A 57671-nucleotide genomic window follows, 5' to 3' on the forward strand; every position below is an offset into this window, starting at 1 on the left:
GCCTTGGTTCATCATTGCATTCAAACCTGTAGGTGCTGGGATTCTCTTTCCCATGACTTCAACATAATCAACCGCAATAGTCGCCTTCATAGCCGCGGGGTTCTTTATACCTGTCCTCACTATTTTGATTGTATGCACGCCGTCGGAAAGATCCGTTTTCCCAAAAACTACCTGATTATTTCTGCTTACACTACTGTAAAGATCGACGCTCCCTGCCTTCGTTCCGTCAATGTACACATCCATTATCCCGTGATTCGGATGCAGTACAGAACCTATTTTCACGGCAGTCCCTCGGAAGGTGAACGTCATGCTGGCATTTTCAGATTCGGTATAGCGCACATTTCCTCCCGAATGTCCTGCATTGCTGTGATTCAGCCATCGCCCCTCGTAAACGAATCCGGTATAGTTCTCCTCATACCGCCCAACTCCCGGAACCGCAGCAACAGTCACCGTCGCCTCATTCGACGCACTCGACTCCACACCCTTGCCGTCGACCGCCTTCACCACGTAGTAGTACGTCTTCCCGCTCGCCACCGTGGTATCCTCGTAAGTCGTTGCCGTCAGCGGCGCTGCGTTCAACTTGCTGTAGCCGCCGCCATACGTTTCGCTACGGTATACGTTGTAGGTGACACTCGGCGTAGCGCTGGCCGTCCACGACAGGGTTACCTTCGCGCTACTCGCCACGGCCGTGAGGTTCGTCGGCGCCTGCGGAGCCGTAGCTTCCATCTGCTTCACCACCACAACGAACGTCTTCGTCGCCGAGGCGGCGCCTTTCTGAATCGTAGCGGTCAAGGTCACTTGCTTGTCGCCGCTGCCGGCCGCAGGACGCGTGACTTGGCCGTTAGTCGCGACCGTAGTCGGCGCGCTCGATGCCCAGCTGATCGTCGAGCCTTTCGCTCCGGTCACCGCCAGCGTCAGGTTCTGCGTAACGCTCTCGGCCGTATCTCCAACAGCATATCCGATCTCCAGCGCCTGGCGATCAGCTTCCACGTCTCCGGCGTCATCGGCTAGGAACCCGTGGCTCGTAAGGTTCGTCATGCCCGGCTTTTGCAGGTACGTCTGCAGGTCGCCGCGAATCCAGACCTTCTTGCCCCGGTTCTCCGGGTAGTCGATCAAGTTCAGCGCCGCGCGAGACACGCCGGAAGACAGGTGTACGACCAGTATGTGGCTCTCGCGCGTTTCGAGCGGATCGTCCGCGAGCAAAATCGTCGTCGGCGACGAGAATGGCGCGGTGAAGTCGTACGGTGTCGCGGCGCTCGACGAAGCCGTCGTGCCGACGATGTAGCCCTCCACCAACTGCTTCGCTCCGCTGTTGTTCGCGATCGCCTCCGCGACCGTCCGTGCCGTCTGCACGGCAGGAGTGACCGCGATCGGCTGCGATTTCTCCGACTCTACGCCCTCCGTATTGACGGCCGTGACGGAGAAGGAATATTCCGTTCCGTTGACCAATCCTTCCGCGACGTATACGGACTCCGTCAGGAGGCCCGACTGGCGCACCCAATCGTTCCCAGACAATCGGTAAACGTGGTACCCCGCGATGTCCGACTCGCTGTTCGGCGTCCACGAGAGGTATGCCTTCTGGTCTCCCGGATCGCCGACCAAACCTGCCGGCTTCTCAGGCTGATCGACGACGACGATCGAAACAGTAGCCGAGTGTTGATTGCCTTTCGGATCGTAAACCGTCAGCTTGACGGTGAACGCGCCTGCCGTTTGGAACGCGTGGACCGGTTCCGCGACGATGCTGGTCGCGCCGTCCCCGAAATCCCACTCGTAACGTTCGATCCGAATATTGTCCGTAGATTTCAAGCCGCTGAACTGAATGGATCTGCCCAAATACGTAGGCCCTTCATATTCGATTTTCGCGACCGGCGGCTTGCTGTCTTCGTCCGTAGGCACGACGTTGACGACATTGCTTCGCGAAGCATTCCCATACGTATCCACCGCTTCGACGACATAGTAGTAACGAACGCCCGGTTCGACGTTGGTATCCGCGAACGAAGTGCCGCTTGTCGTACGCTTCAACGCGAAGTCCGAATCTGGCGTCAAGCTGCGGTAGACGCGATATTCTTTGAAATCCGGCTCGTTGTTAACGGTCCAGGTCAGCATTGCCTGCCAGCCGCCAGCTTGCGCGCTCAGTACCGGCGCCGCCGGCGCGTACATATTCAAGGTGTAGCGCGCTTCGACCCACGAGCCGGCTACTCCCGTCGCATCGGTCGCGCGAACGCGAACATCATAAACGCCTTCCGTGAGCGAAGAGGTATTCCAGGTAATCTCCGCTAAGGCCGTCCGTCCCGTAACGGTCTGCGTCTGCAGCGGAGTCCAGGCCGTACCGCCTTGCTTGCGATATTCGAACGCAATGTCGCGCAGACGGTAATTATCGCTCGCGCTTGCTTTCAGCTTCGGATTCGCTCCCAATACGGAGCCGTTCGCCGGAGTCAAACTTGTGATTGCCGGCGGATCGTTATCTTGAACGAGCTGCGCCTGCACCGGTGCGGTAGCGGCGCCTTCCAACCCGGCCCGATCGACGGCACTGATTTTGTAATAATACGTCTTGCCGGTGTCGACCGATTCGTCATCGTAACGTTGACCCGTCTGCGACGCTTTGATCAGAGTGTACGTCCCATCGGCCGATTCGGAACGATACACGTTCATCCCGGCGATGTCCGTGTCGCTCGGCGCATCCCATACGAGGACGACGCTGTAGGCCGTCGCCGACGCTTGAAGCCCGGTCGGGACGGATGGCGGCGTGTGGTCGATGCGCAGTTCCACCGTTTTCGCGGCAGCGGTGCGATCGCTCACGTTCCCCGCGCCATCCCAAGCGAAGACTCGAACGTAATACGTGCCTTCCTCCAGCGCGGAGGTATCCCAAGTATAAGAGGCCGAGTTGCTGACGCCTTCCAGCGTCGCAATATCGATCCATGCGCTGCGATCCCGCGAATATTGGAACGTAAACCCGGCCGTTCCGATATTGTCGCGAGCTTTCGCCTGCAGCGCGATCTGCTGGTCGAAGCTTCCTTGCGCCGGCAGCAGTTCCGTAATGACCGGAGCTTCTCCGTCGGATACGGTAGTCACGGTCACCGGGTCGGAAGGCGTTCCGCGATTGCCGCGCACGTCGTACCCGACGACACGGAAGTCGTACGTCTTCAATCGCTCCAGCCCCGACACCGTCCGCTTCGGAGCGGCATCCGCGCTTCCGCTGATCGGCGTAAACTCCGCCTCGTTGCTGCCCCGCTTCTCGACGACATAATAGTCCAGATCCGCATCGGACACAGGGCTCCACTCGAGATACACCGTGGTTTCTCCGGGCACATACACCAGACCCGTGACCGTCTCCGGCCCTTGCCGATCCAGCGTGTACGTGCGCACCGGACCGCCCGTGCTCTGGTTGCCGTAGGAGTCGGTCGCGACGGCGCGAATCATCAGCTCGCCATGGTGCATGACGGATTCCAGCGTAAAGCTGACGCCGGTGCTGGCTCCGCTGGCCGCCTTCGTGCCGACGGTCGCCCACGTTTCCCCGCCGTTCACGGAATACTCGAGTTTAATGCTGGACACCGTCAAATTGTCGGTCGCCGTTACGCTAACGTTCGTCTTCGGCGACAGCATCGTGCCGTTCGCCGGCGCGATGTTCTGCACGACAGGAGGTTCCGTATCCATAACCGCGTATGCGGCCGCCACGTTCGACTCAGGCCCTTCTTGGTCGAATTTGTCCGTCGCCCGAAGCTTGTAATAATACGTCAATCCGGGTTGGATCGTATTGTCCGTGTACGTTAGCGCCGTGGAATTGATTTCTTTAATCATCGTAAACGGACCTGCGGCGCTGGTAGCTCGGTACAGTTTGTAAATCTTTAAATCAAGGTCCGCCGGCTTCTCCCACGTCAAGTTGACGACGCCCGAGCCGTAGCGGCCGATCAGGTTTTGCGGCGCCGCCGGCGCGTCGTGATCCAAAGCGTAAACGACGGTCCGCGATGCGCTGTTCCCCGCCGCGTCGCGAATCGTAATTCGAACGTTGTACGTTCCCGAAGGCAGATCCTTGTGGACCCATCCGATAGAGAAGCTGGGATCGCCGTACCCGACGCTCGGTCCGGATACCGTGCCGCTCATCGGAACCCACGTTTCCCCGTCGACGGAATATTCGAAGGTCGCCGTAGCCCCTACATATCCGGTGTTGTCTTTGAAATACGCCCGAACCGTTTCATTGCCGGTGCCGCCAATGGTCACTCCGGTTTGCGGCGTGACGCTCTCAATGATCGGAGGCGCAGCGTCCGGCAGATAGGCAGCCGAGATCTCGGGAGTCCAAGCGACATTGCCTACAAGGTCGACCGTCTTCAGCTTGAAGTAATACGTCGTGGTCGGATGCAAATTTTGAATACGATACTGCGAAACGTTCTGGGCCAGCATCACTTCCGTGTACGGCCCACCCGGATTCGTCCCGTAATGGATGCGGTACGGATGGTTGGCTTGATCCGGGTCGGAAATCTTATCCCAGGTTAACAGAATGCCGTTCTCTTCCGGCGTCGCTTTGAAGTTCGGAGCTACGCTGACGGACTTATCCAACTTGTAAGACCTTTGTGCGGTTGCGATATTATTCGCAGCGTCCCAAGCAGAGATCCGAACCAGGTAGGTTCCTTCCTGCAAACCTTCCAAATTCCATGCATAGTAATAACCGCTGTGCGACCAGCTGCCATTGGCGGCAAAGTGCCATTCCGTCCCGCCATCCGTCGAATATTCGGCCTTCGTCCCGGACACGCCTCTGTTGTCGGATAGCGATGTGTGCAGCTGTACGCTGCTGCCCCCGATCGTCGCACCGTCCGCAGGGGAATTCCATTGAATCGTCGGCGGCTGTTGGTCGTCGGCGACGCGCACAGCGGAAATAGCGCTCTCGGAGGTATTCCCGAGTTTATCCGTGAAGCGCAGTTTGTAGTAATACAACTGACCAATGGTTAAGCCGCTCGAATCCGTGAAAGACGTCGTTGCGGCGCTCGTGACCGATCCACTCGAATGATAAGAGCCATCCCGGCGAGTAGAGCGCAGGACCTCGACTTTACCGTAGTCGGCCGCCTGAATCGGCGCCCACTCTACCTTGACCATGCTGTCCACGGAGGTCAGCGACGTCATGATCGGCGTTTCGACGTCGACATCCAAAGTGAAGTCGAGCGTCGTCACGGTTGAATTCCCGTTCTTGTCCTTCACCGTAAAACGAATCAAATAAGGGCCCGACACGAAGTTCGTCTTATCCCAATACACCATCCAATACGGATTCGGCGACGCGCTGTGGGGTCCCGTAACACTGCCTGGCAGCGCATTCCAGTGCTCTCCGTTGTTTGTCGAATACGCCGCCGTCACCGAAGCGACGCCTAAACGAGAATTTTCTTGGACGGATAACCTGAACGACGGATTCGATCCTCCGACCACATTTCCGGTACCCGTGTACACTTGCGTGATGATCGGTGCAATGGTATCCGGAAGCGCCTCGCCTTCCAACACAGGCGTAAATTCACCCAGGACACCGACCTTGGAGACCGCCTGAACCTTATAGTAATATTTGGTGCCATGGAACACGGTCTTATCCACGAAGGTATCGGTCGCGGAACTGCCTATTTTCGCAAATCCCTCCGCCGGGTTCGTCGACCGATAAACATCGTACTCCTTGGTATGCGTATCGACGTTTTTCACCCAACTCAACTTAATTTCTTCAATTCTATTCTCGATGCGGAAATCCGCCGGCGTACCGACCTCGGCCTCGTACGCCGAATTGTCTACGACCCATACCCGGATCGGCAGGCCGTCTGTAACGTTACCTGCGCCGTCATACACGAGCACGCGGAATTTGTAAGGTCCGTCCGGCAGTCTGCCGACGCCTTCGATTTCCTCGAAGGTGTTCCAAGAGTACCTCTTATCGACGCTCGAAGAGGTCGTCGAGGTAGACTGCGTAAATTGGGATTTATCAAGGAGGGCGAACGTTCTCCATGTATTCCCATCGGTCAACGAAACTTGAAACTCAATCTTCTCGATGCCCGAAATCCCGGGGTCTGTCGCGGCGACGCGCAAACTGCTGCTATAACCCGAAACGACGGTATTATCGGCGGGCTCGAAGGCCGTAAGATTCGGCCCCTGTTGGTCTAGAACGACCCGTTGAACCATCGTCGTCGTCCCGCCGGCGTCGGTCGACGTGACGGTCAACGTCTGCGCCCCCGGCTGCAAGGACACCGTATGCCGGAAGCTGCCGTCGGCGGCCACGATCGCCCCGACGTTATTCACCTTCACTTGGGCGCCGGGCTCCGTCGTCCCCCTAAGCTCGTAGGAGGATTGGTTCACCTTCGCTTCCATCCCGCGCTCCAGCGTCAACGCCGGTCCGTCGGTATTCACAATGGAGACGGTCGCCGGCGGCCCTTGGTTATTCAAATGGTCGACCGCGCTCACCGTATACGTAAGCGGCTTCTTCGGAGCATTGGCATCCAGCACGCCGACTTCCGGCGGATACACGTACCATCCGTGGCTCGGAACGCCGTTGAGCGAATCCCCCACCCGGACGATATAATAATGTTTGATATCGGGCAAAGCATCCCACTTCAGCCGAACGCCGCCCCCTTCCTGCGTCGCCGTGAGATTTTCAGGAGCTTGAGGGGCGACTCGGTCCACGGTTACGGTTCGTTCCATCGACGTCGTCCGCCCCAACTGGTCCGTCACCGTCGCGCGGAATCGCAGTTGAACCTCCCCATAGCTATCAAGCTTGTGGTTGCCGGTAACCGAATAATAGTGATTGGCGACCGTCGGAGCGGTGCTCGAGGCGTTGATCGGAACCCAATCCGCCCCGTTCGTCGACACTTCGACCAATATGGAGGTAACCGGCACGTTATCGCGGGCCTTAACGTTGTATTTGATGGAAGCATCCGCCGTCTTCGTATTGTCGGCCGGTTCCATGACGTCGATCACCGGTCCATCCATCGGCGATTGCACTTGCAGCGTCGGTACGGCAAGCGATTTGTTGCCGACGGCGTCCACTGCGGTGATGCTATATTCATATTTCAATCCGGCGATCGCCGGGACGGTAATCGTGTTGTTCTGGAGGTCCGTCGTCACGTTCGTCCACGTATTCGAATCCCCTGGAGTTCTGCGTTGAATGACGACGTGATGAAAGTCCGCCGTCGGATTGACCCAAGTCAAGACATGCGTATCCGCTTGGCTTACATCCGCAGCGGCGTTCGTTACGCCATTCGGGCGAGTGCTGTCCTTAAAGAACGTCGTCTGCTCCGTCAGCGTATCTCCGCTCGCATCCGTCGCGATCGCCCGAATATAATGCGTACCGTCCGGAATATCGTTCATATCCACGCGAACGCTGCGATACCATTGACCACTGGTCGTCCTGGCGACAGCCGTAGGGACCAGTTCCGCAAATGGCGCCCAATTCGTGCCGTCCGTTGAATACTCGTAAGCGATCGATACGATATCTTCCTCCGCCAAAAACTGAACAAGGAGCTCGTAGTAATGCTGATTGCCGGCATGAACTACTTCGTTATTCTCCAAATCCCACGACACCAGCGTAATCGGCCCCGCCCGAAGACGTCCTGAGGCGTATGCCGGTTCGCCGATCATTTGATTGGACTTGTTATACGCTTCAAGCTTGTAATAATACGTGGTATACAGCTTCATCGTATTAAAACTGTCCGTGTGCGTTGTCAAATTGCCTTCTTTCACGAAGGACCAACTGCCCGTATTCGTTCCGATTTGGCGATAAATTTTCACCTTCGAATAATTCGGGTCGTTCGGATTCGTCCACGAAAGCACGAGTCCGTTGTTGGCTTCGTTGGCCTCCACCGTAAAATTAGCGATGCCCGCCGATTCGGCTTTCACCTGCGCGGGCGGGGTGAAACATTGCAGGCCGGTCAATATAACGGCGAGCAGCCAACTTATTACGCGCTTATACGGCCTAAAGCGCGTTCGAGCTTTTCTCATGTCATTTCCTCCGTTTACATGTTTTGCCTTTGATACGAATCGTATCTTACACTACATGATGAGACATTTCTGTGAATAGGAACACAATTTTTTGCGAAGAAATTCAGAAGATTAACGCTTAGGTTCCGATACATTTTGTATCACAAAATACCGACTCCCCCTTCTTGGACAGTTCGTTTCAAACACCGCGGCGAGTCTGCCTTCTCTTTTGACATGGATGCATGGTAACAATTCAGCAATGAATTCGTTGCGGGGAAAATGAGGGGCTGAAAATATTCACGGTTCTCATCTTAGCGGCTTCAAGGTTTCCCATGTATCGGTAGGTTTACGTATTTTCCTCTTCGCTTCCGGCTCCATCGGCCGATGGGCGCTGCGTTATTGCACGCAAAAACCCCGCATCCCACGATGCGAGGTCTCCCTGCGTCCAGTCTATCCCTCTTCCTTCGGCACCAGCTTATAAATGTCCCCCGATTCGAACGTATCGATTAATCGATCCAGCCATTTATAGTAATTGACGGCCTCGAGCAGCTTCCGTTCGTCCTGCTCGAGCACGGCGATCCATTCCGCGTCGCCGGCCGCTTCCGCCTCCCGCTTCAACGCGCCGAGCTCGTTCAGCGATTTGCGGAGCGCGTTCAAGTTCATTTCCAACGATTTGCGCCACCGGACGGAGAAATAATCCACGAACGTCTGGTGCCAATCCGGCTCCACCACGTAGAGATCCTTGCGGCTCCCTTTCCCCCATACCTTGTTCACCATTTTCAAATCCATCAACGTCCGCATGCCGGTGCTCATGCTCGTCTTGCTCATCCCCATCGCTTCGCCCATTTCGTCCAAAGTGACAGGTTCATCGCAAAAATACATATGCCCGTACATATGGCCCACGGACATCGTCACGCCGTATAAATCCATATTATTGCCGATCGTCTCGATCACGCGCTGCCGTATTTTTTGTAATTTCTGCTTCGTCAATTCGGTATCCAATGCCGTCCCCTCCTTCATCGGGTCTGCAAGGGCAGGCCTTCCCGTACGCATGGCGGCGCAAGCGTTACGACCATTGTAGAAAACTGTCGACTCCGTGTAAAGCGGCGATCCGGCAGGAATCGGCAGGATATGGGAGTATACGGTACAATATGTACGTAAAGTTTATTCTGTACGTTCCATACGATCTTTATTTGGTTTTGACCCCCATTCGATAGGAACGGTAGACTAGATGGGACCACACCGAATCGGACGAAGGAAGGGGGAATGCAGACATGCCGATTATCGAAGCGAAAGAGCTTACGAAAGTATTCGGCAGCGATCCGAAGCGGGCGATTCCGCTTCTGCGCGAAGGCCGAACGAAGGAAGCCATCTTTAAAGAAACCGGGCTGACGGTAGGCGTCAACCGCGTCAGCTTCTCGATCGAGCCGGGCGAAATTTTCGTGATCATGGGCCTCTCGGGCAGCGGCAAATCGACGCTCGTTCGGCTGCTGAACCGCTTGATCGAACCGACGGACGGGCAGGTGCTGTTCCAAGGGAAGGATCTGGTCAAAGCCGACCCCGAGACGCTGCGGACGATCCGCCGGAAGCACATAAGCATGGTATTTCAAAAATTCGCCCTATTCCCGCACCGCACGATTCTAGAGAACGTCGAATACGGACTCGAGGTGCAGGGCGTGCCGAAAGCGAAGCGCCGGGAGGCGGCTATGGCCTCGCTCGAGCTCGTCGGACTCGGCGGCTTGGAGAGGCAAAAGCCGGATCAGCTGAGCGGCGGCATGCAGCAGCGGGTCGGCCTCGCCCGGGCTCTCGCGAACGACCCGGACGTGCTGCTAATGGATGAGGCGTTCAGCGCCCTCGACCCGCTCATCCGCAAGGATATGCAGGACGAACTGCTGCAGCTGCAAGCGAAGATGAAAAAAACGATCGTGTTCATTACCCACGACTTGGACGAAGCGCTGCGCATCGGCGACCGGATCGCGCTCATGAAGGACGGCGCCGTCGTGCAGATCGGCACGCCGGAGCAAATCATGACGAAGCCCGCGAACGATTATGTAGAGCGGTTCGTGGAGGATGTCGATTTGTCGAAGGTGCTGACCGCCGCTCACGTCATGCGCCGGCCGGAGACGATCGGCCTCGACCGGGGGCCGCGCGTCGCGCTGCAGCTAATGAAAGATCAGGGCGTCTCGAACTTGTACGTCGTCGACCGGGACCGGCAGCTGCTCGGCGTCATTACCGCCGAGGACGCGTCCGCCGCCGTCAGAGAAGGCAAGAGCCTCGGGGACATTACGATCCGCGACGTGCCCCGGGTGTCTCCGGACACGCTGCTGCACGATCTATTCCAGACCGTCAGCGAGACGCGCGTGCCTGTCGCCGTCATCGGCGACAACGGCAAGCTGCAAGGCATCATTATCCGGGGGGCCGTGCTTGCGGCGCTCGCCGGAAATCACAACGTAGAAGGGCGGTGACGAACGATGCCTATTCCTAGAATTCCGCTGCGGGATTGGGTCGACGCCTTCGAGGATTGGTTGAACGACCATGCGGGAGCGATCTTCGATTTCATGAAGTTCGCCATCGGCTCGATCGTGGACGGCTTCGAATGGGCGTTCGAGCTCGTTCCCGCTCCTGTCATGATTTTGCTCCTAACCGGTATCGCTTATGCGCTCGGGCGCTTCCGCCTCGCGCTGTTTACGCTCATCGGCTTCCTGCTTATTTGGAATTTGGAGCTGTGGGGGCCGACGATGCAGACGCTGTCGCTGGTGATGACTTCCGCTCTCATTTCGATCGTATTCGGCATTCCGATCGGCATCTGGTGCGCGCAGAACGACCGGGTGCAGTCCACCGTTACGCCGGTGCTGGACTTCATGCAGACGATGCCGGCGTTCGTGTATCTCATTCCGGCGGTATCGTTCTTCTCGCTGGGCGCCGTACCGGGCGTCATCGCGTCGGTTATCTTCGCGATTCCGCCGACGATCCGCCTGACGAACCTCGGCATTCGGCAGGTGCCGGCCGACCTCGTCGAAGCGGCGGACGCCTTCGGCTCCACGAAGTCGCAGAAGCTGTTCAAGCTTCAGCTGCCGCTCGCCGTGCCGACGATGATGGCGGGCGTCAACCAGACGATCATGCTGTCGCTGTCGATGGTCGTCATCGCCTCGATGATCGGCGCGCAGGGGGTCGGCTCGAAGGTGCTGCAGGCGATTACTCAGTTGAAGACCGGCGTCGGGTTCGAAGCCGGACTCGCGGTCGTCATTCTGGCGATCGTGCTGGACCGCTTCACCCAAGCCATGATTCGCAATAACCAAAGGAGAGGATAACACATGAACACGAAACGATGGAAACTCGCAACGATTACCGCAGGCGTGCTGGCCGCGGCGCTGACGGCCGCAGGCTGCTCCTCGCAAGGTTCGACGGGAGGATCCGCCGAGCCGAAGGAGCTGAAGCTCGCCTATGTCGCATGGGATTCCGAAATCGCCAGCACGCATGTCGTCGAATACGTATTGGAAGAGAAGCTCGGCTATGAAGTAGAGCTGCTGCAGGTCGACGCTGGACCGATGTGGACCGGCGTCGCCGGCGGCAGCGCGGACGCGATGGTCGCCGCTTGGCTGCCGTCCACTCACCAGACGTATTACGAAGAAAATAAAAGCAAGATCGAAGATCTCGGACCGAATCTCGACGGCACGAAAATCGGCCTCGTCGTTCCTTCCTACATGGAGATCTCCACGATCGAAGATCTGAAGGACGCGGCCGTCGCGGAATCGGTCGACGCAACGATCGTCGGCATCGAGCCGGGCGCGGGCCTCATGATGGCGACCGAGAAGGCGCTCGACGAGTACGGCTTGGAAGGGTGGACGCTGCTGGAGAGCAGCTCGGCCGCCATGGCCGCCGAGCTCCAAAGCGCGTACGAGGCGCAGAAGCCGATTATCGTCACCGGCTGGACGCCGCACTGGAAGTTCGGCAAAATGGACCTGAAATATTTGGAGGACTCGAAAGGCGTATACGGCGGCGACGAGCAAATTCATACGATCGTCCGCCAAGGCTTGGGTGACGATCATCCTGAGGCGTACAAATTCCTCGACCAATTCGTCTGGACGCCGGAAGACATGGCGGCCGTCATGGTCGATATCCAAGAAGGCGCGGAGCCGGCCGAGGCGGCGGCGGCATGGGTGAACGCCAACGCCGACAAAGTCGACGCTTGGCTCGCAGGCATCGAATAATAGCAAAGCGGTCAACCTCCCTACGGGGAAGGTTGACCGCTTTTTTTCAGCGAAGAAACTGTTCCTGAAACTGCGCCGGCGGAATCGGCGGGCTGAGCAGGTAGCCTTGGATGCCGTCGCATCCGAACGATTGGAGCCATCTCCGCTGCTCCTCCGTTTCCACGCCTTCGGCGACGACCCGCAGCCCAAGCTTGTGGCCGAGGTCGATGATCGCCTGCACGAGCGCCATATTTTTCGTATCCAGCGCCATCGCCTGCACGAACGACTTATCGATCTTCAGCGTGTCGAGCGGAAACAGCGACAAATAGTTCAGCGACGAGAAGCCGGTGCCGAAATCGTCGACCGACACGGACACGCCTAAATCTTTCAGCCGCTTCAGCGCCAAGGCGGAATCCTTCGGATGCTGCATGACGCTGCTTTCGGTCAGCTCCACCTCGAGCAGCTCCGGAGGCAGCTTGGCGGTCGATAAAATCGAAGCGATAATAGCGTTTAATTCTTGCTGCTGGAACTGCTTGCTCGACAAATTGACGCTGACGGCGATCGGCCGCCCTTCGAGCTGCCATGCCCTCGCCTGCGCGCAGGCGGACGCCATGACGTATTCCCCGATGCGCCCGATCAGCCCGAGCTCCTCGGCGACCGGAATGAATTCCGTCGGCAGCACCCACCCGAGGTCGGGCGAATGCCAGCGGATCAGCGCCTCGGCCCCGTACACGCCGCCGTCGGACAGCCGCTGCTTCGGCTGGTAGTACACTTCGAACTCTTCCCGCTCGATCGCGCGGCGCAAATAGTTCGGCAGCAGCAGCCGGCGCATCGACGAGGCGTTCATTTTCTCGTCGAAGTACAGCAGCGTGTTGCGTCCTTGCTCCTTCGCGTTGGCGAGCGCCAGCTCGGCGTTCCGCACGAGCTTCTCCGCCCGCTTCGTGTCGCGCGGACAGAAGCTGGCGCCGACGCTGAACGTCACCGACAGCTCGTTCTGCTCGATGAACATCGGCTCGGCGACCGCCTGCAGCAGCCGATCCACCATCGGCTCGAATGATTCGTTCGTATCTAGCTTCATCAGCACCGCGAACGAATCTCCGCCCGTCCGCGCGAGCAGCGTCGATTCGTCCAGCGCCCCCTGCATGCGCCGCACGATCGCGGCCAGCACCCGGTCGCCGAACGCGTGGCCCAGCGAATCGTTGATGATTTTAAACCGGTCGACGTCCAACGTCAGAAGCAGCAGCTTCCGCGAAGGAAGCCTCGCCGCCTTGTCGACCTCGATGGACAGCCTGTATCCAAAGTAAGACCGGTTGGGCAGCGAAGTCAGCGTATCGTAACAGCCCGAAACGAACAGCTGCTGCTCCAGCTCCTTCCGCCGGGTGACATCGCGAAACCAGCACAGCACTCGGGCCGATTCGCGCTCCTCGTCCAGCAGCCGCACCGTGCACTCCGCCCAAAACCAATCGCCCGAGCGCTTCCGCAGCTTCAGCTCGCCGACCCAGCGGCCTTCCCGCCGCAACGCGTGTTGAATTTCATCCATCAACGAAGACGTAATCCGCTGCTGCACCAGCCCCGTATACGGCATACCGACGAGCTCGGCCGCGCCGCTGTAGCCTAAAGACGCCGCCGCGGCGCGGAACGCGTCCGCGACGATCCCGTCCTCGAAAAGAATTGCGTTCCAGTCCGAATCCAGCGTTCGGAGCACGGTGATATCGGCGTACATCAAAGAAGCCCCAGCTTGCCCATGACGTCCCGGATCTTCTGCAAATCGAGCGGTTTCGTGCAGTACGCCTGGCAGCCGAACGCGAACGCCTCGTCGACCTTCGACTTATCGTACAGGGCGGTCGTCATCATGATTTTCGAGGGCAGGTAGTTGTGCTCTTTCTCCAGCTGCCGGACGATGCGGAGGACGTTGATCCCGTCTACCCGCGGCAGCATGATGTCGAGACAAATCAGGTCGTACGGCTCCCTGTCTTTGTGCGCCTGCAAGAAGGCGTCCACGCCCTCGACGCCGTCGACCGCGAGGCTGGCGTCCCAAGGGCCGACCTCCGCCAAAAATTTCTTCATTACGATTCTGCTCGCGTAGTCGTCTTCCACTATGAGCGCCCTCACGTTATCTCCGTCCTTCGCGTTGGAATAGTTGCTCGCCGACGGTGTCGATCAATTGCTGCAGCGAGATCGGCTTGCTGAGGAACGCGTCGATGCCGTGCTCCAAAAATTGGGCTTCGTGCTCCTTCGTCGCGTGCGCCGTCACGGCGATGATCGGCATATCCCGAATGCGGGGATCCTGGTGCTTACGGATGCGCCGCGTCGCCTCGAGCCCGTCCATGACGGGCATCTGTATGTCCATCAGCACGATGTCGATTTCCACGGAATCCAGGATACCCAGCGCCTCCTCGCCGTTGGCGGCGGTGACGATCCGAACGTCATGGCGCTGCAGCAGCGTGGCGACGATTTTCCGGCTCACCGCATCGTCTTCCGCGTAGAGCACGCTGACGCCGCGGAACCGGCGGTCGACCGAATAAGGCAAACGGGGCTCGACGCTGTCCGCGGTGCGCAAAGGGACCGCGAAGGCGAACGTGCTGCCGGCGCCCGGCTCGCTCTCTACCCAAAGCGCGCCGCCCATCCGCTCCGCCAGCTCCTTCGAAATGACGAGCCCCAATCCCGAACCGCCGTACTTGCGCGTATACGTCCCGTCCACTTGGCTGAACGCCTGGAACAACCGCCCCATATCCTCCTCCGCGATGCCGATGCCCGTATCCATAACCCGGAACAGCAGCCGCGTCTCCCGCTTGCGCGCATCGTACCCTTTCTCCACGGTCAGCTGCACCGTCCCGCTCTCCGTGAATTTAATGGCGTTCGCCAACAAATTGTTCAGGATTTGCTGGATTTTCGACGGGTCCCCGACGACGTGAGCCGGGACGTCCGGATAGATTTGCGTTTTCAGTTCTAACCCTTTCTCGTTTGCCTGCAGCAGATGGGAAGCCGCCGTTTTGTCCACCAGCTCTTTGAGAGGGAACGCCACTTCCTCGAGCTCGATGCGGCCGGCTTCGATCTTCGCCAAATCAAGCACGTCGTTGATCACCTTGCGCAGCGTATCGGCGCAAGATTTAATGATGCTAAGATTTTCCTTCTGTTCCCAATCGAGCTCGGTGAGCATCGTCAGCTCGGTCAAGCCGACGATGCCGTTCAGCGGGGTCCGCATCTCGTGGCTGATATTCGCGAGAAACTGCGATTTCGCTCGATTCGCCGCCTCGGCGAGCGACTTGGCCCGTTCGAATTCCTGCTCGTTCAGCTTCCGCTCCGTTATATCTTCGACGATGAACGCGAATTGCTGATAGCCCATGCTGAACGCGGACACCGTCAGCCATCGCTCTGTCCGGACGGAGTAGTAGTCCCCGAACATATGCGTTCCGCCGCGTTCCCCGATCGTTCCGCAGATGCTCAGCCACTCGCTCGGAAAATAAAAATGCCGATATACCTCGGAATACCGTCGGCCGACGATGCTGTCGGGATCGATGCCGAAGCAGTCCGCGAACGCGGGATTGACCTCGGCGAATCGAAAATCGGTCGTTCCGGCGCCGCCGTCGATGAGCTCGTGATGCGAGCAGCCGGTCGGCATGTTCATCAGCAGCGAATAATATTTCTTCTCGCTCGCGAACAGCTGCTCCTGCATCCGAACCTCTTCCGTAACGTCGTAGCCGATTACAAAATATTTCCGCAGCCGCTGCCGTTCGTCCAGCGACGGAAATACGGTCGCATTCAACCAGCAAACTTCCCCGCTCCGGTTTATGTATTGCAACCGTCCGCGCCACGGCCTGCCGCTGCGCACGCAGCGTTCAATTTCGCCGTGGATGGACTGACTGCGCATGTCCGGAAATAAGTCGCCTAGCGACGCGCCGACGATCTCCGCCTCGTCGCAGCGGCACAGCTCGCGCAGCCGCTCGTTCACGTACCGCACGGTTCCTTCTTCGTCGACGGCGGCAATGATCGCGAAGCCGTCTTCCGAATGCCCGACGTCCAGCATCGGCTGCAGGCGCTGTTTCTCGTAGCCCGTAAACCGCTCATGAAACACGATATAGCAGAAGCAGCTGCCATCGCGGCCCATGAGCGGCCTGCAGATCAAATGGTCCCAAAACGCTGCGCCGGAGCGGTCGTGCAGCCGCAGGACCGCTTCGAGCGCCCGGCCGTTCTTGCCTTCCTCCCACAGCCGCTCGAACAGATGCATGTCCGTCATCGGGCCGAGCAAGAGGTTCAAGCTTTTGCCTATGACATCTTCCATCTCATAGCCGATCATACTGAGGAATTGAGAGCTGGCGTAGACGATCGGAAAATTCGGCAGCGTCGGGTCTAGCAAAGTAATTGGAGCCTGCATCTCCGGGAAAGGGCCTGTCCATCCGTTTGGCATCGGGTTCACCTCGATTGCGTTAATTCCAAAGCAACTGTCTGACGCCCGCGGCAATGGACGTGAGCGGCGCCTGCTTCTCGACGGCGCCGATGTCGTAGGCGACCTTCGGCATGCCGTACACGACCGAGGTGGACTCGTCCTGGCCGAACGTGCGGGCGCCGCTGCGGCGCATCTGGAGCAAGCCCATGGCGCCGTCGCTGCCCATGCCGGTCAGCAGGACGCCGATCGCCCGCGGGCCGAGCAGACGCGCCGTCGACTCGAACAACACGTCGACCGACGGGCAGTGGCCGCTCACTTTCGGCCCTTCGAACACCTCGACGGCCAGCCGGGAGCCCCGTTTCGCCACCTTCATCTGCAGGTTCCCCGGCGCCACCAATACCTTCCCAGGCGTCAGCGTGTCGCCGCTCTCCGCCTCCTTCACGTCGAACCCCGTGACGCGGTTCAGCCGTTCGGCGTAGCTTCTCGTAAACCCCGGCGGCATATGCTGCACGACGGCGATGCCGGGGCTCTCGGGCGGAAGCCCTCGCAGCACCGACAGAATCGCTTCGGTTCCGCCCGTGGACGCGCCGATCGCGATGCAGTCGAACGACGCCGAGACGGTCCGGGACCGCTCTTTGGCCGCCGTCGGCGCTTCCGGCGCGGCGGGAGACGCGAGCGTCGCCCGCGCGGCGATCCGGATTTTGCTCTGCAGCTCCCGAATAAAGAGGGACGGATTGCCTCCGCCCCCCGGTTTGGCGATAAAATCGACCGCTCCGCATTCGAGCGCCTCGAACACGTGCTCGGCGATCGAGCTCATGACGACGGTCGGCAGCGGATATTGCGGAAGCAGTTTTTTCAAAAAGACGATGCCGTTCATTCGCGGCATTTCGACGTCCAACACCATAACGTCCGGCTCCGTCTCCAAGATGCGGTCGCGCGCCTCGTACGGGTCGGCCGCGGTCGCGACGACCTCGATTTGCGGATAGGGCGCGAGGCCTTGGACGACCGCATGCCGGAACAGCGCCGAATCGTCGACGACGATCACTCTGATGGGGTTGCTCATGCTGCGCCGCCTCCTTACTTCCGGTACACCGCCGGCATCACATAATGAAAGTCGGTTTCTTCCCGGCTGACGGATTCCGAATGACCGACGAACAAATATCCGCCCGGCGCGAGCGCCTCGTAAAACCGCCGAAGCAGCGCGTTCCGCGTCTCGGCGTCGAAATAAATCATGACGTTCCGGCAAAAAATGACGTGGAACGGCTTGCGGAACGGGAACGGATGGATCAAGTTCAGCGTCCGGTACAGCACCTCGCTCTTGATGAGCGGTTTGATGGCGCAAAGCCCTTCGCCCTGCGGCTGCAAGTACGCCCTGCGCCACCGCTCCGGCAGCTGCTCGGCATCCTCTTGCTTATACACGCCGCGCTTCGCTTCTTCAATCGCTTTCGGCGAAATGTCGGTCGCGAGCACCTTCGTGTCCCACGACAGTTTCCGGTCGCCGAAATAGTCCGCGAGCAGCATGGCAAGCGTATACGGCTCCTGCCCGTAGGAGCAGCCGGCGCTCCAGATGCGCAAATCCCTGGACGTCACCGCGCGCTCCAGCTCCGGCAGCACGCGGCTCGCGAGAAATCGGAAATGCTCCGACTCCCGGTAAAAGTACGTATGGTTCGTCGTGAGCCGGGCCGCCAGCTCGCGGAGCGCGGCCCCGGTCGCGTCGCGCTCCAGGTAATTGAAATATTGCCCGAAGCTCTCCAGCCTTCGCTGCTCCAACGCCGGCAGCAGGCGGCTTTGCACGAGCGACTTCTTCTCCGCGCCCAAATGAATGCCGAGATGCCTCTTGATGTAAACCGCCAGCGCCTTGTACTCTTGCTCGGTAATCGCCGTCAACATGGACCTTTACTCGTACTTGCCGAAATCGTTGTCGTCCAGCTGAATTCTCGGCTTGCCCGCCGAAGCGGCGGCCGCTTCGAGAGCGGCCGGCGACGCCGCCATCCGCGCGTAGATGGACCGGTTGCCCGCGAAGCCGCCTTCGCCGCCGCGGTGCGCGGAGGCGCTCCGCTTCAAGCGGAAGCGGCCGACCATCGCCTTCAGCTGCTCCGATTGGCCGGACAGCTCCTCGCTTGCCGCCGCGCACTCCTCGGACGTAGCCGAGTTCGCTTGGATGACTTCGGACACCTGCGCGATGCCTTGGTTCACCTGCGTAATGCCGATCGCCTGTTCGTTCGACGCCGTCGCGATCGAGCCGATGAGCTTCACCGCTTGATCCGCCCCATAGCGCATTTTCTCCAGCGCTTGCGCCGTATCGTTGGCGATTTTCGTGCCGGCCTCCACTTTCTTGATCGAGCCTTCGATGAGCGTCGTCGTTTCTTTCGCCGCGTTCGCGCTGCGAGCGGCGAGGTTGCGCACCTCTTCGGCGACGACGGCGAACCCTTTGCCGTGCTGGCCGGCGCGCGCCGCCTCGACGGCCGCGTTCAGCGCCAGAATGTTCGTCTGGAACGCGATTTCGTCGATGACCTTAATGATTTTGGAAATATTGCCGGACGACTCGTTAATCTGCTCCATCGCCGCCAGCATTTCTTTCATCTGGTTGTTGCCCTGCTCCGCGTCCGTGCTCGCCGCGATGGCCAGCTGGTTCGCCTGCTCGGCGTTCACGGCGTTCTGTTTCGTCTGCGACGCGATCTGCTCCATCGACGCCGTCAGCTGCTGGATCGAAGAAGCCTGCTCCGTCGATCCCTGCGACAGCGTCTGGCTCGCTTCGGACACTTGGCGAGAGCCCGAAGCGACCTGCTCGGAAGCGCTCGTAATGTTGTGGAGCACATCGTTCATGCTGTCGGTCATCGCCGCGAACGATTGCGCCAGCGTGCCGATTTCGTCTTTCGAGTCGACGACGATGTCGATGTTCATATCGCCGTCGGCCACCTTCTTGGACGCATCGACGAGCGCTTGAATCGGACGGCTGATCATTCGGGCGATCAGGAGGCCGAGCGCGACGGCGAGAATCATGCCGGCGGCGGCGAGCACGAGCATCAGGACTGTGGCTGTATCCGCGGTTTTGGTATATGTCTTATCCATAGCCGTCGCAAGATCCACTGCGTCGTCGACCATCTCCGTCGCCGTCGCGTCCAAAGCTACCGCTTTGTCCAGCAGCGGTCCGTAAATTAGAGCTTCCGCCTCCGCTTTCCGGCCCTCCATGGACAGGTCGAGCGCGCTTGCGACATCTTTCCGATAGTCGACCAATTGCGTCCGAAGTTTCGCAACGAGATCGTGACCGAGCTGACTTTCGACGCGCGCTTCGAATTCAACGATATACTGGTCCATCAGCTTCTGAATTTCGGCGATTTCCGCCCTTTTCGTCGTTTGGTAATCGCGGTCGTTAGAAATGTATATATCGCGAATGATGGTCCGAATCGTATTAAACTCTTCCAGCCATCGACTCATATACAACACTTTTTTCATATTGCTCTCATAGAGTGTGGTTTCCATCGTATTCAGCCGATTCATATTGATCGAACCGATGACGCCGATCACGCCCGCGATCAACGCGACAACGATGAATGAGGAAATCAACTTCGTCCCAAGTTTTACATTTCGAAACCATTTCATGGGGGACACGCTCCCTTTACGAGTTTGTCGTTGAATGTTTATACCAGCCCGTCATCCGGCCTGAATTTGCGTTAATTCGTCGTCGGTGAGCAGCTTCGAGCAGTCGAGCAGCAGCTTGACGCGATCGCCCACTTTGCCGACGCCGCGGATGTAACGCTGGCTCGCCTGGTTCATTTTCGGCGGGTCGACGATATCGCTGTCCTGGATGGACAGCACCTCCGCTACGGCGTCCACGATCAGCCCGATCGTCGTCCCCTCGAAATGGATGACGATGATGCACGTCCGGTCGTTATATTCGCGCGGTTCCTTGCGGAAGCGCAGCCGGACGTCCATGACGGGGATGATCGTCCCCCTTAAGTTGATGATGCCTTTCATGAATACGGGAACTTCCGGCACGACCGTGATCGGCTGCATATTGATGATCTCGGTCACGTATTTGATTTCGATTCCGTATTCTTCCGCGCCCAGCGTGAAGGCGAGAAATTTCCCCTTCAGCGTATCCTCTTCCCATTCAGGGCTTTCCAACATATGCTCGGTCATCGTCGTTATTCTCCTTCCTCAGCCGCTGCGCCGGCTTTACTCGTATTTGCCGAAATCGTCTTCGTCGAGCACAATTTTCGTCTTGCCCGCCGCCGCGGCCGCCGCTTCGAGCTGCCCCGCTTCCAGGACGGCCTTCGCAGCAGCGGCGGTGCCCGGCTTGCGAACGAAGCCGCGCGGCGACTCGCCCGCTCCCCGCTTCAATCGGAATTGGCCGACCATCTGCTTCAGCTGATCGGATTGACCCGACAGCTGCTCGCTCGCCGCCGCGCACTCCTCCGAAGTGGCCGAGTTGGCTTGAATGACTTCGGACACCTGCGCGATGCCCTGATTCACTTGCGAGATGCCGATCGCCTGTTCGTTCGAAGAGACCGCGATCGAACCGACAAGGCTCGCCGCCTTGTTGACGCCATCGACGATTTGGTCCAGCGCCTGAGCCGTCTCGGTCGCGATTTTCGTGCCGACTTCGACCTTTTTGATCGAGCCTTCGATCAGCGCCGTCGTTTCCTTCGCCGCATTGGCGCTGCGCGCCGCCAAATTCCGCACCTCTTCCGCGACGACGGCGAACCCTTTGCCGTGCTGTCCGGCGCGGGCGGCTTCGACCGCCGCGTTCAGCGCCAAAATGTTCGTCTGGAATGCGATTTCGTCGATGACCTTAATAATTTTGGAAATGTTGCCCGACGAGTCGTTGATCTGTTCCATGGCGGCCAGCATTTCTTTCATCCGGTCGTTGCCCAGCTCCGCGTCCGCGTGCGCCGACAGCGCGAGCCGATTCGCCTCTTCCGCGTTCTCCGCGTTGCGCTTCGTCTGGGAAGCGATTTGTTCGATCGACGCCGTCAACTGCTGGATCGAGGACGCCTGCTCCGTCGACCCTTGCGACAGCGTTTGGCTCGCCTCGGACACTTGGCGCGACCCGGAGGCGACCTGCTCGGACGCGTTCGCGATGTTCTGGAGCACGGCGTTCATGCTGTGCGCCATCGTCGTGAACGACTGCGCGAGCGCGCCGAGCTCGTCCTTCGAACGAACCTCGACCTCCACGTTCATATCGCCGTCGGCCAGCTTTCGGGAGGCATCGACCAGCGTTCGAACAGGGTTGCTAATGATGCGGGCGATCCACAACCCGAGTCCGGCGGCGAGAGCCATAGCGACTGCGACGATCGCAATCATCACGACGGTTGCCTGATTTGCGATCGCGGTGTTGTCCAGCACCTTTTCCTGCGCGTCTTCCGTGATCATCGAAAAGAGCGTGTCGCTGATTTGGTTGACGCGATCCACTTCGTCAGCGCTTTCTTGGTGGAGTAAGCGAATAGCTTCCTCACGGCGGTCCGTCAAGGCCAGTTGCATCATCTTTTCCATGATCGCCGCATATTCTCTCTCCGCAGCCTCTAGCCGATTTAATTCGGCAATGACGTCCGCGTGGGTTAATCCCCCCTTTAGGTCGGCCATATGCCCTTGCATTTCGTCTAGCAGCACTGTGGCTCTCGTCCGCTTCTCTTGCTGCAGTTGGGGGTCCGTCGATAGAATGACATCCCGCAAGACAATGCGCGCACTGTTATATTTCTCCTGCCATAACGCCATGTCTCTGATCGCTATCGTATTATCTTCGAACAGCTCCGTGTCCCGATGGTCGATGTCTCGAATGTTAATGATGCCGACGACGCCTACCGCGCCGGCGACCATCGCAATGAGAATGAATGCAGACACCAATTTTGCGGAAATTTTAAGGTTATAAAACCATCCCATTGCGTTAATCCCTCCAGAGTCAGTAACTTGGGTTTCCGTTCGCGGTTAAGCTCCTGGCCGCATTAAACCGGAAACATCCAGAATAAGACTGATGCTGCCGTCCCCGAGCAGCGTGCAACCCGATATGCCGTTCACTCGCTTCAAAATGGCGGGAAGCGCCTTCACCACGACCTGTTGTTTGCCGAGCAGCTCGTCGGCGAACAGGCACACCGCCTCGTCCTCGTGCTCCACCATGAGCATGATCCCGCGGTCGAGCGTGCGCACGGACGTCTGCAGCGCGAAGCGCTCGTGCAGCCGCAGCAGCTTGTGGCACCGGCCGCGAATTAGCAACATTTCGTTGCCGTCCGGGTCGCGGATGATGTCGTCTTCGGCGATCCGGAACGATTCGCGGATGCTGCCCGTCGGCACCGTAAACCGGGAATCGCCGACCTTGATCGTCATGCCGTCGATGATCGCGAGCGTCAGCGGAATTTTGACGATCATCGTCGTCCCTTTGCCCGCCGCGCTCTCCACGTGAATCGTGCCGCCGAGCGCCTGAATGTTCCGGCTGACGACGTCCATGCCGACCCCCCGGCCGGAAAACTCGGTCACCGCTTCCTTCGTCGAGAAGCCGGGCAGGAAAATCATCGAATAAATTTCGCGGTCGGTGTATTCCTCTTCGGGTTTGTATAACAGTCCGGCCGTCTTCGCCTTCTCGAAGATGCGCTCCTTGTTCAGCCCCCGGCCGTCGTCGCGAATCGTAATCCACACTTCGCCGCCCGCGTTGCGCGCTTCGAGATGTACAGCCCCGGCCGCCGGCTTGCCCGCCGACTTGCGCTCGTCGGGCGTCTCGATCCCGTGATCGATGCTGTTGCGAATCATATGCATGAGCGGATCGGACAGCTGTTCGATGACGCTCTTGTCGACCTCGGTCTCCTGACCGGAGACGTGAAGCGCGACGTCCTTGTTCAGCTTCTTCGACATGTCCCGCACGAGGCGGGTCATCTTCTGGAACGTCGCCGACAGCGGCACCATCCGGATCGACATGACGACGTCTTGGAGCTCCCCCGTAATTTTCCGAAGCTGGCGCGCCGCCTTCAGGAATTGGTCAAGCTGCAGATGCTTCAGTTCGGGATGCTCCGTCACCATCGCTTCGGAGATGACGAGCTCGCCGACGAGATCCATCAGCTTGTCCATCTTCTCGACGTTCACGCTGAAGAAATGGCTCTGCGTGCTTGGGAGCGCGTCGTACGCCTGCGCGGCCTTCTTCGGCTGCTCGGCTGACCCCGGCGTCTCCGCGGCCGTTGCCGCCGCCTCCTCGCCGGACGTCTCCGGCCTCGGCTCCGGGGCGAGCGGCGCGGCTTCTTCCTGTGTCGCGATTTCGACCTTGCTGAGGAAGCTGACGGTGCCGAAAAACTCGTTCACTTCGTCGTAGGGCTGCGGCGTCGAGAAAGCGACGCGGAAGCCGTGCTGCCGGATGCGCTCCGAGCTGCCTTCATGGTCGATCATGATGTCGGCGGGCTCGTAGTTCTCGATCTCCGCGATTTCCTTCAGGTTATGAACCACCGAATAGCAGCGGATATTTTCCATCCCGCAATCTTCCGCGAAGCGCAGCACCGCCTCGTATCGGATCGCGCTCGGGCCCGCGCCGTCCGGGAGCGACCGGACGTAGTACTGCTGCGGAGCGGCGGCCTGCGGGGCGGACTGAAGGGAGGCCTGCGGAACGGTTTCCGCCGCCGCCGCTGCCGTCTCCGCGCGCGGCCGCTTCAGCACCGCGACATACGCTTTCACTTCTTGAATCAAATCCTCGAAGCTGTCTTTCGTTTCTTCGCCCCGGTCGATTTTGCGCAGCTCGCCCTTCATCGCGTCGGACACGGAAAGCACGAGGTCGGTGAGGCGCGTCGGATCGCCGTTCGCCGCCGGATGCTCGCGCAAATAGTGGAACAAATCCTCCGTGTAATGAGACAGCTCCGAAATATGGTTGTACATCATCATGGCCGAGGAACCTTTGATCGTGTGCATGACTCGGAAAATTTGATTGACCTGCTCTTCCGTCATGCGCCCGTTTCGTTCCACGTCCAAGATCGTCTGTTCGAGCTGCTCGATCAATTGATTCGATTCGAACAAAAACATTTCGAACATCGGTTCTCGCTTGCCTTGCTCTGCCATGAAGTCACCCCGATTGTTTCACTGCCAGTTCCAATAGCATGGAAATGGTCTCCGAAGATTTCGCCGCTAACGGGTACCGGTAACCGGCGGCCCGCCAATCGTTCACTTGCGAATAAAACGCGCTCCAAATCACTAAGCTTAACAGCTCCGGCTTCGCCGCCGGGCGCAATGCGCCGTCCTTCTCCGCCTGCCGCAGCAAGCGCTCGACCGTCTCGGTGCGAAATCGATAAATATCCGTCGTCAGCTCCGTGAACGTCCGATCGCTCTGCAGCGAACGGAACGCCATGCCGATCGCGGTTACCGCGGGATAGCCTTCGTAATATTCGGCGAGGCGGCCGGTGATGAACAGCACGGCGGGAAGCGCTTCCATTTGGAGCTGTTCTGTAGTTCTCACGATGCTTTGGTCGAACCTTCCGTAATACGTCACGACGGCGGCGACGATTTCGTCTCGATTTTTAAAATGCCGGTATAATGCAGCCTCCGAAACCCCTTCGCGCTTCGCGATTTCGCGCGTCGTCAGCCCTTGAAGCCCGAGCTCGTGAATGATGTCGATCGCCGACAGCGTAATCCGCTCTTTGCGAGGCAAATACTCGGACATGGATTCGCCCCCCAAGGTGAGTGAACGGTCACTAACTACATTTCATGCCCTTAACAATAATTGCCGTGGGAATTTTTAGTCAAACGCAGATGACGCGCGTAAATTTCAATTTTTAAGCTTTTTGAAACATTTTTTACACGAACTGTTAGCGCAGGAACAAAAAAACGCCGCTCCCGGATCAGGTCCGGGAACGGCGTTTCGCGCGGGAAGCGGCTTGGTCTAATATAAGGATAACGCGATGGAATCTTGCTCGTTATACGTATGCAATATCGCATCGGAATCGACGATTTCGATGCTGATGAGGGAATTGAGCGATTGCTTGATCGCCTTGCGGCCGTGGAGCGATTTTTCCTTCAAGGCATGGGAGAGGAGCTTGATTTTTTTCGTGCCCTGCACCTCATCGGAATAGACCGGTACGACCCGTTCTTGGATTTCTATAAATGTACGCATACCATCATCTCCCAACTAACAACACTATGAAAACATGATACACGAAGAAGCTTAAAATTGCATGAAAATTTGTTGAGTTTGCCGATTTTTCTTGGAAGAGTCGCCAGCATTCCGCGCGGTCATCCGAGTTTTTTCCCTTTTTCAGATTTTTCTTGCATTACTTCGTACAACATGGTATTATGATTTATTGTAAGTGTAACCCCTTATGGAAGTTCCCCAGATGTAGGATCCATCCCATCCTCGTTCATTTCCTTTTTTTCGGCTGCTGGAAGGAACACGAAATCCACACTGGCGCGGTCTAGGAACCGCAAGGACGATCGAGAGGCAGGGCTTTCGTTGTTTTCGTGAAGTGACATTCGGAATCGACATACGCGGTTGCGCTAGTACACATATAAGACCCCCGTTCCTTTTAGGAATCGGGGGTCGTCCATTTTATTCGGCCTTCAGCCTTTCGCGATTGCCCTTCCAAAACAGCGCCGTACCGATAAAACCGCACGCCGCGGCGAATAATAAGATCGAAGCGATCGGGATGACGTCCACGAGCGCCGTCGCCAGGATCGGTCCGAACGAACCGCGGATGCCGAACAAGAGCAAATGGATGCCGAACACGACGGCTTCCCGTCCCGGCGCGATCCGAAATACATAGGCCAGGATGCCGATATCCCAGATGGCGTCGCCGATGCCTTGGACGCCGCTCGCGACCAGCACGGCCGGGTAGTTGCCGAATAAGCCGTACAGCAGCGGCGCGGCGCCGAACGCGGCGATGCCGTATGTGAGCGTCCGCTCCGGCGGATACCGGTCGACCGCCCATCCGACGACGAGCAGCGCGACGATCAGGCAGACGAAGTAAGCGATCCGCGCGTAGCCGATCTGTACGTTCGTCAAGTCCAGATATTCGACTTGAATAATTTGATATAGCGGTTGCACGAGAATGTTGCCGAACCCGGAGAACGTCGTCGCGGCGAGGAAAATCGCCAGCGGCTTGTTTTCTTTCACGACCGCCCACTGCTCCTTGAGCGACGCGCGCCTCGTCCCCGCCGGCCGCTCCGGCACCGGCTCCGACGAGCGAAGCCCGAAGAACATCGAGATCGACAGCAGCCCCGTCGCGGCAGCGAGCAGCAGCGGCCCTTGCGGTCCCCCCAGATCGATCCAGAGGCCCACGAAGTACGCGATCGGGATCATCAGCAGCCCCATCGCCACCCGTACGTAGCCCATCAACCTGCCGCGGATCGACCCCGGATAAATGCGGGTCATCAGGGACGCGTAAGCCGGCGCTTGGATGCCCATGAGCAAGTGGAACGCCAGCGCGGTAACGACATATACCCACGGCACGCCGAAGAACGCCGGCAGCACGAGCAGCGCCCGGCCGACGAGATTGGGCCAAATGACGAACGGTTTCGGATTGGTCCGTTCGATCCAGCCGGCCCACAGCGGCGAAAAGAGCAGTCCGATCGCCGGAGCGGCGGATAGCAATCCGACCTGCAAATTGCTCGCTCCCTGCTGAATGGCCATCGGCAGATAAAACTGGTTGAACACGACGTTAAACACGCTGAACAGCGTGGCCGCCGCGAAATCGCAGCGGAAGTTGTTCCACGCGTCGGGGCTCATCTGCAAGCCGAAGCGGGCCGTATGCGTACGTTCTAACATGGTCGGCTGTTACCTTCATTCCATATAGTATTTTTTGTTAGCTCCTATTGAAGAATCCCATGGATCGCATGAATTCGCAACTAGCATTTTCTTGTAAAAAACGCCTTCCGGAGCGCTGTCGAGCCTTGCCGTCCGCGCAGTCGCCGAGTTCGCCGCCGCAGCCGTTTTTTTCGCGTTCCGCAACACCCATGGGCGTTCCCCCGAATATGTTGCAGAGAAACTCACTGTTCGGGAGGAACGGAACCCATGCAAATTCATGTCATTCAACCGGGACAGTCGCTGTATGGCCTTTCGCAGGCGTACGGCGTGCCGGTGCAAACTATCGCGGAGGCGAATCAGCTGAACCCCGCCGACTCGCTCGTCGTCGGGCAGGCCGTCGTCATCCCGATCGTAGGCTCATATTATTGGCTGCAGCCGGGCGACAGCCTGTATTCCGTCTCGCGCAAGTTCGGCGTGCCGGTCGCCGAGCTCGCCGCCGTCAATCAGATCGGCCTGACTCAGACGCTGCCGGTCGGACTCCGGCTGTACATCCCGCCCCGTCCGAAGCGCGGCATCGAAACGAACGCCTACGTCGAGCCGCGGGGCGACACCGTGTCGCCGGCGCTGCAAGCGTCGTCTCGGGAAGCGGCGCCGCTGCTGACGTACCTCGCGCCGTTCAGCTTCAGGGCGCAGCGCGACGGATCGCTCGCGGCTCCGCCGCTGGACGGACTCGGCGCGATCGCCGCGTCGCAGCGCGTCACGCTGATGATGGTCGTCACGAATCTCGAGAACGATCAATTCAGCGCGGAGCTCGGCCGCATCCTGCTGAACGACAACGCCGTCCAGACGAGGCTGCTCGACAACATCGTCGGCACGGCGCGGCGAAGCGGCTTCCAGGATATCCATTTCGACTTCGAGTTCCTGCGGCCGGAGGACCGGGAGGCGTATAACCGATTTCTGACGCGTGCCGTCGAGCGGCTCCACCGCGAAGGCTTCCTCGTCTCGACGGCGCTGGCGCCGAAGACGAGCGCGGCGCAGCAAGGCGCCTGGTACGAAGCGCATGATTACGCGGCGCACGGGCGGATCGTCGATTTCGTCGTCATTATGACGTACGAATGGGGCTACAGCGGCGGGCCGGCGATGCCGGTATCGCCGATCGGGCCGGTGCGCCGGGTGCTCGAATACGCGCTGACGGAAATGCCGGGCAGCAAAATCATGATGGGGCAAAATTTGTACGGCTACGATTGGACGCTGCCGTACGTCGCCGGCGGCCAATACGCGCGGGCGCTCAGCCCCCAAGAGGCGATCGCGCTCGCGCGCCGCGAGAACGTAGCGATCGAGTACGATTATACGGCGCAGGCGCCGCACTTCACGTATTGGGACGACGCCGGACGGACGCATGAGGTATGGTTCGAGGACGCCCGCTCCATTCAGGCGAAGTTCAACCTGATCAAAGAGCTCGGGCTGCGCGGCATCAGCTATTGGAAGCTTGGACTGAGCTTTCCGCAAAACTGGCTGCTGCTCGCGGACAATTTCACGGTGACGAAAAGAAGATAAGCCCTCTCGGGCTGCAGCGCATTTCGACAAAGCCTCAAGCCTCCGCGCTTGAGGCCTTGTCATGCAATCCCCGCCAATTCAAGGTTTCCCGCGAAAATTCAGGCTTTTCTTCGTTTCCGCAGTATTCGACATAGAGGCCTTGAAACAAAATTTCATGACAATTGTAATTATTTGAAATGGGTATTTACCAACGCCCACCCGGCATGTACAATATTGCCAATAAAGAGATATAAAACCGTCGGTGGGAGTGTTTAGCCTTGAACATACCGGAACAAATTAAGACTCTGAAGAAAGAGCTGCTTAAAGAGGCGGAGAAGCATAATCTAAACCTTCAGCACCCTGCCGTATTAAAGCTCTCCTGCGACCTAGACGAGTTGATTGTCCTTCATATGAAATCTCATCCGCTGTAACGAGGAATGCAAAAAGGGCCGCCCCTGCAAGGGCGGCCCGACTATGTTGTCCCCCTATCAACCCCCCTCTTCCGCGTTGGTTTATGGAATCCCTCGTTCATTTTTAAGACGAGCCTCGTGACTTTGGGAGCCCAATGATTTAAAGTATCACCTTGGTAACCATTTCTTCCGTTAACAAGGGGGCGAACGAAATCATTTACGTCGTCAAATTCATCTACAGCTTTATCCTGCCTCCCGGGATTTTCATTGTGCTGCTGCTCATAGGCGCGTGGCGTTTGCGGAATCGCGAGAAAGCCGTTTCTTCCTTCTTATTGTTGGTTACATTCCTCTTTTATCTTTCTTCGACCGGCTTCATCGGCAATCTGCTCGTAGGGTCGCTAGAAAATAAGTACGCCCCGCCGCAAGTCGTTTCGGGCGATGTCATCGTTGTCTTGGGGGGCGGCGCGACAAGACGCACGCCGGATGTCGACGGCGAAGGCAACCTCTCGGGACCGGCGGCGAATCGGATCATTACAGCCGCTAGAATTCATTCGAAGACCGGTTACCCGATCATCCTTTCCGGCGGCCAGGTGTTCGAAGACACTGGGAACGAGGCGGAAATCGCGGAGAGGCAGTTGATTAGCCTCGGGGTGCCGCCTGAACGCATCATCGTCGAAAACAGATCGGTAAACACCGAACAAAACGCCGAATACGTGTCCGACATTTTGCGCAGCCGCAGCTTCAAAAAACCGATCCTCGTGACGTCGGCTTTCCATATGGAAAGGGCAGTCATTCACTTCGGCAACGCCGGCATTCAGGTTACTCCTTATCCGACGGACTATCATGTAAGCAAAGGGACGACGCCGCACCTTCATAGCTTTACACCGACAAATTTGGATAAAACCAGTTTAGCTTTAAAAGAGTATTTGGGAATTTTCGCGGCAAGATTCCTAAAAGGCGGCGCCGCATATGCGCCGTACCGGGGACATACCTTTTATAAGGTATGGAGGGATGTCTCATGGCAAGGAGATTGAGGGCAAGACAGCTTATGGCTAGAGGGGTGCCGATCCAAGGCGTCGTCATCGTTCTGCTCGCGATCGTGTGCTTCTTTCTGGTGAGCAAAATGTTCGGCAGCCATGATTCGGAAGCGGCGAAGGACGTGGTCGATACGTTCTACAGTCTCGAGAAAGAAAGCAATTTTGCGGAAGCTTGGGAACTGTTCCACCCGAACATGAAGGCGAAATTCGAAAAAAATCATTATATCCAAGACCGCAATCATGTGTTCATGCAGCACTTCGGGGTAACGACCTTCGAGTACGAGCTTGGAGCCGCGAAAAAAATGGAAGGCTGGACGATGTCTATGCAGCCCGACGCTCCGCCCATCGACGTGGTGTATCGGGTGCCCGTCGTCCAGCACTACAAGAGTAAGTTCGGTACCTTCGATCTCGTTCAAGATGTGTTCGTCGCGAAGCACGAAGGCGAATGGCTTATATTATGGTCTTATAAGTAGTTGTTTTGTAACGTCCTACGGGGAGGCGCGCTTATACCAAATCGCACGCTTCGACCGGCATCCAATGCGGGTCCTTGCCGTCCCATTTGACGTTGCAGCCGATCGGGTTCGTGAGCGGCGTCGCCACCGGCCTGCCGGCCAGTACGTCGGCGAGCGCGTTGTCGAGATCGTTCACGGTCATCTTGCTCGTGTCGCGCGGCTGGTCAACGCCTCGGCCGGTGTACGCGAGCTTCCGGTCCGCGTCGAACACGTAGAAATGCGGGGTCCGCAGCGCCCCATACGCCTTGGCGACCTCCTGCGTCTCGTCGCGCAAATACGTCCACGGGAACCGATGCTCGCGCATCCGTTCGACCATAAGCTCGAAGGAATCCTCCGGCTTCGTGTTGACGCTGTTCGCGTTAATGCCGACGAACGCGACGCCCTGCGGGATGTATTTCTCCGCGGTCGCGCGCGTCACTTCGTCCGAGCCGATCACGTACGGGCAATGATTGCAGGTGAAAAATACGACGAGCGCCTTCGCGTCCGCGAAATCGCGCAGCGAATACGTCTTGCCGTCCGTCGCGGGCAGCGAAAAGTCGGGCGCCCGCTCGCCCAGGGGCAACGTGAATGCCATGTCCAAGCACGCTCCTTCGTCAATGGTTTCTCCCCTATTTTTCCACAAGGGGACGCGGCTGTCTACCAGCCCATCCGTTCCCGCAGCTTCGTAATCTGCGCCAAATGGTGATTGCCGTGCCAAGCGTAGAGGCCCGCGTGGTTCGCGAGATCGGTCGGTCCCGAATCGGGGTGGACGAACGCGAGCGCCCACTGCTCCTCGCTCAACCCTTCCAGCACGTTCACCCACCTGGCGTGCAGCGCGCCGAGCAGCGCAAGCGATACGCCGACGTCCATCGTCCGGGCGTCGTCCAGCTCGGCCCACCGCTCCTCACGGTACGGCTTGATCGTCGGCCGCTCCTCCGTCAGCGCCAGCTTCAGCCGAACGACGCTGTTCATATGGCTGTCCGCCACATGGTGGACAACCTGCCGCACCGTCCAGCCGCCGGGGCGATACGGCGTCTCGAGCCGCTCCTCCGTCCAATCGGCGACCGCCGCCCGCAGCCGCTCCGGCAGCGCGGCGATCTCCGCGATCCATTCCTCCCGCTGCCGCGGCGAAGCCCCCTCCGTACGCGCGTAATGACCGATCGGATAACGCAAATCGTCCTGCATCGCTCCAGCCCCTTCGCCATGTTTTCCCAAGTATATCACGGCGCGGCGGCCGTCGGCACTCGCGCCCCCGGGGCCAAGTAAAGCGCGGGCACGACGCCGACCGCTCCCGAGGAGGCGTCCCGGTGGTAGACGAAGCCGTCTTCGCTGACGATGCGGACCATGCTCGCGCTGCTCGCGTACGGCGTCCGCAGCCAATACGGCTTGGCACCGCCCACGCCCGTCCCATGTCCGCCCTTCGCCGGCGCGAGGCCGCGTTCGATCGCGTACCGCGACAGCTGCCGGACGTCGAGCAGAAACACCGCGTCCTCGGTTTCGCGGAAGTACGCTCTCGCGTAATTTTGCTCCGCCCGCGCCGGCACGCTCGACCAATACAGCGGCTGATCGCCGCCTTGGCTGCGCCCTTTGTCCGCGGCGGCCACCGCGTTGACGAGCCGCGCGGGCTGGATGAGACGGCGCTCCTCCGGCGAGAACGCCTCGGCGAGGAACGGCCCGTTCAGCCAGCGGCGCACGTCGGACGTCTCCCAATCGTTCGAGCCGTAGTCGTCCGCGCCGCCGCCGGGCAGCCGCTCGTCCGACGCATCGAAGGGCATCGCCGCGACGGCGCCGTGCGCCCACAGCAGCGCCCCCTCCTCGGCATCGACGCGCAGCACCGTCCAATAGAGCGGCTCCCCGCGCCATGCGCCGAATCGGACGAGGACGCCCGGCTCAAGCGCGGCCGGCGCGCCGGCGGGCTGCGCTCGAGGAAGCCCGGCGCCGCCGGCCAGCGCGAGCGCAAGCGCCGCCGAGAGCGCCGCGGCCGCCGCCGCCCCTGCCGCCGCCCGCGCTCGCGTCGTCCGCGGCACGCGAACCCGCCCGACGCACCAGGCGACACCCGAAACGAGCAGCAGGTCGAAGCAGACCGAGAACAAAAACATATGCTTCTGCAAGTCGGCTTCGCCGTTGCCGAGCACCGGCACCGCGAGCTGCAGCGCCGCCGTCCCCCACAACAGGGCAAAGCCCAACAGGGCGACGCCCGTCCGGGCATCCTTCGACGGCGCGCGCAGCCATCCCCATGCCCGGTACAGCAGCCCCGCCGCATACAGCGCGAACGCCGCCGCGACGATGCCGAACGCGGAGCCCGCCGCCTGCTTGCGCGCCCGCTCCCACAGCGACAGCCGTTCCGCGAACTGGAACCGCTCCCGCTCTTCGTCCGGCTCGTAATTGCCCAAGTACGACGGACGTAAGTAGACGGCGTTCTCCGCCGACAGACGCAGCTTGGCAATCAAGCGTTCAGGGTGCTTCAAATAAAAGAGCGCGATATCTCCATACGTCGCGCGCTCGTACACCGCCTTCGAGAACGCTTCCCCATATATGTCGTACGGGGCGTCCGGCATGTAGCCGTGGGTGCCCGCCAGCGCCGCGTACTCCGGCGGAAGGCCGAGCTCCGCCGCATCGGCCGCCGGGTTCGGCGAGTCCTTCAGCACCCCGTAGAAAATCGCCTGGTAATGGTTCACCTGCTGCATCCACAGCGGCGTCTTCGCCAAAAACCAGACGGAGAACGCGAGCAGCGCCGCGCTGCCGGCTGCGATCATAAGCCGGGAGCGGACGTCCTTGCGCACGAACAAGAACGACGCGCTGAAGAGCGCCCCCAACAGGCCGACCGGCGCATTGGCGACCTTAGCGCCCGTAAACAAAAACCAGGCGGCGAAATACAGCGCGATCGGCAGACGCGCATTCGGCGCGCCGTGCAACATCCACGCGGCGCAGCCGAAGACGAGCGTCGCCGAGGCGAGAATGACGGCTTCGCCGTAGAGGGAATGAAAATAGAGGACATATCCCGTGTCGCACAGCATCAGCAGGGCAAGCAGCCCGTACGCGAGACGCGTGCGGAAATTGCCCGCATACGACGTCATCAAAGCGAGGCCAACCGCATGCAGCAACACATACAAAACCCCGAGGAACCGAATATCGAAGACGGTCGGATCCCCTCCCGCAAGCCGCTTCGCCGCATCGTTCAGCAGCATCGCCGCTTGGATGACCGGAAATTGCGAGCTGACGTAGCCGAGCTCGTTGTCCACGCCAGGGTCGACGATGCGGCGAACCGCAGTCCGCCAATCGTCCGTCGCCGAGGCACCTGCGATCGCGTACTCGCGGTAGGCGTGGAAGTAGCGGGGATGCTCGTTCGGGACAAGGCCGAGCGGCTGCGCCACGCGGGCGTAGTCGCTGTTGTCGGCCAGCCCGACGAACGGCGGAAGGAACAGCGTCGCGGACAAGACGACAGCGTAAACCAAGAATGCGAGCAAGAAACGCTTCCGTTGCATCGGCCCCTCCGAACATGGTTTTTCCTCCTAGGATTTCCCTTCCGTCCGCGTTCCAACCGCACGGCGAAGAAGCCGCCGGCGGCGCCGGCGGCTTTCTCAATGCGCGAGGCGTACTGCCTCGCAGCGCGTTACTTTCGCAGCTGCACGAGCAGCTCGTCGAGTCGATCCCACGTCTCGCCGATCCCTTGCAGCATGCCCATGTCGAGCACCTTCTGCAGGTCTTCCGCCGATGCATATCGAGTGCGGTTAAGCAGCTTCGTCTTGCCGTTCTCCTCGACGAACTCGATCGTAGAGATCGAAATAGGCATCCCTTCCACCGGATTCCCTTCCGAATCCGCAAAATAATCTTCCATCACGATCCGCTCCGGCTCCACGATTTCGAGATAAATCGCTTTGCCCCATGCCTCCATGCCGTAAAAGCCCTCTTGCCGTTCGTCCTCGCATTTCATGCAATATAACCAGGAGCCGCCCGGACGAAAGTCGACGTTGCATACCGGCAGCGTCCAGCCCCGGGGTCCCCACCAATGCTTCAAATGCTCTGGTTTCGAGAACGCTTCGAAGACGAGCGCGCGAGGCGCGTTGAACGTCCGCTCCAATATGAGCTCCGTGCCCTCCACCCGATGCGTCATTTGCGATGTTCCGTTCGTCATCATTCCATTCCTCCTGAAAGTATATGATTTCCCTCGACGCCTCCCGCCGGACTTCCCGTTCGTTCTCGTTGTATTCTTAATATACTGAAAAGGGAATATTCCTGTCAAGGAATATTTACAGTAAGACTTCTATCAATGTAGGGACGATCCAAACAAAATAACGGAATTCATTGTCCGCTATTTTCAAAGAACCCCCGTACAAGGCGAAATAACGGAACGAGTTGTCCGCTAAACCGTGGTTGTACGACTTTTCGCGCCGTATTTCGCCAAATAACGGACGCCTAGTTCCGCTATCGGGGTTCATTTCGGTCCAAACCGCAAAATAACGGACAACTCGTAACGCTATGCGAAAACGAAAAAGCGACGGAGCAAAAGGCTGCCGTCGCTTCATCAACTATACTGCTTTCAACCGGTCGATCGTCGAGCGTCTTGTCCGGCCTATGCAGCGCCAAGGACAGCCGTCCGTCGAACGCGCGGAACATCATGCCGTGCCCGCCGTCGCTCTCGTAACAGCGGCTCGCTCTGCTCAAAAAAAGGCGAACCCCTTTCGGAATTCGCCCATTGGCACCGCGTTCGCCGAAGACGGCTGTACGCAGCGCGGGGGACGGCGCTTTACCGCCCGCGCCCCGCGCCCCGCCGGCCCGCGCCGGGGCCCGGCTTGCCGCCGCCCGGTTTGCCGCCGCCGGCCCGCGAACCCCCGCGGCCCCAATCGGCGCGCCGGTCCGGCTTCGCGGACGTCTTCGCCCGCGGCTTGCCCGCGCCGGGACGCCCCGGCTTCGCCGGCGCCCCCGGCCTTGCGGCCGCGCCCGGCCGCCGCGGCTCTGGCTTCGCAGCGGCGTCGCCGCCGGCCGCTCGTTCGCGCAGCGAAGCCGGCGCTTTCGCGCGCGTGCCCGGGCCCGCCTTCACGATCGGCCCCCGGCGCTCGCCCGGCCGTCCGCCTGCCCGCGCACCCGGCCTTCCGCCCGTCCGTGCGCCGCCCGCCGTACGAGCCGCCGGCCGGCTGCCGACGTAGCCGTACGTCTTCTCGGAGCGCCGCGCGATCCCCTCGTCCTCGTCCTCGTCGTCGCCGTACGGCTCCGCGTCGAAGCCCGGCATCGCCTCGGCCCCGACGCCGAACTCCTCCATCCGGCGCCGCTCCGGCCGCTGGCCGATGCGCTCCTCGATGCGCGCGAACGCACCGCGGTCCTTCGCCGCCAGCAGCGTCACCGCGACGCCGGACTGTCCCGCCCGGCCCGTCCGCCCGATGCGGTGGATGTACGTCTCCGTATCGACCGGGACGTCGTAGTTGAACACGTGCGTGACGCCTTCCACGTCAAGTCCGCGCGCCGCCACGTCCGTGGCGACGAGCACCTGCAGCTTCGCATCGCGGAACCGCTTCATGACGGCCTCCCGCTTCGCCTGCGTCAAATCGCCGTGCAGCTCATCCGACTCGAAGCCGTTCGCCTGCAGCGCCTCGTTCAGCTTCTTCGCCCGAATTTTCGTCCGGCAGAACACGACCGCGAGGTACGGCCGGTACGTCTCGATCAGCCGGAACAGCGTCGCTTGGCGAGCGCGGTCCGTCGTCTCCACCACGATTTGGCGGATGTCGTCGAGCGTCACGTTCTGCGTCTTAATCCGGATGTCTACCGGCTTCTTCATGTAGTTCGCCGCCAGCTGCTTCACCGGACCCGGCATCGTCGCCGAGAACAGCATCGTCTGCCGCTGGGTGGCGCATTGCCGGATGATGTCCTCCACCTCGTTCAAGAAGCCCATCGTCAGCATTTGATCCGCCTCGTCGAGCACGAGCATCGAGATGTGCCCGAGGTGCAGCGTCTCCCGGCGCAAATGATCAAGCAGCCGCCCCGGCGTCGCCACGACGATATGCGTGTCGCCCTTCAGCTTATGCATCTGCGCCGCGACGTCCTGCCCGCCGTACACGGCGAGCACGCCGGCGCCGATCGTAGACGCCAGCTTCTTCGCTTCTTCGGTAATTTGGATCGCGAGCTCCCGCGTCGGCGTCAAAATGAGCGCCTGCACGGACGAGCGCTTCGGATCGATAATTTCCAAAATCGGCAGCACGAACGCCAGCGTCTTGCCGGTCCCGGTCTGCGCCTGCACGATCGCGTCGTGCCCCGACAGCAGCGCGGGAATCGCCTGCTCTTGCACCGGCGTCGGCGTCGCGATGCCGCTGCGCTGCAGCGCCTCCGCGAGCGCGCCGCGCACTCCTAACGCTTCAAAACGATTTGTCACGATAGTTTCCTCGATTCCATCCTTAAGGTATACGTTACAGTGTACCCGAAAACCGGGATACATGAAACATTTCCCTTAGACGGTCGCTTCGACTTTGGCGGAGCGCAGCGGGAACGACACCTGCACCTTCGTGCCGACCCCCGGCGAGCTGACCACTTCGATCTCCCCTTCGAAATGATCGACCAGCTTCTTGACCATGAATAAGCCGATGCCCTGCCCGCCTCGTTCTTCGTTCATCTTCTCGTATTTCCGGAACAAGCGGGACACTTGCTCGCTTGTCATGCCGACGCCCTCGTCGCGTACGAAGACATGCAGCCGTTGGTTCCGCGCTTCGACCCGGCACTGCACGCGGCCGCCTTCATGGCTGTATTTAATCGCGTTGCTGACGAGGTTGGAGATAATTAGCTTAAAGCCGGTCGCGTTCGCGAGCAGCGTTTCTTTCCCGTCGAGCACCAGCTCGTAAGACAGCTCGATGTTTTGCGTCCGCGCTTTGATCTGCATCATCGCCATTACTTCTTCGAGCAGCATCCTCGGCAAAACGAGCCGCCGCCGCCACAGCGCCTCCGAGGACAGCATCTCTTCGGTATTAATGATGTGCGAAATTTCGTTGTCGATCAGGTCGACGTAGTCGATAATCGCCTTCAACCGCTCGCGGTCGCGGGGCGATTCGACGTTGTCGCTGACGAGCCTCGCGTACGCTTTGATCACCGTCAGCGGATTGCGGACCTCGTGCGACACGACATGCACGAAGTCGAGCTTTTGCTTATATAAATCCATCTCCGACTCCAATTCCGCCTGCGCGGACAACGTCGGAAACGTCGTATCGCGATGAAGCCGATGCCTGTACAAACTTGAGACGACGAGCGCATCATCAGTCATTAAATATTCATGCGTTTTCAACAGCTCGTTTTGGATCGCCGCCGGCACCCGGTTACCGTCATAGGCGCACACCGTCAAATATCCCGCCTCGTTCAGCGCCAGGTCCGCTTTGCATTCGTATTCGCGCAGCCCCTTCAAAACATCCTGCCCGTCTTTCCAATCGACATGACCCCATAACCGCAAATCGCTCTGGTTTCGAACGTGGGGCACGACCAAATCGTCCAAGTTTTCAAGAATGCGTTCGAAGTGGAAATCTTCATATGTACGGTAGAACATATTTCTATCGATCGGGTACAAAAACAGATCCAGCACGCGCGGCGAAATGTCCTTTTCCAAAACGCGCCGAACGCTGTCGCAAATCTCGGGCGTATCGATGAAGAGAACGATCTGTTCCAGCTCGATGCCCTTTCGAATGAAGGACGCCGCATTTTGCAAATACATTTCTTGACTAGTGTGGAAATATAGAATATGCGATCCCGAAGGGACCGTCAGTTTACTTGTTAGCGAAATGCCTTTTCTTGTGCCCATTGCGCTCCCCGCCCCCAAGCTGCTCCATTGTAGAAGGTTTTGTATAACCATTCTACCGTAATTTGGACAACTTGAATACAGGAAGAAATAAAAAAACGCCCCGACGTTGCCGTCGAGGCGCCCTTCGTTTATTACAGTTTTACAACGTTCTCGGCTTGCGGGCCGCGGTTGCCTTGTACGATGTTGAACTCTACGCGCTGGCCTTCGTCCAGGGACTTGTAGCCGTCGCCGACGATTGCGCTGAAGTGAACGAATACGTCGCTTCCGCCTTCAACCTCAATGAAGCCGTAGCCTTTTTCCGAGTTGAACCATTTAACCGTACCTGTTTGCATATAACGTACCTCCAAAATGTGTTTTACCCTTAGATCTATTTCCATACAGAAATAAAAAATCACATTCGATAAAAGGGTATCATTGTAGCAAAAATGATCCCTTCCTGAATGTGAGTTAAGGTCTCATGTTTGACAGTTCCAACTTTACCATAGTTCCACTGGAAAAGCAACTTCCAAATGATAACGTTTTTTTGAGCTAGCCGTTCTCGAGCCGTTTCATGAAATCCTCCGCCGCGCTGTACCCCTGTTGACGCAAATACCAGTTGTTCGCGGCCGCCTCGACGAGCCCCGCCACGTCCCGGCCCGGCTGCATATGGATTTCGATGTACGGGATTTTAACGTCCAAGTACTCGGAAAATTTAGGCTCCAATTCCAGCTCGTTGTTGAGGGCGTCGTGCTCCCACTTCTTGAGCTCGATGTCGAGCACGATCCGCGTCTCCTCTTGAAAGGCGCTTCTGCCGTACAGCCGGGAAACGTTGATGAGGCCGATGCTCCGCAGCGCGAGAAATTCCTTCGTCTTCCCGTTGTGCGTGCCCAAAATCGTCTCCGGATTGATCCGCTTCAGCACGACGAGGTCGTCGGCGACGAGACGATGCCCCCGCCGAATGAGCGTATGCGCCGTTTCGCTCTTGCCGACGCCCGACTTGCCGCGAAGCAAAATGCCGATGCCCGAGACGTTGACGCACACGCCGTGGATGGCGATTTCCTCCGCCAGCGCCTTCGCCAAGTAGCCGTCGAGCAGCTCCTGGAACTTCGTCGTCGCCGCCGGCGTGCGCAGCAGCGGGATGCCTTCCTCTTCGCAATACTTCTTCAAATATTTCAGTCCGTCCTGACTGCGCGTCACGATAAAGCAGGGCGGATGGTATTTGACGATGTTTCCGATATGATGATTGCGTTCTTCTTCGGTCAGCCGGTGCAAATACGTAATTTCCTTGCGCCCGAGCAGCTGCACGTGCGCTTGGGGGAAATAGTCGAAAAATCCGACGAATTCGAGCCCCGGCCGATGGACGCGAGACTTCGTGATTTCGCGGTGAAGCTCCGTCGCGCCTGCCAGCACTTCCAAGGAAAACCGATTCACCAGCTCTTGAACCGTAATCGATTTCAGCTTCGCCAACTCCCTTTGGAACCGATTTCTTCCTTTTTCCAAGGTACGCCGATTCCCGCCGTTCGTCAACACGTTCACAGAACCTTCGACATTGCCTCGGCCGCGGTTACGATTCCGGCGCCTTCATGGCGCGCGCGGCGTATAGGATCGGCGTCGACAGAAGCGTTACCGCGAGCTTGATCAAATAAGTCGTCAGCGCGATCTGCACCCACACGTCGAACGGGTAGCCTTCCTCTCCGAGGAAGGCGATCGAGCAAAACACGATCGTGTCGAGCAGCTGGCTGACCGCCGTGCTGCCGTTGTTGCGGATCCACAGCTGACCGGGCTTCGGGAACGCCTTCTTCAGCAGCGAGAAAATTTTCACGTCCAAGTACTGGCTGACCAGGTATGCAGTCACGCTGCCGAGCGCCAGACGCGGCAGCAGCCCGAACACCGTTTCGAGCGACGACTGGGCGAAATCGGCCTCCGCAGGCTCGAAGCGGAGCGCCATCTGCATCATGACCGTCGAAGCGAGCAGGGCGAAAAAGCCGGTCCACACCGCTCTTTTCGCGGCTTTCTCGCCATATTTTTCGTTCAGCAAATCCGTCGCGAGAAAAATCGTTCCGTAAATCGTGTTGCCGAGCGTCATAATGAGCCCGGCCAGCTCGATCATCTTGACGACCTGCACGTTCGCGAGCACCGTCGCGAGCGCGACCCAGGCGTATAGACCGGTTCGGCCGAACAACCGGTAACATAGCAGAAACAGGCCGAAATTGACCGCGGCGAACGCCGCTCCCCACAGCAGGTTGAACATCCTCCGTCATCCTCCCTAGTTTTGGTTACGCGGGATGGTTGCGAACCGCGGCGCCCGTCGGGCGCAGGTTCATTATAACGGAGGCGCGCGGCAGGGCGCCAGCGTTAGGTTTGAAGCGGCAGCCGGACGGTGAACGTCGTGCCGCGGCCGAGCTCGCTCTCGACGCGGACGGCGCCCTCCATTTCTTCCACCATGCGGTAGACGACCATCAAGCCGAGGCCGGTGCCCCGCGTCTTATTCGAATAGAACGCTTTGCCCAGCTTGTCTATCGTCTCCCTTTTCATGCCGCCCCCGGTATCGACGATGTCGATGCACGCCGCGCCGTCCTCGCGGCGAAGGCGGACGGAAACCGTCTTCTCGTCTTTCGCTTGCGCGGCCGCCTCGATGCCGTTCTTCACGATGTTGACGAGCACCTGGCTCAACTTCCCGGCGTCGCCGCGGACGACTAACGTCCGGTCGAGCTCGCCTGCGGCGAGCGTCACGTTATGCAGGATGGCATAGGACGACATCGTCAGCATGGCCGCCTTGATCGAGTCGGCGACGAGGACGGTTTCCGGCTGGCTCGGCTCCGGCCGGGCCAACGTCAAATAATCGTGGATGATCCGGTCCGCGCGATCAATCTCTTCCACCGCGATGCGGAGATACTCGTCCCGCTTATCGGGGGCGACGGCTTCGCCGCCCAACAGCTGAAGGAACCCTTTCACCGCCGTGAGCGGATTGCGCACCTCGTGCGCGATCGCCGCCGACAGCTGCCCGATCATGCCGATGCGCTCGGCGCCGATGACGACTTGCTCCAAGCGAAGCTTCTCTTGGAAACTCTCGATCACGAAGACGGCCAGGAACATCGTGATGCAGCGCAGCAAAGGAATGAGCAAGAAATAGAAATAGAAATGTTCCGTCAGCGTCGACAGAGGGTAAATCGATAAATGCAGCGCTATGCCGATAACGAATAAGAGCAGCAAGAATCCAACGGCGATCGAGATCCTGCGGGCGTACGAGCCCGCGCGGTATCGGCCGGTCAGCAGCCAGGCGAGCGCCGCCCCCGCGATCGTCACGCCGACGCCCGGGAGCACGGAGCCGCCGATGATCAACCGGTACGCGAGGGACACGCCCGCCGCGACGAGGCCCGGGATCGGGCCGCCGTAAAAGAAAGCGAGCGCGAGCGGAACGTGCCGGAAGTCGAAAATATGCCCCTCCATAATGTCGACCACGGGGAACGACATGCAAAGCACGATCGATACGCTGTACAGCGCCGCGATTTTCGCCGTTTGAAAGCCGGGAATCCCCCGTTTGTAGTTGTGCACGAACGGCTGTTGATAGAGCAGGATCGGGACGACGACGAATTGGATCTGCAACAACAACTGTGTGACGGCATCGTTGCCCATACGTTCACTCATTTCTATGTGGCGGATTCACTATAAAAAGTTACATTTACTATAACGCAATCTATGAAACGTTAACAACGATCACCGTCCGTCCTGTTCGTACATGCGCGCCACCCGCTCGGACGCTTCCCGCAGGCTGCGGCGCAGCTCAAGCGGCTCGACGACGCGGGCGTCCGGCCCGTATCCGAGGAAGAACGACGTCGCCCAAGGAAGATAGGAAGGCGGTATTGCGCGGTGCGCCTCGCCGCTCCCGTCCGGTCGCTCCATCAGCCCCTCCGACAGCCACGGATCTGCGGACGCGCGGCGCATGCCGGCTCGCGTCAGCTCGACGACGAGCGTCAGAGGTTGTCCGTCGTCCGGCTCGAAGGACGGACCCTCGAACGGCTCGGCGTCTTCCTCCCGCTCCGGCGGTTCGCCGCCTGCAGGAGACAGCGACAGCACCCGGTCTGCCCGAAACACGCGCCGCCCGCCGCTCCGATCACAGTACGCCTGCACGTACCATAACCCGTTCATCGCGTACACGCCGTCCGGCCGGATGCGGCGGACGGTCCGTTCGACGGCGCCGTCGTATTCGATCTCGACGACCGCCCGGTCGAGCGCCGCCTCGAGCAGCCCGCGAAGATGCGGCGCTTTGACTTCCCTGGGGGGCACCCAGAACGTCAGCCTCCGCTTCAGCCGGTCGATGCGCCGCCGCACGTCGCCCGGAAGGCGGGCGTAAAATTTCCGCAAGGCGGACGCCGTCTCCGCCTCGAACGGCAGCTCCGAGTAGCGCTGCAGCGATTGCCCGGCGAAGAAGAGCGCCGTCGCTTCGCTATCCGTGAAGTGGATCGGCGGAAGCATTTTATCGTTCAGCACGCGGTACCCGCCTGCCGCTCCGACCTCCGAGTAGAGCGGTACGCCGAGCTCCTCCAGCTCCCCCAGATCGCGCATGATCGTCCTGCGGGAGACGCCGAGCTCTTCCGACAGCTCGCGAATCGTGAAGCGGCGCTTTTCGTTCACGATCAACATGAGCTGAATCAATCGCTGCGCTTTGTGCATGGCGAGACCTCCTTTTTTTCATGATGCGCGATAATCATGACACAATCTGGCACTATTATGCCGTAACGTTGGCGGTGAATACCATTTCGATTTCGCAAAGGAGCGATGCACGCTATGTCGACAACGAAAGCCGTATCCCCGATCCTCCTCGAGCTTTGCCAATTCCGCCCCCATCCGGACCTGCCCGACGCCGAATTCCGCAGCGCGCTGCGCACATCCCGAACGTTCCTCGAGAACTGCCCCGGTTTCGCCGGAAGAACGCTGCTGTATTCGCCGTCGTCCATGCTGTGGACGGACGCCGTCCGGTGGACTTCGCCTGCCCTCGCGCAGGAAGCGTTCGTCCGAATGGCGGAAATTCCCGACCTGCGCCCGCTGACCGAGCAGCTCGTCGACGTGACGATGCAGCACGTGCCGCGCGTCGACGAGCTGACGATCGGCGCGTCGCCGGCTCCGCAGGACGGGTGCGTGTACGAGGTGCTGACGTATCGGCTGAAGCCCGGCGTCTCGGCCGGCGAATATCGCGCGGCGATGGCCGCGTTCGGCGAGGCGGTCGCCCCGCTGGACGGCTTCGTCGGGCGGGAAGCGTTCTACGGCGAAGAGAGCGGCCTCTGGGTGGAGCTGATCCGGTATGCGGACCAAGCGGCGGCCCTCCGGCTCGGCCCGATCGTCATGGAGCTGCCCGCGGCAGGACGGCTGTTCGACGCTATCGATCAAGACAGCGTCGGCATCCATTTCGGCTCGGAAGCTTCGCTATGAACGCAGCGCGGCCCGGCGAATCACTTCGCCGGGCCGCGTTCCGTTCATACCGGAGATTCTTCGTCGCCGTGCATTTCCTTCACGGCCTGCAGTTTGCCGAGCTCGAACAGACCGATCACCTCGGTGTACAGCATGTCCGTCCAGCCGGAGGTGACGAGACCGTCCTTCGTCCGGGCAACGTACGCCACAGACTCGATGCCTTCCTCTTCGATCGCGGACTGCAAATTTTCGACGAGGAACGTCGGGGTCACCGTCGTTTCCCCGCCGGCTTCCGCCGACGGTTCCTTTTTCTCGCTCATGTTCCGCCTCCTTCCTGCTTTGCCCATAGGTATTATGGTTGGACGAAGGCGGCCTTATACCGCGCGGCCCCGATTACCCGCCGAACGCGAGCTTCGCCGCCATGACGGCGCCCATGATCGCGACGGCCGGCAGCAAATTCGCCACCGCGATTTTTTTGATCTCGAGCAAATTGATGCCGATGCCGATGATGAGCACGCCGCCGACGGCGGACACCTCCGCGGTAACCGTCTCGATCGCCGCAGGATCGAACGCGCCCGCGACGCCGGCCGCTGCCAAAGCGATTAAGCCTTGGTACGCCAGCACCGGCGCCGCCGAAAACAGCACCCCCGCGCCGAGCGTCGATGCGAACACGATCGACAAAAATCCGTCCATAACGGACTTCGCGTACAGCACTTCGTGATCGTGGCGGACGCCGCTGTCGACCGCGCCGAGAATCGCCATCGCCCCGATGCAGTAAACGAGCGACGCCGTGACGAACGCTTTGCCGATCGGGGAACCGTCCCGGCGCGCCGGCACGATGCGCTCGAGCCAAGCGCCGGCCTGCTCGAAGCGCCGCTCGATCTGCAGCCATTCCCCGATGACGCCCCCCGCCGCGAGGCTGATCACCATCCAGACGTACTGCTCCGTCTTCATCGCCATCATGATGCCTAACACGCAAAGGGCGATCGCCATCCCCTGCACGGCCGTCCGCTGAAATTTCTCGTTCATTCTCGGCAGCAGCAGTCCTGCCGCCCCGCCCGCCACGATCGCTGCCGCGTTCACGAGGCTCCCCCATAAGATCATTTCGTCTTCCTCTTCTTTCCCGTAATGGCTTTCCCGCCGCTCTTGCGAAGCCGCCGTTACCTAGTGTAGTGCGTTTCGAGTCTCGGGGGAAGCCCTATTCGCCAAGAAGCTTTTAACCGATGCCGCCGCCGCCGCGCCTCCCCGGCCGCGGCTTCGACTTCGGCGCCCAGCCGACCTGTTCGTGCAGCGCTTCTTTCACCTCCGGCGGCAGCTCCCTCCAATGCATATCCAGCAAGGCGCCTTCCAGCGCATACAGCGCAATGATATTGGCCCCGGGCTCTCGTTCCCGAATGCGCCGGTACGCCTCGACCGACCCGATCCGCGCCAAATCCGCCAGCGTATGGATGCCGATGTCGGCCAGCCAACGTTCGCAGACCGCCCCGATGTTGCGTATGCGTATACCGTCCTTGCCGCGCATGCGTCCCGCTCCTTCCGTCCTACGATTTGTCCAACCCAATTGTATCTCATAACAGAGACAAGATTTGTCACTATTTATAAAAACAAATAGCCCTCGTCCGCGGACGGTCGAGGGCATGGCATTCGAGTTACCACGTCACTTCGATTTTGTGGTAATGCTCGTCGTAATCTTCGATGTGGAGCGAGCGGATTTGCCGGTCGTACATTTTGAAGTAGCCCCGAATAACCCCTTCGTTGAACGCTTTCGGCTGCCGCTTCGTATACAGCATAACGAAATGGCCGGGCTCGTACTTCAGATATTTAATCCGTTCGTGCTCAGGCGCGCCGACGATCGTCCGGTCGAACATGTTCGGATAATCTTCCAGCAGCTTTTCCAGCGTGTCGTACCCCTGTTCTTTCATGAACACGTCGCGCCCGGACAAAATGACGCGGATCCCGACGTCGCGAACGACCTGCGGACTCAGCTTGTCCGCGACGTCGTGCAGCATTTTCGTATACAGGTCCCAGGAATAATACGCTTCGGGGTCGACCTCTTCGATCAGCTTTTTGTACTCGGGGAACATCGCTTTCCCGGTCAGCAGCGAGCCGATGACGTTTTTCAAAAATACGCCTTTGAGCCGGGCGCCCGGCTGCGTCATCTCCCGTTTGTACGCCCGCACGTGTTCCACGACGATCCGCTCGAGCGCCTCGGCCGGCACCGGGCGGCTGAACAGAAAGCCTTGCGCTTCATCGCAGCCGAGCCGATGGAGCACTTCGAGCTGGCGCTCCGTCTCGACCCCTTCGGCGACGACCGTCAAATGCAGCGCATGCGCCAGCGTTAATATCGTGCCGACGATTTTCGCGTCGTTCGGCTGATCCGCGATGTCTTGGATGAACGACCGATCGATCTTCAGCTTTTGGATCGGAAATTTCTTCAGGTAATTTAGCGAGCTGTAGCCGATGCCGAAATCGTCGACGGAAATGACGACTCCGATGCCGTGCAGCTGCTGCAGCACCGCGACCGCGTGCTCGAAATCGGCGGCGACGCTTTCCGTAATCTCGATTTCGAGCAGATCGGGCCGGATGCCTGTCCGCCCGACTGCATCCTGCACCGCTTTCACGATTTGCCCCTCGTGGAACTGATTCGCCGACACGTTCACGCTGATCGGCACCGGCATTCCTTTGTCGCTCCACTTGCGGATTTGCAGGCACGCCTGTTCGACGACCCACGCGCCGATGTCGGCGATCAGCCCGGTCTTCTCCGCCAACGGGATGAACGCCGACGGCGGGAGTACCCCTTTGGCCGGATGGTCCCAGCGAATAAGCGCCTCGACGCCGGTCATCGTCCGGGAGGCGACGTCATATTTCGGCTGGAAGTATAGGACGAACTGCCGGCGATCGACCGCCTGCTTCAGCTCCTGCAGCAGCGCTGGGTCATCCGCATCCTCCAGCACAGCCGCGTTATAGTACTGGTACGGCGCGCCCTTCTCCTTCGCCGCGAACATCGCCCGGTCGGCGAGGTTGACGAGCACCCCGATATCGGAAGCGTCGTCGGGGTACACCGCGACGCCCATGCTGCCGCGCACCGGAATGCGGTCGTCCTGCACGACGAACGGTTCGTCGAACGCGTGCATAAGCTTGTGCACCCAATTCTCCAGCTGCTCGCGCTCCTGCACTCCCTCCAAGATGACCGTAAATTCGTCGCCGCCGACGCGGAACAAGTGCTGGTGCTCAGGGCCCGCCTGCTGCAGCCGCCCCGCGACTTCCTTCAGAAACAAGTCGCCGTTCGCGTGGCCGTACGTATCGTTGATGTGTTTGAATTTGTCCATATCCAAATAGATGACGGCGAAGCGGCGTTTTTTCTCCTCCGCGTTCAGCTTGAGACGCTGCAGCGTCTCTTTGAACATGCGCCGGTTCGGCAGCATCGTCAGCTCGTCGTGGAACGCCAAAAAATCGCTCCGCTGCCTCGCCAGCGCGCGCTCCGTAATATCGACCAATATCCCGTCGAGCCGGACGACGCGGCCGCCGTCGTCCTTGTAGGGGAATATTTTCGACTCCCCGTACCGAATTGGCCCGGCGCCGCGCGGCAGCTTCACCTCTGCGGCTATCGGCCGGCCCTCGAGCAGCTCGGCGAACCATTTGTCCGCCTCGCTTCCTTCTTCCGGAAAGATGACGTCCTTCCATATCTCCGGGTTTGCCAAGATGTCCTCCTTCCGCGCGCCGATCATGTCGGCGAACCGGTCGGAGACGAGCAGCATCGTCTGACCGAGCAAATCGAACGACCAGATGCCCACGTCCAAATTGTGCATGATCGTCTGCAACTGACTTTCCACCGTTTGGAGCTCGCGGCTCATTCGATCTTTCTTATGAATGTCGTGAAGCACCGCCATACGGGCGTCGCGGTCGCCGATGCGGATGGGGACGATCAATAAGGACGCATGCAGCCCGCTTCCGTCGAAGCGATCGAATGCCGCGTCGCGAATCAGGAACGGCGCGCTGCTGTCGATCGCGGCGGCGTAGCGGTCCGACCGGCCGGCGTTCAGCAGCTCCTCGGCGCTTCGGCCCAGCAATTCGTCCTTGGACGTCGCGCCGAACAGCTTTCTCGCCGACTCGTTCGCGTACAGCACGGCGCCCTCCCGATAGATGACGATGCCTTCGGGCACGCCCTCGAACGGCCGGGCGAAATCGTCGATTCCTTCGCCCGCGCCGTTCCGCGCCGCCTCGGCGGCGCCCGGGTCGCGCGGAAGCGCAAGCAGCGCCAGGAACAGGCCGACGAACGCCGCCGGCAAATGGATCGCAAGCTCCAACCACGCGTCAGCGGGCCGGAACGCCGTGTTCGTCGCCGCCGCCTGCACGAGCTCCGCCGCGATAAAGACGCCCGCAAACACGAGCAAGATTTTCAGCGCATGCTCCCTAAAATACGATGGACCGACCGAATTCGATTGCATGTCCTCCGCGCCCCATTCCGTCTGTCGAGTAGAAAATAAAAACCATCCCGGAGGGACGGTTTTCTCCCGGCATAGGGTTGCCGGGGCGGCTTGTAATTATTCGCCAAAACAGGATCGGGACGCCGTTATCGCTCTTCCTCCGGCTCCACGTCGATGACGCGCGCGGCGCGACCCGGGAGCCGGCGGCCGCAGGACGGGCAATATTTCGCGTCGGCCGGAGACGTTCGGCCGCAGGCGCAAACCGTCTCCTTCCGCAGCGTGCGCAGCCGGCGCTCGAAGTCGGCGATCTCCCGCTTCAGCTGCCGCACGGCGCGGCACCATTCCTCGACGCGCGCCTCCGCCAGCGCCGGCTGACCCGCCTCGCGCGCTTCGTACACTTCTTTCCCGATCATGGCCATGCATTTCTCGATTTCCCGGCGGCGCATGCCGATTTGACCGGCGATCTTCGTGAGCTCCATAGTCAGCTGCGCGGCGTCGGCCGCTTTCGACGCGCCGCGCTTCAGCTTGTGGATGAGTTTCAACGCGCTCCTCCTCCCTCCGCCGCGCGGCGGCCTTACCCGGCTACATCGGACGGCCCCCGCACTGCCGCACGATTTGGTCGGCGAAGCCCTTCACCATGCCGCAGGCGAGCAGCGGGGGCTTCTTCGAGCAGGTGAGGCGCAGCGTTCCTCCGCCGCGGTCCCAGGCGTAGCGGAAGCCTACGCTCACCCCTCCCCTGCGGATCGCGAACTCGCCGTTCGGCGCATCCGGAAGGGAGAACCCTTCCTTGCGGGCCAACGACTGGAGGGCCCGAAACACCTCCGGCGTAACACTCGTATAATTCCAAGGCTGGCAAGCTGCCAACGTCGCTCCCCCTCCGATTCCGTTGTACTACAGTGTATTAACGCGGGCAGCGTTTCATGAACGGACGAGAAGCCCCCGGCCGTTCGGCCGGGGGCTTGATCGCCTTGATTATGGTTTAGTTGTTACAGCATCAGCTCGACCCGATGCGTGCGGCCATCGTCGCGCAGCTCGACGTACGGCGCCTCTTCCGCATCGACGGGTTCTCCGTCGAGCGTCAGCCGGCGCTGGCGCTGCTTGGCGGCGTCGCCGCTCTCCGCGCCCTGATCCGTCCGGCGGACGACGATCTCGTACACGGCGCCGCCGAACCGATACCGCGCTTCGAAGCCCGGCCAATCCGCAGGGATGCGCGGATCGACGTACAGCCGGCCGGCGCGGCGGCGAATGCCGAGAATCCACTCCAGGCCGACCTGGTACATCCAGCCGGACGCGCCGGTGTACCAAGTCCAGCCGGCATGTCCTTCGTGCGGCGCCGCCGTGTAGACGTCCGCCGCCACCGCGTACGGCTCGCCGACGTATCGGCGCACCTCCTGCTCCGTGCGGGTATGGTTGATCGGATTCAGCATATGGAACAGCTCGAACGCTTTGTCGCCCTTCCCGAGCTGTGCCCACGCCATGATGCTCCAGAGCACGCCGTGCGTATATTGCGCCCCGTTCTCCCGAATGCCCGGCGGATAGCCTTGAATGTAGCCCGGGCTCGGCTCCGTCCGGTCGAAAGCCGGGGTGAGCAGCCGTACGACGGCCAAATCCCGGTCGACGAGCTCCCGGTCGAACGACGTCATCGCCTGCATCGCCCGCTCCCGCGGCGCCGCGCCGGAGATGACGGACCACGACTGGGCGATCGCGTCGATGCGGCATTCCGGGCTCTCGATCGAGCCGAGCCAAGCGCCCGCGTCCGTGAACGCCCGGCGGTACCATTGGCCGTCCCAGCCGTGCTCGTGCAGCGCGGCGGCGAACCGTTCGCGGGCCGCTCGGTACGACGCGGCGCGTTCCCCTTCGCCGCGCTCCGCAGCCAGCCGCTCGAACCGCTCCAGCACCTCGCACAGGAACCAGCCGAGCCAGACGCTCTCGCCTCGCCCGTCGGCGCCGACGAGGTTCAGCCCGTCGTTCCAATCGCCGACGCCGATGAGCGGCAGCCCGTGCTCGCCGATGCGCTGCAGCGCTTTGTCGATCGCGCGCACGCAGTGGTCGTAGACGGTGCCGGTTTCGTCCGAGCGGCGCGTCTCTTCATACCGCTCGTGCTCGCCCTCTTTCAGCGGCTCGCTCGTGAGGTACGGCACGACCTCTTCGAAGAGCGACGCGTCGCCCGTATGCTCGACGTACCGCGAGACGACGTACGGGAGCCACAGCAGATCGTCGGAGAACAGCGTCCGAATGCCGCGTTCCGTCTCTTCATGCCACCAATGCTGCACGTCGCCCTCCACGTATTGATGCGCCGCGTGGATGAGCGTCTGCGCCCGCGTCAGCTCCGGCATCGTGTGGAGCACCGCGAGAGAATCCTGCAGCTGATCGCGGAAGCCGTACGCGCCGCCGGCTTGATAGAAGGCGGTGCGCGCCCACATCCGGCAAGCGATCGTCTGGTACAGCAGCCAGCCGTTCAGCATAAGATTCATCTCCGGCGACGGCGTCGACACCTGCGTTTGCTCGAGCGTCCGATCCCAGAACGCCCTTGCCTCTTCGAACGCCCGCTCGCAGACGCCGGCGTCGCGGTATTTCGCGGCGAGGCCGCCGGCGCGCGCGGCCGACGACTCGCAGCCGAGCAGCACGTACAGCTCGGTCTCCTCGCCCGGCGCCAGGCGGAATTTCCGCTGCACGGCGCCGCAGGACGCGTGGCGGGCGCCGGTCCGCCCGGACAGCCGCTCCCGCTCGAGCGCCGCGGGACGCTCCGCGCCCCGGTTGCGGCCGATGAACTCGAGCTGGTCCGCCGTCCACGAGAGCGCGGCCTCCTCGGCTTCCGCTGCGCCGTCCGCGGAAGCGCCATCCGCGGAAGCGCCGCCCGCGGCAGTGCCGGGCGCGAAGACGCCGAGGAACGCCGTCGCCTCCCGGAACGTCTCCTGATACGCGTTGCGGGCGGTCAGGACGCCCGCTTCGGCGTCCCACGCCGTCACGACGTAAGGAGCGTTCGCCGCGCGCTGAACGCCGAGCACCCACTCGGCGTAATACGTGAGCGACAGCTGCCGCGGCGCGTTCGATTCGTTCTTCACCTTCACCCGCATGATTTTGATCGGGTCGTCGAGCGGCACGAAGACGGTCAGCTCGTGGCGGACGCCGTGCCGCGCATGCTCGAACCGACTGTACCCCCGGCCGTGCTCGATGGTATACGGCGGGGCGTCGGACGCGCCGGCGGGCGCCGCGGTCCAGAACGCGCCCGTCTCCTCGTCGCGCAAGTACGCGGCCTCTCCCGGCGGATCGAGCACCGGATCGTTCGACCACGGCGTCAGCTTGCATTCCCGGCTGTTCCGCCACCACGTGTAGCCCGTCCCGAGCTCGGAGACGAAGCACCCGAAGCGCGGGTTCGCCAGCACGTTGATCCACGGCGCCGGCAGCGGATTCCCGTGCCGCAGCACGATCCGGTACGACTTGCCGTCCGGCGCGAAGCCGCCCCAGCCGTTGAAGAACTGCAGGTCGTCGACCGCGGCCGGTTCTGCGGCGGCGGCGGTCCCGCTCTGCTCCGCGGGCGGCGCAGGCGCAACGGCGAGCGGCGGCGGTCCCTCGCCGGCGTCGGCCGGCGCGCGCAGCTGGGCCGGGAGGCTCGCACCGCCCGCCTTCAGCGCGATGCGCGCCGCGGCGAGCAGCAGCGTCCGGTTCGCGTCGGACAGCGTGTTCGCCGGGATGACATGGATGCCGGCCGCCCCCGCGCCGAACCGATCGACGCCGTTCTCGACGAGCCGCTGCAGCGCCTCCTGCAAATCCTGCGCATAGCCGCCCGCCGACTCGTTCAGCACGACGAGGTCGAACGGCAGGCCGAGCCGGCGCAAATATTCATGCCCGGTCAGCAGCTTCACGAGGAACGGCAGCTGGCTCCGGTTATCGATGTGGACGAGCGCGATCGGCCGGTCGCCAGACACCCCGAACGCCCATAAACCGGACTGCCCCTTCTCGTTGCGCGCGATGGAGTCGGCCCGTTCGCCTCGCAGCGGCGGGGTGTACAGCACTTGCCCCGCGAACCGCTGGAACAGCGCCGCTTCCTTATGCGTCAAATTGAGATTGCGCAGCTCGATGCGCGTGCGGTTCCACGCCATCCGAAAGCTCCGGTCCGCCTCCTGCCCGGCGGCGAGCCGCGCCGCGGCCGTCACCGCGGCGTCCTTCGTCTCCGCCACCGACAATACCGACAGCAGGCTGACGGAATCGCCGGGCGCGAGCTTGACGCGGCGGCGCATCGCGAACGCCGGATCGGCGACCGAGCCCGTCTTCCCGCCGAGCCGCGAGCGAATCTCCTGCGGCTCGGCGAGCCCGCGGCCCCGGCCGACGAACGCGGCCCGGTCGGTCTCGTATTCGGGCGGACCGAGCGTCGGCCCGTCGACGGTCAGCGCGTGCGCCGCCCACAGCGTCCGGTCTTTCGCCTCGCGCGGGCGGCGGCTCGCGACGAGGCAGCCCGACGCTTCGTCGTACGCCGTTCGCACGAACAGCTTGCTGAACGCGGGATGCGCGTCGTCGGCGATCGGGGAGGCGAGCGACAGCTCCGCGAACGTCGTCACCTCGATCACTTTCTCCTCCGCGCCGAGGTTCGCGATCGTGATGCGCCGCACCTCCGCGTCGGCCTCCGGCGACACGCACACCTCCATGGACGTGCGGACGTCGCCGTCCCGTCGAAGGAACGTCGCGCGCTCCAGCTCGAACGTGACGAGCTGCTCGTCCGGCTCCGCCCGGCAAGGGAAGTAGGCGGCGGACCACAGCCGGTCCGCGCCGACGTCGCGCAGGTAAATGCCGCTCCCCCACGCGTCCCGCACGGGATCTTCCCGCCAGCGGGTAACGGCGACGCCCTCGAAGCGGCTGAAGCCGGCGCCGGCGGCCGTAACGACGGTCGTAAATTTGCCGTTCGACAGCGTGCACATCTCCGGCGTCCGCGTATGCGGCGTCGAAAACTCGCGCACCTCCTCCGGATCCGGCGCCAGCCGCTCATGCGGCTCGTGCAGGCGCCGCATCGCCGGGTGCTTGATCAGCGCCGGCTTCATCGGCAGCCGCTCCTGCAGCAGCAGTTCGGCCGCGCGCACCTCCTTGCTGCGATGGAATCGGTCGATCATCGTCCGCGGCAGCAGCAGGTTGGACAGCGTCAGCAAGCTCATGCCCTGATGGTGGGCCATGAAGCTCTTGATCACCATGCACCGCTTGCCTTCCGGCATTCGCTTCGGCGTGAAATCGATCGCCTCGTAATAGCCGTACTCGCCGCGCGCGCCGAGCTCCTCCATGCGCCTTAGCGCCTGCAGCCCTTCCCGCTTCGCGAACGGCAGCGCCATGACCGTCGCGTACGGCGCCAGCACCAAGTCCTCTTCGAGCCCGCGTTTGAAGCCGAGGCCCGGGACGCCGAACGCCCGGTACTGGTAATTGTATTGATGGTCGAACGCGTAATAGCCGGACTCCGAAATGCCGAACGGCACGCCGCGCTGCCGCGCGTATTCGATCTGCCGTCCGACGACGGCGCGGTACGTCGTGTCCCACACCGTGTTGCGGTACGTGCGCATCAGCAGCCACGGCATCAAATATTCGAACATCGTGCCGGACCACGACAGCAGCAGCGGCTTGCCGCCGGCCGTCGTCATCGTGCGGCCGAGCGTGTTCCAGTGCGACACCGACACTTGGCCGAGCGCGATGGCGACGAAGCTCGCCTGCCGCGCCTCCGACGCCATCAGGTCGTACAGCACCGTGTCGCGCTCTTGGCGCATGACGTGATAGCCGAGCGAGAACAAATTCGACTTCGCGTCGAACAGCGGACGGAAATCGGTGCCGCGCACGAGCGCCTCGAGCCGGGCGGCGAGACGGCGCCCGCGCTCCGCGACGTCGCCCCGTCCCCCGCCCGCGCCGGCAGCGGTCCCGCCGCGGCTAGACGCGGCCGGCTCCGCGCGTTCGGCAGGATCCCCTGGCGCCGGCGGCTCCGCGACCGCGGTCGCGCCGCCGGGGGCGATTTCTTCCGCGAACGCCACTTGGAACCGATCGTCGTCGCGCCGCCCTTCCGGCGTCCCGGCCGGTCCTTCCCCGGCGGTCTCCGCCTGCAGCCACTCGAGCAACCCTTCGCGCACCGCCATGAGGCAGGCGACGAAGTTGCCGGAGTCGACCGTCGAGACGTACACCGGATGCAGCGGGGCGAGCGTCTCCGTGTCGTACCAGTTGTACAGGTGACCTTCCCATTTCTCCATCCGCTCGATCGTCTCCGTCGTCCGCTCCAATCGTTCGATCAGACCGGCCGTGTCGATGAAGCCGAGATCGCGCGCCGCGACCGCGCAGGTCATATACAAGCCGATGTTCGTCGGCGACGTTCGGTGCGCGATGCCGTTCGGCGGGTCGAACTGGACGTTGTCCGGCGGCAGCCAGCTGTCCTGCGCCGTGACGTAATCTTCGTAAAAGCGCCAAATGTCCTTCGCCAGCGCCCGCATGTCGTCCGCCTCCGCTCCGGCGAACGCCGCCGATTCCCGGCGAGGCGCCTCATCCAGCCAGCGGACGACGAGCGGCGCGGCGAGCCATACGGCGGCGAGCGCGAGGCCGATCGCCCAGACGGCCGGAGCGTCGCCCCAAGCGACCGCTGCGAGCGCCGTCGCGACCGCGAGCGCCGCTCCGCCGCCGACGCCGACGAGCGGCGCGCCAGCGCCCCCGCTCCGTTCGACCTCCGCTTGGCTGACCCACTCGAGCAGCCGCCGCTTCGAGACGAACAGCCGGTGCAGCGTGCGCAGAATCGCGTCGAGCATCAGCACGGCCTGGTACGGCAGCGTGAGGAGCGCTACCGCCGCGTGGCCGACCGCTACGCCGAGGCAGCGCGGCCGATGCCAAATCGCCGCCGGCGCGAGGCATTGGCGAACGATCGGCAGCGCCAGCGCCGCGAACGCGACCGCGTACCAGCGCAGCGCCGAGCCGGGCAAGGCGGGGGCGAGCAGCAGAATGGCCGTGAGTACCGGCGGCATCAAGCTGCGGCGCAAATTGTCGACGATTTGCCAGCGCGTCAGCGCGGACAGATCGATTCGCGCGACCTCGCCCTTGCGATTGCGCCCCTTGGCGCGCAGCCACGGCAGCAGCTGCCAATCGCCGCGCACCCAGCGGTGCAGCCGCTTCTGATGCGCGCGGAACGTAGCGGGATGGTCGTCGATCAGCTCGATATCCGACAGCAGGCCCGCCCGCAGGAAGCCGCCTTCGAGCAGGTCGTGGCTCAGCACCCGGTTGTCCGGGAACGCGTCGCGCAGCGTCGCTTGGAACGCGTCCACGTCGAAGATGCCTTTGCCTGTGAAAATGCCCTGCCCCACCGCGTCTTGATACGGGTCGGAGACGGCGTACGCGTACGGATCGACTCCGGGGTCTCCCGACCAGAGCGCGGCGAGCCGCGACCGCTGCACGCTCTCGTGGCTCATCCCGATGCGCGGCTGCAGCACGCCGTACCCTTCGACGACGCGCGTGCCGGCCTCGTTCAGACGGGGCCGGTTGTAAGGCAAATGCATCGCGCCGATCATGCGCTTCGCGCTCTCGAGCGGCAGCTGCGTGTCGGCGTCGAGCGTAATGACGTAGCGGATGCGCGGCAGCACGGCGGCGTCGCCGTAAGTAACGGCGTAGCTCGTGTCCTGCCCGCCTTTCAACAGCTCCGCGAATTCGACGAGCTTGCCCCGTTTGCGCTCCCAGCCCATCCACACTCCCTCGACCTCGTTCCACGTGCGGCGGCGGTGAAACAGATGGAACGTCGTCTCCGGATACGACCGGTTGAGCCGCTCGATCTCCGCTTTGGCCGCCTGCAGGACGAGCCGGTCCTGCGGCAGCTCTTCCGCGTCCGCATCCTTGAAGTCGCTCAGGATCGCGAAGTGGATATTCGGATCGCGGTTCGCGAGGTAATGCAGCTCAAGCCGTTCGGCAAGCGCCTTCACTTCCTCGATACTAGACCAAATGACCGGAATGACGACCATCGTGGCCGCCTCCTCGGGCACGCCTCGCGAGAAATCGTAACGCAGCAGCCGCACCGGCTTCTTCGCGCGTTCGATCAGCCAATGCGCCGCCGCCACCGCCCATTCGGCCGCAGGCAGCGCCAGCGCCAGCAGCGCGGCGGCCCAGACGATCGGCGTCCATCCCTCGCCGGCTCCGATCCATAGTCCGAAGACGGCCAGCACGACGGCGAACGCGGAGCCGAGCAGTTGGAAATATGTGCGCGCCGGGCGGCGCATGAGCCGGTTTTCCGGCAGCCGTCCCGTCTTGCCGCACAGGCGAAGCGCTTCGCGCAGCTCCGCGATCCCGTCGGCCTCCAGCAAATAATAGGCGGCGTTCGTCCGCCGCGAACGGAGGCCGCTCCGATCCGCCTCCGCGTCGAAGGCGGCGTTCGCGAGCTGGACCGCCTGCGTCGCGGCCAAATTTTCCGGCACCCGCATCCGCCGGGCGAGCTTCTCCACGCGGCGCCGCAGCGTGTCGCGGCTCCCGTCGTCCATGCGCGGGTAATCGCCCGCCTTCTCTCCGCGCAGCGTATGCTCGACGAGGCAGACGCGCTCGAACAGCTCCCGGCCCTGGAAGCGCGACAGCTTGCGCAGGCTGCCCATGAGGTTGCCGGTCGTCACTTGGTACGCCGCTTGCAGCTGGAACTCGTACGACAATATCGAGTCCAGGCTGTCCGGCCCGTTCTCCAGCTTGCAGACGAGCCACTCGCCTACATTAGCCATATCTTCGGCGTGCTCGCGCAAATGCTGCACGAGATGCACCGTCATCGCGCCGGACAGCGGCATCTGCTGCCCCGCGTCCTCGAGCGCCTCCTTGAGCCGCTCCGCCGTCAGCTCGGACGGCTTGATGCCCGCCAGCACCCGGTCGACGAGCCGGCAAATCGCGCGGCGCTCCCGGACCGTCTCCATCAAGGCGGCGAGCCGGCGAATGATTTCTATCTTCAGAAATAACGGCAGCGACCACGCTTCCGCGATCGTCAGCACCGAAACTTCTTGGTATGCGTTCACGTAGGCGGCGAACGTCTCCTCGTTCCACAAGCCGTCGGTATGCTCCAGATAATCGGAGCAAATGGACGAGACGCGCAGGCGCCCTTCTTTGCTAATATACGGCAGCGTTTTGAGCAGCGAGGAGGAGCGCTCCTCCTTGATCGACAGCGCTTCGGCTTCGAGAAATTCCGCGTGGTCGAGCAGCCACTCTTCGGCGGGCTGCGTACAGGTGCCGCGATCTTCATGCAGCGTTTTGACGAAATCGCGCAGTCGGTCCATGTCGGCCTCGATGTTTTTCCACAGCCGGGCGGATGACGTGCGCTTCATGAATGGGTCGTGTTGCAGCGCGAGCTTGTGCGATTCTTGCCTCATCTGTTCGTCATTCAGAAACATGCAGATCCTCCAAACGAGCAAGGTGGTAAATTACCGAACTT

The 57671-nt window shown here is 61.1% G+C and carries 40 protein-coding genes; 8 read left to right on the forward strand and 32 right to left on the reverse strand.

Annotated features, from left to right (window positions below):
• Together VE009_RS04395 and VE009_RS04400 are read right to left on the reverse strand one after the other, a co-directional pair.
• Nucleotides 1-7953: fibronectin type III domain-containing protein (locus VE009_RS04395; RefSeq protein ID WP_325006191.1), on the reverse strand; the 7953-nt coding region annotated here is incomplete at its 3' end.
• A gap of 429 nt (nucleotides 7954-8382) precedes the next feature.
• The gene (locus VE009_RS04400) at nucleotides 8383-8952 is read right to left on the reverse strand and encodes a GbsR/MarR family transcriptional regulator (protein ID WP_325006192.1); all 570 of its coding nucleotides are present in this window, start codon (nucleotides 8950-8952) and stop codon (nucleotides 8383-8385) included.
• A gap of 254 nt (nucleotides 8953-9206) precedes the next feature.
• Here VE009_RS04400 and VE009_RS04405 point away from each other — a divergent pair, with 254 nt between their 5' ends.
• The 3 genes from VE009_RS04405 to VE009_RS04415 are packed head-to-tail and all read left to right on the forward strand — an operon-like array spanning nucleotide 9207 to nucleotide 12143.
• Nucleotides 9207-10397 carry a glycine betaine/L-proline ABC transporter ATP-binding protein gene (locus VE009_RS04405; protein ID WP_325006193.1) on the forward strand — a complete coding sequence of 397 codons (1191 nt, stop codon included), beginning with the start codon at nucleotides 9207-9209 and terminating at the stop codon, nucleotides 10395-10397.
• Nucleotides 10398-10403: 6 nt separating this feature from the next.
• Entirely contained in the window at nucleotides 10404-11243 is an 840-nt protein-coding gene (locus VE009_RS04410; RefSeq protein WP_325006194.1) for a proline/glycine betaine ABC transporter permease, read from the forward strand.
• 3 nt (nucleotides 11244-11246) lie between these two features.
• Nucleotides 11247-12143: a glycine betaine ABC transporter substrate-binding protein gene (locus tag VE009_RS04415; protein ID WP_325006195.1), complete on the forward strand. Its 897-nt coding sequence runs from the start codon at nucleotides 11247-11249 to the stop codon at nucleotides 12141-12143.
• A 46-nt stretch (nucleotides 12144-12189) separates the two neighbouring features.
• Here the strand turns inward: VE009_RS04415 and VE009_RS04420 are convergent, their stop codons facing one another.
• The 12 genes from VE009_RS04420 to VE009_RS04475 all read right to left on the reverse strand — a co-directional run bounded on the left by VE009_RS04420 (nucleotide 12190) and on the right by VE009_RS04475 (nucleotide 27235).
• A complete protein-coding gene (locus tag VE009_RS04420; protein ID WP_325006196.1) occupies nucleotides 12190-13845 on the reverse strand; it encodes a bifunctional diguanylate cyclase/phosphodiesterase in 1656 nt (551 codons plus the stop codon).
• Nucleotides 13845-14234 (reverse strand): response regulator, encoded by a 390-nt coding sequence (locus VE009_RS04425; RefSeq protein ID WP_325006197.1) that lies wholly within the window; start codon nucleotides 14232-14234, stop codon nucleotides 13845-13847. The genes VE009_RS04420 and VE009_RS04425 overlap by 1 nt, the downstream gene beginning before the upstream one ends.
• Before the next feature lies 1 nt (nucleotide 14235).
• Nucleotides 14236-16530: a hybrid sensor histidine kinase/response regulator gene (locus VE009_RS04430; RefSeq protein WP_325006198.1), complete on the reverse strand. Its 2295-nt coding sequence runs from the start codon at nucleotides 16528-16530 to the stop codon at nucleotides 14236-14238.
• Between the two features lie 19 nt (nucleotides 16531-16549).
• Complete coding sequence (locus tag VE009_RS04435) at nucleotides 16550-17572, reverse strand: chemotaxis response regulator protein-glutamate methylesterase (RefSeq protein WP_325006199.1); 1023 nt, start codon at nucleotides 17570-17572, stop codon at nucleotides 16550-16552.
• 14 nt (nucleotides 17573-17586) lie between these two features.
• Nucleotides 17587-18399: a protein-glutamate O-methyltransferase CheR gene (locus VE009_RS04440; protein ID WP_325006200.1), complete on the reverse strand. Its 813-nt coding sequence runs from the start codon at nucleotides 18397-18399 to the stop codon at nucleotides 17587-17589.
• Between the two features lie 6 nt (nucleotides 18400-18405).
• Nucleotides 18406-20112, reverse strand: a complete 1707-nt coding sequence (locus VE009_RS04445) for a methyl-accepting chemotaxis protein (protein WP_325006201.1) — start codon at nucleotides 20110-20112, stop codon at nucleotides 18406-18408.
• 51 nt (nucleotides 20113-20163) lie between these two features.
• On the reverse strand, nucleotides 20164-20652 hold the full coding sequence (locus VE009_RS04450) for a chemotaxis protein CheW (RefSeq protein ID WP_325006202.1): 489 nt from the start codon (nucleotides 20650-20652) through the stop codon (nucleotides 20164-20166).
• Between the two features lie 36 nt (nucleotides 20653-20688).
• Nucleotides 20689-22392, reverse strand: a complete 1704-nt coding sequence (locus VE009_RS04455) for a methyl-accepting chemotaxis protein (protein ID WP_325006203.1) — start codon at nucleotides 22390-22392, stop codon at nucleotides 20689-20691.
• Nucleotides 22393-22437: 45 nt separating this feature from the next.
• Nucleotides 22438-24540, reverse strand: coding sequence for a chemotaxis protein CheA (locus VE009_RS04460; RefSeq protein ID WP_325006204.1), 2103 nt, complete (start codon nucleotides 24538-24540; stop codon nucleotides 22438-22440).
• 4 nt (nucleotides 24541-24544) lie between these two features.
• The gene (locus VE009_RS04465; RefSeq protein ID WP_325006205.1) at nucleotides 24545-25138 is read right to left on the reverse strand and encodes a TetR/AcrR family transcriptional regulator; all 594 of its coding nucleotides are present in this window, start codon (nucleotides 25136-25138) and stop codon (nucleotides 24545-24547) included.
• Between the two features lie 219 nt (nucleotides 25139-25357).
• Complete coding sequence (locus VE009_RS04470) at nucleotides 25358-25588, reverse strand: hypothetical protein (RefSeq protein ID WP_325006206.1); 231 nt, start codon at nucleotides 25586-25588, stop codon at nucleotides 25358-25360.
• Between the two features lie 432 nt (nucleotides 25589-26020).
• Nucleotides 26021-27235: an MFS transporter gene (locus VE009_RS04475; RefSeq protein WP_325006207.1), complete on the reverse strand. Its 1215-nt coding sequence runs from the start codon at nucleotides 27233-27235 to the stop codon at nucleotides 26021-26023.
• Nucleotides 27236-27481: 246 nt separating this feature from the next.
• On the opposite strand from VE009_RS04475, the gene VE009_RS04480 reads away from it, so the two are divergent.
• The 4 genes from VE009_RS04480 to VE009_RS04490 all read left to right on the forward strand — a co-directional run bounded on the left by VE009_RS04480 (nucleotide 27482) and on the right by VE009_RS04490 (nucleotide 30670).
• Nucleotides 27482-28771 carry a glycoside hydrolase family 18 protein gene (locus VE009_RS04480; RefSeq protein WP_325006208.1) on the forward strand — a complete coding sequence of 430 codons (1290 nt, stop codon included), beginning with the start codon at nucleotides 27482-27484 and terminating at the stop codon, nucleotides 28769-28771.
• Between the two features lie 257 nt (nucleotides 28772-29028).
• Nucleotides 29029-29181, forward strand: coding sequence for an aspartyl-phosphate phosphatase Spo0E family protein (locus VE009_RS27190; protein ID WP_414694777.1), 153 nt, complete (start codon nucleotides 29029-29031; stop codon nucleotides 29179-29181).
• A gap of 191 nt (nucleotides 29182-29372) precedes the next feature.
• Complete coding sequence (locus tag VE009_RS04485; protein WP_414694780.1) at nucleotides 29373-30194, forward strand: YdcF family protein; 822 nt, start codon at nucleotides 29373-29375, stop codon at nucleotides 30192-30194.
• Nucleotides 30179-30670 (forward strand): hypothetical protein, encoded by a 492-nt coding sequence (locus VE009_RS04490; protein WP_325006210.1) that lies wholly within the window; start codon nucleotides 30179-30181, stop codon nucleotides 30668-30670. The genes VE009_RS04485 and VE009_RS04490 overlap by 16 nt, the downstream gene beginning before the upstream one ends.
• 31 nt (nucleotides 30671-30701) lie before the next feature.
• Here VE009_RS04490 and VE009_RS04495 read toward each other — a convergent pair whose 3' ends face one another.
• From VE009_RS04495 to VE009_RS04545, 11 genes are all read right to left on the reverse strand, one after another.
• A complete protein-coding gene (locus tag VE009_RS04495) occupies nucleotides 30702-31283 on the reverse strand; it encodes a thioredoxin family protein (RefSeq protein ID WP_325006211.1) in 582 nt (193 codons plus the stop codon).
• Between the two features lie 62 nt (nucleotides 31284-31345).
• Nucleotides 31346-31873 carry a YfiT family bacillithiol transferase gene (locus VE009_RS04500; RefSeq protein ID WP_325006212.1) on the reverse strand — a complete coding sequence of 176 codons (528 nt, stop codon included), beginning with the start codon at nucleotides 31871-31873 and terminating at the stop codon, nucleotides 31346-31348.
• 35 nt (nucleotides 31874-31908) lie between these two features.
• Nucleotides 31909-34173, reverse strand: a complete 2265-nt coding sequence (locus VE009_RS04505; protein WP_325006213.1) for a DUF6273 domain-containing protein — start codon at nucleotides 34171-34173, stop codon at nucleotides 31909-31911.
• A gap of 128 nt (nucleotides 34174-34301) precedes the next feature.
• Nucleotides 34302-34823: an SRPBCC domain-containing protein gene (locus tag VE009_RS04510; RefSeq protein WP_325006354.1), complete on the reverse strand. Its 522-nt coding sequence runs from the start codon at nucleotides 34821-34823 to the stop codon at nucleotides 34302-34304.
• 612 nt (nucleotides 34824-35435) lie between these two features.
• A complete protein-coding gene (locus VE009_RS04515; RefSeq protein ID WP_325006214.1) occupies nucleotides 35436-37052 on the reverse strand; it encodes a DEAD/DEAH box helicase in 1617 nt (538 codons plus the stop codon).
• Nucleotides 37053-37127: 75 nt separating this feature from the next.
• Nucleotides 37128-38459 carry an ATP-binding protein gene (locus VE009_RS04520; protein WP_325006215.1) on the reverse strand — a complete coding sequence of 444 codons (1332 nt, stop codon included), beginning with the start codon at nucleotides 38457-38459 and terminating at the stop codon, nucleotides 37128-37130.
• Between the two features lie 131 nt (nucleotides 38460-38590).
• The gene (gene cspD, locus VE009_RS04525) at nucleotides 38591-38791 is read right to left on the reverse strand and encodes a cold-shock protein CspD (protein WP_325006216.1); all 201 of its coding nucleotides are present in this window, start codon (nucleotides 38789-38791) and stop codon (nucleotides 38591-38593) included.
• A 196-nt stretch (nucleotides 38792-38987) separates the two neighbouring features.
• The gene (hprK, locus tag VE009_RS04530) at nucleotides 38988-39896 is read right to left on the reverse strand and encodes an HPr(Ser) kinase/phosphatase (protein ID WP_325006355.1); all 909 of its coding nucleotides are present in this window, start codon (nucleotides 39894-39896) and stop codon (nucleotides 38988-38990) included.
• Nucleotides 39897-40002: 106 nt separating this feature from the next.
• On the reverse strand, nucleotides 40003-40689 hold the full coding sequence (locus VE009_RS04535) for a queuosine precursor transporter (RefSeq protein ID WP_325006217.1): 687 nt from the start codon (nucleotides 40687-40689) through the stop codon (nucleotides 40003-40005).
• 104 nt (nucleotides 40690-40793) lie between these two features.
• Nucleotides 40794-42074, reverse strand: coding sequence for an ATP-binding protein (locus tag VE009_RS04540; protein ID WP_325006218.1), 1281 nt, complete (start codon nucleotides 42072-42074; stop codon nucleotides 40794-40796).
• A gap of 81 nt (nucleotides 42075-42155) precedes the next feature.
• Nucleotides 42156-43112 (reverse strand): YafY family protein, encoded by a 957-nt coding sequence (locus tag VE009_RS04545; RefSeq protein ID WP_325006219.1) that lies wholly within the window; start codon nucleotides 43110-43112, stop codon nucleotides 42156-42158.
• A 114-nt stretch (nucleotides 43113-43226) separates the two neighbouring features.
• On the opposite strand from VE009_RS04545, the gene VE009_RS04550 reads away from it, so the two are divergent.
• A complete protein-coding gene (locus VE009_RS04550) occupies nucleotides 43227-43868 on the forward strand; it encodes a hypothetical protein (RefSeq protein WP_325006220.1) in 642 nt (213 codons plus the stop codon).
• A gap of 44 nt (nucleotides 43869-43912) precedes the next feature.
• Here the strand turns inward: VE009_RS04550 and VE009_RS04555 are convergent, their stop codons facing one another.
• From VE009_RS04555 to VE009_RS04585, 7 genes are all read right to left on the reverse strand, one after another.
• Complete coding sequence (locus tag VE009_RS04555; RefSeq protein ID WP_325006221.1) at nucleotides 43913-44167, reverse strand: hypothetical protein; 255 nt, start codon at nucleotides 44165-44167, stop codon at nucleotides 43913-43915.
• Between the two features lie 73 nt (nucleotides 44168-44240).
• A complete protein-coding gene (locus tag VE009_RS04560; protein ID WP_325006222.1) occupies nucleotides 44241-44951 on the reverse strand; it encodes a DUF554 domain-containing protein in 711 nt (236 codons plus the stop codon).
• 112 nt (nucleotides 44952-45063) lie between these two features.
• On the reverse strand, nucleotides 45064-45369 hold the full coding sequence (locus tag VE009_RS04565; RefSeq protein ID WP_325006223.1) for a TfoX/Sxy family protein: 306 nt from the start codon (nucleotides 45367-45369) through the stop codon (nucleotides 45064-45066).
• A gap of 127 nt (nucleotides 45370-45496) precedes the next feature.
• Complete coding sequence (locus tag VE009_RS04570) at nucleotides 45497-48295, reverse strand: putative bifunctional diguanylate cyclase/phosphodiesterase (protein ID WP_325006224.1); 2799 nt, start codon at nucleotides 48293-48295, stop codon at nucleotides 45497-45499.
• Nucleotides 48296-48420: 125 nt separating this feature from the next.
• Nucleotides 48421-48816, reverse strand: coding sequence for a zinc ribbon domain-containing protein (locus VE009_RS04575; protein ID WP_325006225.1), 396 nt, complete (start codon nucleotides 48814-48816; stop codon nucleotides 48421-48423).
• Between the two features lie 40 nt (nucleotides 48817-48856).
• Complete coding sequence (locus VE009_RS04580) at nucleotides 48857-49138, reverse strand: hypothetical protein (protein WP_325006226.1); 282 nt, start codon at nucleotides 49136-49138, stop codon at nucleotides 48857-48859.
• A 122-nt stretch (nucleotides 49139-49260) separates the two neighbouring features.
• Entirely contained in the window at nucleotides 49261-57630 is an 8370-nt protein-coding gene (locus VE009_RS04585; protein ID WP_325006227.1) for a GH36-type glycosyl hydrolase domain-containing protein, read from the reverse strand.
• Nucleotides 57631-57671 lie beyond the last annotated feature (41 nt).

The sequence above is a fragment of the Paenibacillus sp. genome, assembly GCF_035645195.1.
Lineage (GTDB): Bacteria > Bacillota > Bacilli > Paenibacillales > YIM-B00363 > Paenibacillus_AE.

Excerpts from the sequence above, each read along its gene's own strand:
- VE009_RS04400 (WP_325006192.1), bottom strand. The coding sequence starts at position 8,952 with ATGAAGGAGGGGACGGCATTGGATACCGAATTGACGAAGCAGAAATTA.
- VE009_RS04405 (WP_325006193.1), top strand. The coding sequence starts at position 9,207 with ATGCCGATTATCGAAGCGAAAGAGCTTACGAAAGTATTCGGCAGCGAT.
- VE009_RS04410 (WP_325006194.1), top strand. The coding sequence starts at position 10,404 with ATGCCTATTCCTAGAATTCCGCTGCGGGATTGGGTCGACGCCTTCGAG.
- VE009_RS04415 (WP_325006195.1), top strand. The coding sequence starts at position 11,247 with ATGAACACGAAACGATGGAAACTCGCAACGATTACCGCAGGCGTGCTG.
- VE009_RS04420 (WP_325006196.1), bottom strand. The coding sequence starts at position 13,845 with ATGTACGCCGATATCACCGTGCTCCGAACGCTGGATTCGGACTGGAAC.
- VE009_RS04430 (WP_325006198.1), bottom strand. The coding sequence starts at position 16,530 with ATGCCAAACGGATGGACAGGCCCTTTCCCGGAGATGCAGGCTCCAATT.
- VE009_RS04435 (WP_325006199.1), bottom strand. The coding sequence starts at position 17,572 with ATGAGCAACCCCATCAGAGTGATCGTCGTCGACGATTCGGCGCTGTTC.
- VE009_RS04440 (WP_325006200.1), bottom strand. The coding sequence starts at position 18,399 with ATGTTGACGGCGATTACCGAGCAAGAGTACAAGGCGCTGGCGGTTTAC.
- VE009_RS04445 (WP_325006201.1), bottom strand. The coding sequence starts at position 20,112 with ATGAAATGGTTTCGAAATGTAAAACTTGGGACGAAGTTGATTTCCTCA.
- VE009_RS04450 (WP_325006202.1), bottom strand. The coding sequence starts at position 20,652 with ATGACCGAGCATATGTTGGAAAGCCCTGAATGGGAAGAGGATACGCTG.
- VE009_RS04455 (WP_325006203.1), bottom strand. The coding sequence starts at position 22,392 with ATGGGATGGTTTTATAACCTTAAAATTTCCGCAAAATTGGTGTCTGCA.
- VE009_RS04460 (WP_325006204.1), bottom strand. The coding sequence starts at position 24,540 with ATGGCAGAGCAAGGCAAGCGAGAACCGATGTTCGAAATGTTTTTGTTC.
- VE009_RS04465 (WP_325006205.1), bottom strand. The coding sequence starts at position 25,138 with ATGTCCGAGTATTTGCCTCGCAAAGAGCGGATTACGCTGTCGGCGATC.
- VE009_RS04470 (WP_325006206.1), bottom strand. The coding sequence starts at position 25,588 with ATGCGTACATTTATAGAAATCCAAGAACGGGTCGTACCGGTCTATTCC.
- VE009_RS04475 (WP_325006207.1), bottom strand. The coding sequence starts at position 27,235 with ATGTTAGAACGTACGCATACGGCCCGCTTCGGCTTGCAGATGAGCCCC.
- VE009_RS04480 (WP_325006208.1), top strand. The coding sequence starts at position 27,482 with ATGCAAATTCATGTCATTCAACCGGGACAGTCGCTGTATGGCCTTTCG.
- VE009_RS04490 (WP_325006210.1), top strand. The coding sequence starts at position 30,179 with ATGGCAAGGAGATTGAGGGCAAGACAGCTTATGGCTAGAGGGGTGCCG.
- VE009_RS04495 (WP_325006211.1), bottom strand. The coding sequence starts at position 31,283 with ATGGCATTCACGTTGCCCCTGGGCGAGCGGGCGCCCGACTTTTCGCTG.
- VE009_RS04500 (WP_325006212.1), bottom strand. The coding sequence starts at position 31,873 with ATGCAGGACGATTTGCGTTATCCGATCGGTCATTACGCGCGTACGGAG.
- VE009_RS04505 (WP_325006213.1), bottom strand. The coding sequence starts at position 34,173 with ATGCAACGGAAGCGTTTCTTGCTCGCATTCTTGGTTTACGCTGTCGTC.
- VE009_RS04510 (WP_325006354.1), bottom strand. The coding sequence starts at position 34,823 with ATGACGAACGGAACATCGCAAATGACGCATCGGGTGGAGGGCACGGAG.
- VE009_RS04520 (WP_325006215.1), bottom strand. The coding sequence starts at position 38,459 with ATGGGCACAAGAAAAGGCATTTCGCTAACAAGTAAACTGACGGTCCCT.
- cspD (WP_325006216.1), bottom strand. The coding sequence starts at position 38,791 with ATGCAAACAGGTACGGTTAAATGGTTCAACTCGGAAAAAGGCTACGGC.
- VE009_RS04535 (WP_325006217.1), bottom strand. The coding sequence starts at position 40,689 with ATGTTCAACCTGCTGTGGGGAGCGGCGTTCGCCGCGGTCAATTTCGGC.
- VE009_RS04540 (WP_325006218.1), bottom strand. The coding sequence starts at position 42,074 with ATGGGCAACGATGCCGTCACACAGTTGTTGTTGCAGATCCAATTCGTC.
- VE009_RS04545 (WP_325006219.1), bottom strand. The coding sequence starts at position 43,112 with ATGCACAAAGCGCAGCGATTGATTCAGCTCATGTTGATCGTGAACGAA.
- VE009_RS04550 (WP_325006220.1), top strand. The coding sequence starts at position 43,227 with ATGTCGACAACGAAAGCCGTATCCCCGATCCTCCTCGAGCTTTGCCAA.
- VE009_RS04555 (WP_325006221.1), bottom strand. The coding sequence starts at position 44,167 with ATGAGCGAGAAAAAGGAACCGTCGGCGGAAGCCGGCGGGGAAACGACG.
- VE009_RS04560 (WP_325006222.1), bottom strand. The coding sequence starts at position 44,951 with ATGATCTTATGGGGGAGCCTCGTGAACGCGGCAGCGATCGTGGCGGGC.
- VE009_RS04565 (WP_325006223.1), bottom strand. The coding sequence starts at position 45,369 with ATGCGCGGCAAGGACGGTATACGCATACGCAACATCGGGGCGGTCTGC.
- VE009_RS04570 (WP_325006224.1), bottom strand. The coding sequence starts at position 48,295 with ATGCAATCGAATTCGGTCGGTCCATCGTATTTTAGGGAGCATGCGCTG.
- VE009_RS04585 (WP_325006227.1), bottom strand. The coding sequence starts at position 57,630 with ATGTTTCTGAATGACGAACAGATGAGGCAAGAATCGCACAAGCTCGCG.